The 57,114-nt window shown below is 55.3% G+C and carries 50 protein-coding genes, 1 tRNA gene and 1 other RNA gene (2 of these 52 only partly in view); 24 read left to right on the plus strand and 28 right to left on the minus strand.

From position 1 onward, the window contains the following. Both ACT3RR_RS12155 and bhsA read right to left on the minus strand, forming a co-directional pair. Positions 1–427 carry the 5' portion of a GNAT family N-acetyltransferase gene (locus ACT3RR_RS12155; protein ID WP_353503718.1) on the minus strand. The gene continues 26 nt to the left of window position 1, outside the view, so only the first 427 of its 453 coding nucleotides appear in the window; its start codon is at positions 425–427; its stop codon lies beyond the left edge, outside the window. Positions 428–624: 197 nt separating this feature from the next. Further along, positions 625–882 (minus strand): multiple stress resistance protein BhsA, encoded by a 258-nt coding sequence (bhsA, locus tag ACT3RR_RS12160; protein WP_353503717.1) that lies wholly within the window; start codon positions 880–882, stop codon positions 625–627. A 408-nt stretch (positions 883–1,290) separates the two neighbouring features. Here bhsA and ACT3RR_RS12165 point away from each other — a divergent pair, with 408 nt between their 5' ends. The 3 genes from ACT3RR_RS12165 to mazF all read left to right on the plus strand — a co-directional run bounded on the left by ACT3RR_RS12165 (position 1,291) and on the right by mazF (position 2,292). Further along, a complete protein-coding gene (locus ACT3RR_RS12165) occupies positions 1,291–1,539 on the plus strand; it encodes a GlsB/YeaQ/YmgE family stress response membrane protein (RefSeq protein WP_185688980.1) in 249 nt (82 codons plus the stop codon). Positions 1,540–1,709: 170 nt separating this feature from the next. Beyond that, entirely contained in the window at positions 1,710–1,955 is a 246-nt protein-coding gene (locus ACT3RR_RS12170; RefSeq protein ID WP_154145766.1) for an AbrB/MazE/SpoVT family DNA-binding domain-containing protein, read from the plus strand. A 1-nt stretch (position 1,956) separates the two neighbouring features. Next, the gene (mazF, locus tag ACT3RR_RS12175; RefSeq protein ID WP_353503716.1) at positions 1,957–2,292 is read left to right on the plus strand and encodes an endoribonuclease MazF; all 336 of its coding nucleotides are present in this window, start codon (positions 1,957–1,959) and stop codon (positions 2,290–2,292) included. Positions 2,293–2,341: 49 nt separating this feature from the next. Here mazF and ACT3RR_RS12180 read toward each other — a convergent pair whose 3' ends face one another. The 10 genes from ACT3RR_RS12180 to atzF all read right to left on the minus strand — a co-directional run bounded on the left by ACT3RR_RS12180 (position 2,342) and on the right by atzF (position 14,956). After that, the gene (locus tag ACT3RR_RS12180; RefSeq protein ID WP_353503715.1) at positions 2,342–2,680 is read right to left on the minus strand and encodes a type II toxin-antitoxin system RelE/ParE family toxin; all 339 of its coding nucleotides are present in this window, start codon (positions 2,678–2,680) and stop codon (positions 2,342–2,344) included. A 1-nt stretch (position 2,681) separates the two neighbouring features. Continuing rightward, positions 2,682–2,942, minus strand: coding sequence for a type II toxin-antitoxin system Phd/YefM family antitoxin (locus ACT3RR_RS12185; RefSeq protein ID WP_100936506.1), 261 nt, complete (start codon positions 2,940–2,942; stop codon positions 2,682–2,684). Between the two features lie 103 nt (positions 2,943–3,045). Next, the gene (gene urtE / locus ACT3RR_RS12190; RefSeq protein ID WP_496200399.1) at positions 3,046–3,744 is read right to left on the minus strand and encodes an urea ABC transporter ATP-binding subunit UrtE; all 699 of its coding nucleotides are present in this window, start codon (positions 3,742–3,744) and stop codon (positions 3,046–3,048) included. 15 nt (positions 3,745–3,759) lie between these two features. After that, positions 3,760–4,557, minus strand: coding sequence for an urea ABC transporter ATP-binding protein UrtD (gene urtD, locus ACT3RR_RS12195; protein ID WP_423784202.1), 798 nt, complete (start codon positions 4,555–4,557; stop codon positions 3,760–3,762). Between the two features lie 5 nt (positions 4,558–4,562). Further along, a complete protein-coding gene (gene urtC / locus ACT3RR_RS12200) occupies positions 4,563–5,639 on the minus strand; it encodes an urea ABC transporter permease subunit UrtC (protein ID WP_486031762.1) in 1,077 nt (358 codons plus the stop codon). Beyond that, on the minus strand, positions 5,639–7,216 hold the full coding sequence (gene urtB / locus ACT3RR_RS12205) for an urea ABC transporter permease subunit UrtB (RefSeq protein WP_496200400.1): 1,578 nt from the start codon (positions 7,214–7,216) through the stop codon (positions 5,639–5,641). The genes urtC and urtB overlap by 1 nt, the downstream gene beginning before the upstream one ends. A gap of 171 nt (positions 7,217–7,387) precedes the next feature. Continuing rightward, the gene (gene urtA, locus ACT3RR_RS12210) at positions 7,388–8,656 is read right to left on the minus strand and encodes an urea ABC transporter substrate-binding protein (RefSeq protein ID WP_486031759.1); all 1,269 of its coding nucleotides are present in this window, start codon (positions 8,654–8,656) and stop codon (positions 7,388–7,390) included. A gap of 41 nt (positions 8,657–8,697) precedes the next feature. Continuing rightward, complete coding sequence (locus ACT3RR_RS12215; protein ID WP_486031757.1) at positions 8,698–9,435, minus strand: GntR family transcriptional regulator; 738 nt, start codon at positions 9,433–9,435, stop codon at positions 8,698–8,700. Positions 9,436–9,458: 23 nt separating this feature from the next. Next, positions 9,459–13,097: an urea carboxylase gene (gene uca, locus ACT3RR_RS12220; protein WP_496200401.1), complete on the minus strand. Its 3,639-nt coding sequence runs from the start codon at positions 13,095–13,097 to the stop codon at positions 9,459–9,461. 11 nt (positions 13,098–13,108) lie between these two features. Further along, positions 13,109–14,956, minus strand: coding sequence for an allophanate hydrolase (atzF, locus tag ACT3RR_RS12225; protein ID WP_496200402.1), 1,848 nt, complete (start codon positions 14,954–14,956; stop codon positions 13,109–13,111). Positions 14,957–15,176: 220 nt separating this feature from the next. Here atzF and ACT3RR_RS12230 point away from each other — a divergent pair, with 220 nt between their 5' ends. From ACT3RR_RS12230 to ACT3RR_RS12270, 9 genes are all read left to right on the plus strand, one after another. After that, positions 15,177–15,377 (plus strand): type II toxin-antitoxin system RelE/ParE family toxin, encoded by a 201-nt coding sequence (locus ACT3RR_RS12230; RefSeq protein WP_496200403.1) that lies wholly within the window; start codon positions 15,177–15,179, stop codon positions 15,375–15,377. Positions 15,378–15,391: 14 nt separating this feature from the next. Next, positions 15,392–16,834 (plus strand): alpha/beta hydrolase, encoded by a 1,443-nt coding sequence (locus ACT3RR_RS12235; RefSeq protein WP_496200404.1) that lies wholly within the window; start codon positions 15,392–15,394, stop codon positions 16,832–16,834. A 15-nt stretch (positions 16,835–16,849) separates the two neighbouring features. Next, positions 16,850–17,185: a type II toxin-antitoxin system RelB/DinJ family antitoxin gene (locus ACT3RR_RS12240; RefSeq protein ID WP_485902988.1), complete on the plus strand. Its 336-nt coding sequence runs from the start codon at positions 16,850–16,852 to the stop codon at positions 17,183–17,185. A gap of 4 nt (positions 17,186–17,189) precedes the next feature. Next, complete coding sequence (locus ACT3RR_RS12245; protein ID WP_485902989.1) at positions 17,190–17,477, plus strand: type II toxin-antitoxin system RelE/ParE family toxin; 288 nt, start codon at positions 17,190–17,192, stop codon at positions 17,475–17,477. 65 nt (positions 17,478–17,542) lie between these two features. Further along, on the plus strand, positions 17,543–18,007 hold the full coding sequence (locus ACT3RR_RS12250; protein WP_353503703.1) for a MarR family winged helix-turn-helix transcriptional regulator: 465 nt from the start codon (positions 17,543–17,545) through the stop codon (positions 18,005–18,007). A gap of 155 nt (positions 18,008–18,162) precedes the next feature. Continuing rightward, positions 18,163–18,585, plus strand: coding sequence for an organic hydroperoxide resistance protein (locus ACT3RR_RS12255; RefSeq protein ID WP_034794086.1), 423 nt, complete (start codon positions 18,163–18,165; stop codon positions 18,583–18,585). 224 nt (positions 18,586–18,809) lie between these two features. After that, entirely contained in the window at positions 18,810–20,495 is a 1,686-nt protein-coding gene (eptB, locus tag ACT3RR_RS12260) for a kdo(2)-lipid A phosphoethanolamine 7''-transferase (protein WP_496200405.1), read from the plus strand. Between the two features lie 101 nt (positions 20,496–20,596). Next, positions 20,597–20,673: transfer RNA gene (locus tag ACT3RR_RS12265), tRNA-Pro, on the plus strand. Between the two features lie 35 nt (positions 20,674–20,708). Further along, a non-coding RNA gene (locus ACT3RR_RS12270) (RtT sRNA) lies at positions 20,709–20,837 on the plus strand. Positions 20,838–20,919: 82 nt separating this feature from the next. Here the strand turns inward: ACT3RR_RS12270 and ACT3RR_RS12275 are convergent. Both ACT3RR_RS12275 and ACT3RR_RS12280 read right to left on the minus strand, forming a co-directional pair. Continuing rightward, on the minus strand, positions 20,920–21,249 hold the full coding sequence (locus ACT3RR_RS12275; RefSeq protein WP_496200406.1) for a type II toxin-antitoxin system RelE/ParE family toxin: 330 nt from the start codon (positions 21,247–21,249) through the stop codon (positions 20,920–20,922). Then, entirely contained in the window at positions 21,218–21,454 is a 237-nt protein-coding gene (locus tag ACT3RR_RS12280) for a ParD-like family protein (RefSeq protein WP_034794079.1), read from the minus strand. Before ACT3RR_RS12280 ends, ACT3RR_RS12275 begins: the two co-directional genes overlap by 32 nt. Before the next feature lie 697 nt (positions 21,455–22,151). Between ACT3RR_RS12280 and dppA the strand changes: the two genes are divergently transcribed. The 5 genes from dppA to dppF all read left to right on the plus strand — a co-directional run bounded on the left by dppA (position 22,152) and on the right by dppF (position 27,953). Further along, positions 22,152–23,759, plus strand: coding sequence for a dipeptide ABC transporter periplasmic-binding protein DppA (dppA, locus tag ACT3RR_RS12285; protein ID WP_353503700.1), 1,608 nt, complete (start codon positions 22,152–22,154; stop codon positions 23,757–23,759). Between the two features lie 207 nt (positions 23,760–23,966). Beyond that, positions 23,967–24,986, plus strand: coding sequence for a dipeptide ABC transporter permease DppB (dppB, locus tag ACT3RR_RS12290; RefSeq protein WP_353503699.1), 1,020 nt, complete (start codon positions 23,967–23,969; stop codon positions 24,984–24,986). Between the two features lie 10 nt (positions 24,987–24,996). After that, the gene (dppC, locus tag ACT3RR_RS12295) at positions 24,997–25,911 is read left to right on the plus strand and encodes a dipeptide ABC transporter permease DppC (protein WP_485902993.1); all 915 of its coding nucleotides are present in this window, start codon (positions 24,997–24,999) and stop codon (positions 25,909–25,911) included. A 10-nt stretch (positions 25,912–25,921) separates the two neighbouring features. Next, a complete protein-coding gene (gene dppD / locus ACT3RR_RS12300; protein ID WP_051899565.1) occupies positions 25,922–26,947 on the plus strand; it encodes a dipeptide ABC transporter ATP-binding protein in 1,026 nt (341 codons plus the stop codon). Beyond that, positions 26,937–27,953 (plus strand): dipeptide ABC transporter ATP-binding subunit DppF, encoded by a 1,017-nt coding sequence (gene dppF / locus ACT3RR_RS12305; protein ID WP_034794069.1) that lies wholly within the window; start codon positions 26,937–26,939, stop codon positions 27,951–27,953. The genes dppD and dppF overlap by 11 nt, the downstream gene beginning before the upstream one ends. Positions 27,954–28,069: 116 nt before the next feature. Here dppF and ACT3RR_RS12310 read toward each other — a convergent pair whose 3' ends face one another. From ACT3RR_RS12310 to bcsO, 7 genes are all read right to left on the minus strand, one after another. After that, the gene (locus tag ACT3RR_RS12310; RefSeq protein ID WP_496200485.1) at positions 28,070–29,029 is read right to left on the minus strand and encodes a glycosyl hydrolase family 8; all 960 of its coding nucleotides are present in this window, start codon (positions 29,027–29,029) and stop codon (positions 28,070–28,072) included. A gap of 96 nt (positions 29,030–29,125) precedes the next feature. Beyond that, positions 29,126–29,605 (minus strand): cellulose biosynthesis protein BcsD, encoded by a 480-nt coding sequence (gene bcsD, locus ACT3RR_RS12315; protein WP_396131795.1) that lies wholly within the window; start codon positions 29,603–29,605, stop codon positions 29,126–29,128. Between the two features lie 20 nt (positions 29,606–29,625). Next, positions 29,626–33,462, minus strand: a complete 3,837-nt coding sequence (locus ACT3RR_RS12320) for a cellulose synthase subunit BcsC-related outer membrane protein (protein ID WP_496200407.1) — start codon at positions 33,460–33,462, stop codon at positions 29,626–29,628. A 48-nt stretch (positions 33,463–33,510) separates the two neighbouring features. Continuing rightward, a complete protein-coding gene (gene bcsB, locus ACT3RR_RS12325; RefSeq protein ID WP_353503694.1) occupies positions 33,511–35,955 on the minus strand; it encodes a cellulose biosynthesis cyclic di-GMP-binding regulatory protein BcsB in 2,445 nt (814 codons plus the stop codon). Then, positions 35,952–38,051, minus strand: coding sequence for a UDP-forming cellulose synthase catalytic subunit (bcsA, locus tag ACT3RR_RS12330; protein ID WP_396131798.1), 2,100 nt, complete (start codon positions 38,049–38,051; stop codon positions 35,952–35,954). Before bcsA ends, bcsB begins: the two co-directional genes overlap by 4 nt. A gap of 30 nt (positions 38,052–38,081) precedes the next feature. Further along, complete coding sequence (bcsQ, locus tag ACT3RR_RS12335) at positions 38,082–38,885, minus strand: cellulose biosynthesis protein BcsQ (RefSeq protein ID WP_496200408.1); 804 nt, start codon at positions 38,883–38,885, stop codon at positions 38,082–38,084. Continuing rightward, on the minus strand, positions 38,876–39,481 hold the full coding sequence (bcsO, locus tag ACT3RR_RS12340; protein ID WP_496200409.1) for a cellulose biosynthesis protein BcsO: 606 nt from the start codon (positions 39,479–39,481) through the stop codon (positions 38,876–38,878). The genes bcsQ and bcsO overlap by 10 nt, the downstream gene beginning before the upstream one ends. Positions 39,482–40,067: 586 nt before the next feature. On the opposite strand from bcsO, the gene hmsP reads away from it, so the two are divergent. From hmsP to ACT3RR_RS12355, 3 genes are all read left to right on the plus strand, one after another. Continuing rightward, positions 40,068–42,047, plus strand: a complete 1,980-nt coding sequence (gene hmsP, locus ACT3RR_RS12345) for a biofilm formation regulator HmsP (RefSeq protein ID WP_353503690.1) — start codon at positions 40,068–40,070, stop codon at positions 42,045–42,047. A gap of 305 nt (positions 42,048–42,352) precedes the next feature. Next, positions 42,353–43,636, plus strand: coding sequence for a dicarboxylate/amino acid:cation symporter (locus ACT3RR_RS12350; RefSeq protein ID WP_353503689.1), 1,284 nt, complete (start codon positions 42,353–42,355; stop codon positions 43,634–43,636). A gap of 335 nt (positions 43,637–43,971) precedes the next feature. Continuing rightward, positions 43,972–45,495 carry a M16 family metallopeptidase gene (locus tag ACT3RR_RS12355; RefSeq protein WP_485902998.1) on the plus strand — a complete coding sequence of 508 codons (1,524 nt, stop codon included), beginning with the start codon at positions 43,972–43,974 and terminating at the stop codon, positions 45,493–45,495. Between the two features lie 725 nt (positions 45,496–46,220). On the opposite strand, the gene ACT3RR_RS12360 is transcribed toward ACT3RR_RS12355, so the two are convergent. Then, the gene (locus tag ACT3RR_RS12360) at positions 46,221–47,147 is read right to left on the minus strand and encodes a sugar kinase (RefSeq protein ID WP_496200410.1); all 927 of its coding nucleotides are present in this window, start codon (positions 47,145–47,147) and stop codon (positions 46,221–46,223) included. A gap of 216 nt (positions 47,148–47,363) precedes the next feature. After that, complete coding sequence (locus ACT3RR_RS12365; protein ID WP_154145740.1) at positions 47,364–47,579, minus strand: 2-hydroxymuconate tautomerase family protein; 216 nt, start codon at positions 47,577–47,579, stop codon at positions 47,364–47,366. A gap of 256 nt (positions 47,580–47,835) precedes the next feature. Here ACT3RR_RS12365 and pdeH point away from each other — a divergent pair, with 256 nt between their 5' ends. The 3 genes from pdeH (at position 47,836) to ACT3RR_RS12380 (ending at position 51,340) form a co-directional block, all read left to right on the plus strand. Then, positions 47,836–48,612, plus strand: coding sequence for a cyclic-guanylate-specific phosphodiesterase (gene pdeH, locus ACT3RR_RS12370; protein ID WP_353503686.1), 777 nt, complete (start codon positions 47,836–47,838; stop codon positions 48,610–48,612). Positions 48,613–48,718: 106 nt separating this feature from the next. Then, a complete protein-coding gene (locus ACT3RR_RS12375; protein ID WP_496200411.1) occupies positions 48,719–50,782 on the plus strand; it encodes an AsmA family protein in 2,064 nt (687 codons plus the stop codon). A 147-nt stretch (positions 50,783–50,929) separates the two neighbouring features. Next, positions 50,930–51,340, plus strand: a complete 411-nt coding sequence (locus ACT3RR_RS12380) for a helix-turn-helix domain-containing protein (protein WP_485903003.1) — start codon at positions 50,930–50,932, stop codon at positions 51,338–51,340. Between the two features lie 5 nt (positions 51,341–51,345). On the opposite strand, the gene ACT3RR_RS12385 is transcribed toward ACT3RR_RS12380, so the two are convergent. The 4 genes from ACT3RR_RS12385 to ACT3RR_RS12400 all read right to left on the minus strand — a co-directional run bounded on the left by ACT3RR_RS12385 (position 51,346) and on the right by ACT3RR_RS12400 (position 55,793). After that, on the minus strand, positions 51,346–52,119 hold the full coding sequence (locus ACT3RR_RS12385) for a CDP-diacylglycerol diphosphatase (protein WP_496200412.1): 774 nt from the start codon (positions 52,117–52,119) through the stop codon (positions 51,346–51,348). Between the two features lie 51 nt (positions 52,120–52,170). Continuing rightward, positions 52,171–53,493 (minus strand): MFS transporter, encoded by a 1,323-nt coding sequence (locus tag ACT3RR_RS12390; protein ID WP_486031711.1) that lies wholly within the window; start codon positions 53,491–53,493, stop codon positions 52,171–52,173. A 270-nt stretch (positions 53,494–53,763) separates the two neighbouring features. Further along, on the minus strand, positions 53,764–54,780 hold the full coding sequence (gene yhjD, locus ACT3RR_RS12395) for an inner membrane protein YhjD (RefSeq protein WP_396131808.1): 1,017 nt from the start codon (positions 54,778–54,780) through the stop codon (positions 53,764–53,766). Positions 54,781–54,893: 113 nt separating this feature from the next. Further along, positions 54,894–55,793, minus strand: a complete 900-nt coding sequence (locus ACT3RR_RS12400; RefSeq protein ID WP_353503680.1) for a LysR family transcriptional regulator — start codon at positions 55,791–55,793, stop codon at positions 54,894–54,896. 126 nt (positions 55,794–55,919) lie between these two features. Between ACT3RR_RS12400 and ACT3RR_RS12405 the strand changes: the two genes are divergently transcribed. Further along, complete coding sequence (locus ACT3RR_RS12405; RefSeq protein WP_496200413.1) at positions 55,920–56,678, plus strand: SDR family NAD(P)-dependent oxidoreductase; 759 nt, start codon at positions 55,920–55,922, stop codon at positions 56,676–56,678. Positions 56,679–56,692: 14 nt separating this feature from the next. Here the strand turns inward: ACT3RR_RS12405 and ACT3RR_RS12410 are convergent, their stop codons facing one another. Continuing rightward, positions 56,693–57,114, minus strand: partial view of a flagellar brake protein gene (locus ACT3RR_RS12410; protein ID WP_353503678.1) — the 3' portion only. Its footprint extends 322 nt past the window's final position; the window shows 422 of its 744 coding nt (coding positions 323–744); the start codon falls outside the window, past its right edge; its stop codon occupies positions 56,693–56,695.

Raw genomic sequence — 57,114 nt, forward strand, 5'->3', positions numbered from 1 at the left:
GGAAATAGCGGGTATGCGTGGTGGATTCCCCCTGCGGCGCCCGCGCGTCTTCAATGTAATCTTCCAGCGTCATCTGCACGCTGTAACCCATACGCTCGTAGAACGGGCGCGCCTGGAAACTAAAGGTATCCACCAGTGAGTACAGGCAGCCGCGGGCTTTGGCTTCTTCTTCGGCTTCGCTGATAAGCTGCGTGCCGACATCTTTTCCGCGCAGGGACTCATCCACCCACAGCATCTGGATGTACATCCACTTCCCGACGGTTTCCGCCACAATACCGGCCTGTTTTTTGCCGTGTTCATCTTCGACAAAAATACCCAGCTCACGGAGTTTAGGCCGGTGAATAAAATTGAGATTGAAAGTGCGGAGGGCCGTTTTTATTTCGTCGACATCATCGGCCGTCGGTGCTGCGGTGAGGCGTGTTTTCATGGCGGTTCCCTTTGCTGAAAAAATGACAGTCCAGAATAGTAACCGGCCTTGAGGGATGCAATGGGAAGCGTAAAGAAAGTCTTAAAGTGAGATCAGGAGAGTGTCTGATAATCATGACAAAAGCCTGTGGAATGCGCCGCTAAGACGCTTTCCACAGGCTTCTTGATTTCTGAGGGTATTAACTGACTGACGAAAGCTTATTTGTAGATTTCAGCATCGGCGTGCAGGCGGTTATTACCGGTCACGGAGATGATGCGGTAAGAAGAGGCACCAGCATCACTTGCCTGAGCTGCCAGTTTGCTTTCCAGACCACCAATAGTGGTTGGGCCAGAGGCAGAAATCACGCCCAGTTTTTGTTGACCGTCCATCGGCTGACTCACCTGCTGAGCAGCAAAACTACCGAAAGAAATCAGAGAAAGGGTTGCAGCTACAGCAAAAATTTTGACGTTTTTCATGATGTATATTCCATTCAGGTTATTAGATAGAAAGGTGGTTGCCTTTCGATGAGTGAATAATAGACCTGTGGCATGCAGATGAAAAACGGATTGATTTGAGAATGTAATTCAAAAAATTAGTTGAAGATTTTACGCGAATTTACAGCCGGCTGCGAGAGGTTGACAATGCGGGTTCGGACGTTGACACCGGTTTAAAAACCGAGCACAAACTGACGTTTTATTACCCTTCCTGCTGATTTTGGGCGAGTTTCTGGTTTTCTGCTACGCTATAAGTGCAGTGCAAGAAAAAGCCGTCTCTGGTGGAATTTCAGCAGGCGATCATGCGAGGAGCAACCTCCTTCGCACTTGTTTAGCCGCATTGGCTCAACAATATTCACGGTACGGAAATTTATTTGGAGGAGTCAAAAAATGGGAATTTTATCCTGGATTATCTTTGGTCTGATTGCAGGTATTCTGGCGAAATGGATCATGCCGGGTAAAGATGGTGGCGGGTTCATCCTGACCGTGGTTCTTGGTGTTGTCGGTGCCGTCGTCGGTGGTTACATCAGTACACTGTTTGGCTTTGGCCGCGTGGACGGTTTCAATTTCGGCAGCTTCGTCGTCGCCGTGATCGGTGCGCTGGTCGTGCTGTTTATCTACCGCAAAGTTCGCAGTTGATAACACCGACCTAGAATATTTCTAAAAAAGCCGCGTTGAACGCGGCTTTTTTGTGTCTTGAGATCCCCCCTGAAGCTCCTCCCATCCATTACCCTGTATAAACATTGTTGACACTGAGAGGGCTTTGTCTCACAGTATCATCATTGTTGATACTTCCTTGAGGAAAATCTATGCCGCAGGTCATTGTGAAAAAATGGGGAAATAGCCCTTCTGTGCGCCTACCGGTCGCTATCATGGAAGCAGCCTCTCTCAAGGTCGATGATACTGTCGAGATTGCAGTAGAAGACGGCAAAATCATCATCGTCCCAGTCCGCGCTAAAACCTATTCACTCGATTCCCTTCTGGGGGGAGTGACGGAAAGCAATATGCATGAAGAGGTAGATTTTGGCTCCCCAACAGGCCGAGAGGTCTTGTGACATGGTGAAACCTTTTATCCCTGACGCCGGAGATATCATCTGGCTGGACTTTGACCCACAAGCCGGTCACGAACAGGCCGGGCACAGGCCCGCTGTCGTTCTGAGTCCTGCTGCATATAATGATCGAGTGGGGTTGCTGCTGTGCTGCCCGATGACCACCAAGATAAAAGGCTACCCTTTCGAGGTATTAATTGCTGGCACTAGGCAGAGCGCGGTGTTGTCAGATCAGATAAAAAGCTTGGACTGGCGTAAAAGAAATGCTGTCAAAAAAGGAACCGTGAGCCTGCTCGAGCTTGATGAAGTCAGAGCAAAGGTAAAAGCGCTGATTGACGGTTAACCCTAGCTTTGAGCAAAAAGCCGCGTTGAACGCGGCTTTTTTGTGTTACTCACTTTACCGTGGTTAATGTAAACACCACTTCTGGCTCATGTAGTGATAGCGCGGGATTATCCTCTGGTAACTGACTCTTATGCATCACTGAGATAAAAATAATACCTGACGATTTCTTCAAAAAGTAAGCCACATGACTTTTATGAGGAAACCGGAAAACATCATCACGGAACGCCACAGAGCGCCCTATCTCAGGATGTATGGCTACCAGTGAGAAAAGCTTAAAGATCTCTGCGAGGTATTTATCAGACTGTGTAATTCCCCAGTGTTCCTGTGTATAGCGCTGAATCTTAATAAGATCCTCCCGTGCCTCCTTGGCTATCTGGTATTTACCCATCTTAGATTTGTCTTCCTTGCATCAATTGAGCAAAAAACGCATCGCCATCCATGACATCCCCACGGGCAATATCTGCCTCTGCGCGAGCTATTTTTTCTTTAAGAATCCGTAGCTTGATCTCATCCATCATTTGATAATCCTCCATCGACAACATCACCGCAACGGGTTTGCCATTGCGGTTGATCTGTAATGGTTCCCGCTGGACTTGCAGCAGAACATCACCAAATTGTGTTTTAACTTCATTTGCATTAAGAGATTTCATCGTTGACTCCTTTCAGACGTTTCGTTCGATTTAATCGATATATTCTAGCATTGATTAAATATCGTCTGGTGGATTAAACATCAACTTAGGAATCAGCCTCGCATTAAATCGCCACCAACCCCCGCACGCCTTCGGCTTCCATCTCATCGCCGCGCCCGCTTTTAATAATGCTGCCGCGCGACATTACCAGATAGCTGTCAGCCAGCTCGGCAGCGAAATCGTAGAACTGCTCGACCAGCAGGATCGCCATATCGCCCTGAGCAGCAAGCTGCTTGATAACGGCGCCGATCTCCTTAATCACCGAGGGTTGAATCCCCTCGGTAGGTTCGTCGAGGATCAACAAGCTCGGTTTACAGGCCAGCGCCCGGCCAATCGCCAACTGCTGTTGTTGGCCGCCGGACAGATCGCCGCCGCGTCGATGCTTCATCTCCAGCAATACTGGGAACAGGTGATAGATGTGGTCTGGCACCTGTTTGGCTTGGCTACCGGGAAAGCGCGACAGGCCCATCAGCAGGTTTTCCTCCACCGTCAGGCGCGGAAAAATATCGCGACCCTGCGGGACATAGGCAATGCCCGCCTGCACCCGCTGGTGGGGTTTGCGGCCATTGATAGTTTCTCCCTGCCAGTTGATGGTGCCGGACTTGGCCGGGATCAGCCCCATCAGGCATTTCAGCAGCGTGGTTTTGCCGACGCCGTTGCGGCCGAGCAGGCAGGTGACTTCGCCGATTTTTGCCTCGAAGCTTAACCCGCGCAGAATGTGGCTTCCGCCGTAAAACTGATTCAGTTCATTGACTTGCAGCATAATGGTTCCTCAGTTTTAGCGTCCCAAATAGACTTCAATAACCTGCTCATTGGCCTGCACCTGTTGCAAGGAGCCTTCCGCCAGTACTTGCCCCTGATGCAGCACGGTGACGTGGTCGGCGATGCTCTCCACGAACCCCATGTCGTGCTCGACTACCATCAGCGAGTGTTTGCCCGCCAGCTGCTTGAACAGCTCGGCGGTGTATTCGGTTTCGGCGTCGGTCATCCCGGCGGCAGGCTCGTCGAGCAGCAGCAGGTGCGGCTCCTGCACCAGCAGCATGCCGATTTCCAGAAACTGCTTCTGGCCGTGAGACAGCAACCCCGCCAGCCGATGGCGCTCACCGGCAAGGCGCAGCGTCACCAGCATTTCGTCGATTCTGTCGCGCTGTTCGCTGTTCAGTTTGGCGCGCAGGCAGGCCCACACCGACTTATTGGTTTTCTGGGCGATCTCAAGGTTCTCGAACACGGTTAGTGCTTCAAACACCGTCGGTTTCTGAAATTTCCGCCCAATGCCTGATTGCGCAATCCGCACTGGATCAAGCTGGGTAAGGTCAGTGGTCTGGTCGTAAAATACCCGGCCACTCTGCGGCTTGGTTTTGCCGGTGATCACGTCCATCAGGGTGGTTTTCCCCGCGCCGTTAGGGCCAATTACGCAGCGCAGCTCGCCCACGCCGATGCGCAATGACAGGTTGGTCAGCGCCTTAAAGCCGTCGAAACTGACATTGATATTTTCCAGCAGCAAAACCGGATCGGTCTGCTGGCGAAAACGGTCAGACGGATAGGATTGCGTGAACAGCTCTTCGGTCATAGTCATTGAATTCATGAGGATTTCCTCTTACGCAGCAACCCAATCACGCCTTGCGGCAGGAACAGCGTCACTAGAATAAACATGCCGCCGAGAATAAATTGCCAATACTCGGGAATCGCGACGGTAAACCAGCTTTTCGCGCCATTGACGATGCCAGCGCCGAGAATCGGGCCGATCAGCGTGCCGCGCCCGCCGAGGGCCACCCAGATTGCCGCCTCGATTGAGTTCGTCGGCGACATCTCGCTTGGGTTGATAATGCCCACTTGCGGCACGTACAGCGCCCCGGCGATGCCACACAGCATGGCGGAAACCGTCCAGACGAACAGCTTGAAGCCCTTCGGGTCATAGCCGCAGAAGATCAATCGGTTTTCGGCGTCGCGCACGGCGGTCAGCACTCGGCCATATTTGCTGCGCGCCAGGGCGAAACCCAGTGCCAGACTGGCGGCGAGCACGATAACGGTCATCAAAAATAGGCCGATGCGCGTGCCGGTTGCCGTGACCTGAAAGCCGAGCAGGGTAGTGAAACCGGTGAAGCCGTTGTTGCCGCCAAATCCGGTTTCATTGCGAAAGAACAGCAGCATGCCCGCGTAGGTCAGCGCCTGCGTCATGATCGAGAAGTAGACGCCTTTGATTTTCGAGCGAAAAGCGAAGTAGCCGAAGACAAATGCCAGCGTGCCCGGCACCAGCACAATCAGGCACAGCGCCCAGGCGAAATGCTGGGTTCCGGCCCAAAACCACGGCAGCTCGCTCCACGAGAGGAATGACATAAAGTCCGGCAGGCCGCTGCCCGCCGCCTGACGCATCAGGTACATGCCCATGGCGTAGCCGCCGAGGGCGAAAAACAGGCCGTGGCCGAGGGAGAGCAAACCGGCATAGCCCCACACCAGATCGAGGGCGATCGCGACGATCGCGTAACAGAGGATCTTGCCGACTAATGTCAGCGTGTAGGTGGAGACCGCCAGCGGGTTAGTCGCTGGCAGTAATGCCAGAAAAGGCATGACAATCAGCGCAATAAACACCAGTGCGCCAATCGTCAGGGCGGCTTTCGGCGCTTTTTGTACGCCAGAAACAGTGAGCGGTTGATTCATCAGTCGATCACCCTGCCTTTGAAGGCGAAGAGTCCCTGTGGACGTTTTTGAATAAACAGAATAATCAGCGCGAGGATCAGGATTTTCCCCAGAACCGCACCGATCTCCGGCTCAAGAATCTTGTTCACAATGCCCAGACCAAAGGCGGCGACCACCGTGCCTGCCAGTTGGCCCACGCCACCGAGCACCACCACTAAGAATGAGTCGATGATGTAGCCTTGACCCAACTCAGGGCCGACGTTACTCAGCTGCGACAGCGCCACGCCGCCCAGCCCGGCAATGCCGGAGCCGAGGCCGAAGGCCAGCATGTCTACGCGGCCCGTGGGCACGCCGCAGCAGGCCGCCATGGCGCGGTTTTGCGTCACGGCGCGCACATTCATCCCCAGACGGGTTTTGTTCAGCAGCAGCCAGGTCAGGGCTAAAACCAGCAGCACGAAGATGATTACCGCGATGCGGTTATACGGCAGCACCAGATTCGGCAGCAGCTGGATACCGCCCGACAGCCAGCCGGGGTTGGCGACTTCGACGTTTTGCGCGCCAAAGAGTACCCGCACCGCCTGAATCAAAATCAGGCTGATGCCCCAGGTTGCCAGCAGGGTTTCCAGCGGGCGGCCGTATAAATGGCGGATCACCGTGCGCTCTAGCGCCATGCCAATTCCAGCAGTAATAAAGAAGGCCACCGGCAGCGCGACCAGTGGGTAGAGCGCCAGCAGGCCCGGCGCGTAGTGCTCAAACAGCGACTGAACCATATAAGTGGAGTAGGAGCCGAGCATCAGCATTTCGCCATGGGCCATGTTGATCACCCCCAGCAGGCCGTAGGTTATCGCCAGACCCAGCGCCGCCAGTAGCAAAATCGAGCCCAGCGACAGGCCGGTAAACGCCTGACCAATCAGGTCGCCTATCAGCAAACGGTGCTCAACGGCTTTCAGGCTGGCCTGCGCGGCTTTGCGCACATCGGCGTCGGCTTCGGTTTTCGGGTCAGTCAGCGCCTGAAGGCGGCCCTGAGTGTCTGGGTCCCCTGAAGCGCCCAGCAGCTCGACGGCTTTCAGCCGCACCTGCGGGTTAGCATCGGCGAGCTGCAAATTCGCCAGCGCGATATTCAGGGCATCATGCACCGCCGGGTCTTTTTCCAGCGCCAGACGATGGGTCAGCAGCGGCAACTGGTCCGCCTGCGCCTCGCGCTGCAAGGATTTGGCCGCCTGTAGCCGCACATTGCTGTCAGTGCTGACCAGACGATGCGCCGACAGCGCGTTGGCAATCAAAATGCGTAAGCGGTTGTTGAGCCAAACCTTTTTGGTGTCGCCCTGCGGCTTGGCATCGCCATCTAGCGGGGTCAGCGCGTCGCCCTGTTGCACAAAGGCGTGTTTGGCGTCGTCGATCATCACGTTTTCCTGCTTCAGCGCTTCCAGCAGCGGCAAACGCTCCGGCTGCGGGTCGGCGGCCCACTGCTGTAACAGAGTGGCTTGCTGGCTGCGATTCGCCGCCGCAAAGTCATTCGCCGCCCCGGCCTGAGCCAGCAGCGGCAGGCAACAAAGCAGGAAAAGCAGTGGCCTGAAGTTCATTAAGCTGGTCGTCATGGTGTTTTCCCGTTGCCCAAAGTGTATTTCTGGCTACTTCGTAAAGTGGAGCACCGATCTGCTCCCTCCCCTGGTAAGGGGAGGGCTGGGGTGGGGTATTTAGGCGACTCGGCGCCCAAAACCACCCCTCATCCCAGCCTTCTCCCCGTGAAGGGAGAAGGAGCAATCCAATCAGTTAGTGCTTTTCACCGGGGTGTCAGGCTTTTTGTCGTTACCGGCGATATACGGGCTCCACGGCTGGGCGCGGATAGGTTTGTCGGTCTGCCATACCACGTTGAACTGGCCGTTGGACTCAATCTCGCCAATCATCACCGGTTTGTGCAGGTGGTGGTTGGTGGCATCCATGGTCAGCGTGAAGCCAGACGGCGCGGCGAAGGTCTGCCCGGCCATGGCGGCGCGGACTTTATCGACATCCGTCGTTCCGGCCTTTTCCACCGCCTGCGCCCACATATGAATGCCCACGTAGGTGGCTTCCATCGGGTCATTGGTCACGGCGGTGTCAGCATTTGGCAGTTTGTGGGCCTTGGCGTAAGCCTTCCACTCGGCGACGAATTTCTTGTTCGCCGGGTTATCCACGGATTCGAAGTAGTTCCACGCGGCGAGGTCGCCGACCAGCGGCTTGGTGTCGATGCCGCGCAGCTCTTCTTCCCCCACGGAGAAAGCGACAACCGGCACGTCGGTCGCTTTAACGCCCTGATTCGCCAGCTCTTTGTAGAACGGTACGTTTGAGTCGCCGTTGATGGTGGAGATCACCGCGGTTTTGCCCCCGGCGGAGAATTTCTTAATGTCGGAGACGATAGTCTGGTAATCGCTGTAGCCGAACGGCGTATAGACTTCCTGAATATCGCTGTCTTTCACTCCTTTAGAGTGCAGGAAGGCGCGCAGGATTTTGTTGGTGGTGCGCGGGTAAACATAGTCAGTGCCCAGCAGGAAGAAGCGTTTGGCACCGCCGCCATCTTCGCTCATCAGGTATTCCACCGCCGGAATAGCCTGCTGGTTTGGCGCTGCGCCGGTGTAGAACACGTTTGGCGACATCTCTTCCCCCTCATACTGCACCGGGTAGAACAGCAGGCCGTTCAGCTCCTCGAACACCGGCAGCACTGATTTGCGCGACACCGATGTCCAGCAGCCGAACACCGCCGCCACCTTGTCCTGCGTCAGCAGTTGGCGGGCTTTTTCGGCAAACAGCGGCCAGTTGGAGGCCGGGTCGACCACCACCGGTTCGAGCTTTTTACCCAGCACGCCGCCGTGGGCGTTGATGTCGTCAATGGTCATTAGCGCCACGTCTTTCAGCGGCGTTTCAGAAATCGCCATGGTGCCGGAGAGCGAGTGCATGATCCCAACCTTGATGGTGTCGGCGGCCTGCGCGCCCCAGGCCAGACCCATGCTGACCACGGTCGCAGAGAGAGCAAAAGCTTTAATAAAATGTCGACGATGCATAGTAAAACCCCTGTTAGTTATTGGTTTAAGTCGAAAAATTTTTATAAAAGTCCTGATGGGTTGCCCTCATCATTTCGAGCCTGATGCAGCATGTGCAGCGTGATTTTGCGTACCTCGGCCTTACTGCCCGAGATGTGGTCGTGAAGTTGGCGCTGAGCCTCCTCGGTTTGCTGGTGCAAGATGGCGAGCAGGATGCTCGCGTGTTCGTGATACGTGGCATCAATGCGCGAGCCTTTGGTGAAATCGAGGCGGCGAATGATGCGGATTTTCTCCGTCAGGTCGCGGTGAATGCGTGCCATTTCGGCATTGCCAGCCGCCTCGACCAGCGTCATGTGGAAAGCCTCGTCGTAGCGCGAGACTTCCTGCCCGTCCTCAAGGCGCGGCGCGTCCACCCAGAAGGCTTTGAGCTGGCCGAGTTGCCCCGGCTGCAAGCCCGCAGGCAGGGCGCAGAGGCGTTTCACCGCCTCCAGCTCCAGCACGATGCGCAGGTCGTAAAGCTGCTCGAAATAGTCGAAGTCGAACGGCCTGACCTGCCAACCGCTGCGGAAAAACACCTCGACATAGCCTTCGCGCTCCAGCCAAAACAGCGCCTGACGCACCGGCGTGCGGCTGGTCTCCATGCGGTCTGCAACATCGTTCTCACTGAACCTGTCGCCCGGCAGCAGGCGAAAGTTGAAAATGTCGTCCTTGAGCTGCAAATAAATGCGCTCGGCCAGCCCTTCCGGGCGGATTTTGGTGCGTTTTTTATCCGCAGCGTTACGTGAATCAGTCAGTTGCATCTTGGCTCCTACTTCTTCGGGGCTTAGGCCGATTGCGCGACGTCTAGCCACAGCAGTGCGTCGCCGGGGCCTACCGGACGGCCTTGCTGGCAGCTGATTTTGCTCACCCGGCCCGCGCAAGGGGCGTAGACCGACAGCTCCATTTTCATCGCTTCCACCACGATCAGCGCCTGACCCTCTTCCACCTGCTGGCCCGGCTCGACCAGAATCTTCCACACGTTGCCATTCAGGTCGGCGCTCACCAGATGGCCGTCCTGTTCGCTTTGGTCTTCAACCACTTGCACCGCGTTGGCGGCGGCTTCCACGGCGGCACTCTCCTGCGCGGCCCAGTGGGCGACTTCGGCGGTGAAGGCGGCGGACTGGCGCGAACGGAAGTCGGCGATATCCTCCGCGTTATCCGCCAGGAACTGGGTGTATTGGGCGAAATCAAACTCGGTTTCTTCAATCCGCACCTGCGCGCGGCCTTCGCGGAACGCATCGCGCTGGGCGTCCAGTTCTTCTTCGGTCACTTCATAGAAACGCACCTGATCGAAGAAGTGCAGCAGCCACGGCTCGCCGTTTTTGAACTGGGCGTTCTTCAGATACTTGTTCCAAATCGGCAGGGTGCGGCCCACCAACTGGTAGCCTCCCGGCGAGTCCATGCCGTAGATGCACATGTACATGCCGCCAATGCCGACGGTGCCCTCGGCGGTGTAAGTGCGCGCCGGGTTATATTTCGAACTCAGCAGGCGATGGCGCGGATCGACAGGCACGGCGCACGGCGCGCCGAGGTAGACATCTCCCAGCCCGAGGATCAGGTAGCTGGCGTTGAAGATGATGTCTTTCACTTCCTGACGGCTCGCCAGCCCGTTGGTGCGCTGGATAAAGTCGACGTTGTTCGGCAACCACGGCGCTTCAGCGCGCACGGTTTGCTGGTAGCGCTCCACCGCGCCAAGGGTGGCGGAGTCTTCGAACGCCATCGGCATATGCACGATGCGGGTAGGAATTTTCAGCTGGCTGACGTCGGCCAGATCGTGTTCCAGCGTCAACAGGTGCTGTAGCAGGCGCGACTGGTGAATCACCCGGCTGTCATAGCGAATTTGCAGCGAGCGCACGCCCGGCGACAGCTCCTCAATACCCGGCTCGGCGGCTTCGCGAATGGCCTTCATCAGCAGATAAAGGCGCAGGCGCAGGGCCAAATCCAGCACGTTGTCGCCGTACTCGATCAGAATGTAGCCGTCACCGGCCTGACGATATTGCACCGACGGGCGCTCGGCGCTGGCCGGAAGTTCAGCCAGCACGGTGGCGGACGCGGTGGTATCAGGCAGCAGTGAAGGCGTCGCCAGCGCCATGGCCTCGACCGGCATTAATGAGTCAATGGTGCCCTGCTGGGCCAGCTCCAGCGCCTGCGCCTGCTCGAAGCTGATGGGGTGGAAGCGGATTTTATCCCCCGGTTTCACCTGACCGACTTTCCACAGCTCGGCTTTGGCGATGGTCACCGGGCAGACAAAACCGCCGAGGCTCGGCCCGTCGCGGGTCAAAATCACCGGGAAGTCGCCGGTAAAGTTGATGGCGCCAATGGCGTATTCGCAGTCATGCACGTTGGACGGGTGCAGCCCCGCTTCGCCGCCGTCCAGGCGCGCCCACTGCGGCTTTGGCCCAGTCAGACGCACGCCGAGGCGGTTGGAGTTGTAATGCACTTGCCACTCGGCCTCGAAAAAGGCGTCGATGGACTCTTTGGTGAAGAAGTCCGGCGCGCCGTGCGGCCCGTAAAGCACGCCAATATTCCAAATATTGCCGTAAGTCGGCACCACGTGCGGCGCGGCGGCCTGCGGCAAATCTACCGGCGCGGGGGTGGTGCAGGCCTCAAGCTCAGGCTGGGAAACGGTGAGCATATCGGCGACGCGCAACGTGCGGCCCGCGTGACCGCCAAACTGTCCGAGGGCGAAGGTCGAGCGGCTGCCAAGGTAGACCGGCACGTCGAAGCCGTTGCGCACCGCCAGATAGGTGCGGCAGCCCTGAGTGGCGCGGCCGAGGGTTAATATCTGCCCGGCTTTGACCTGCACCGGCTGCCAATAGCTCACGGCTTCGCCATCAAGGTCTGCCGGGCAGAGTGCGCCGGTCAGCGCGATGGTGGCGTCGCAGTGGAAACGCAGGGTCGGGCCTTGCAGGGTGAATTCCAGCCCGGCGGCGTCGAGGTGGTTGCCCACGATGCGGTTAGCCAGACGGAAGGCAAAATCGTCCATCGGGCCGGAAGGTGGCACGCCGATATCCCAATAGCCGAGGCGGCCGGGGTAATCCTGAATGCTGCTGTAGGTGCCGGGCGCAATCACTTCGACGGCGTGCGGCGCGTACTCGAAGCTGTCGAGCATCCGCGTCCACATCTCGCCCTGATGGAACACCGGCGTGGCGACCACCTGGCGCAGATAATCAATGTTGCTGCTGATGCCGTGCAAGCGGGTGGCGGCCAGTGCGCGGGACATCTTCTCAAGAGCCTCTTCGCGGTCTTTGCCGTGAACGATAAGCTTGGCGATCATCGGGTCATAAAATGCTGAAACTTCACTGCCGGTAGAGACCCAGCCGTCGACGCGCACGTCGTCAGGGAACACCACTTCCGTCAGCACGCCGGGGCTTGGCTGGAAGTTTTTCAGCGGGTCTTCGGCGTAAATACGCACTTCCATCGAGGCGCCCTGCGGGGCTTTTTCCATCGCGGCCCAGTCCAGCGGCTGATCGGCGGCCACGCGCAGCATGCACTCAATCAGGTCCAGCCCGGTGACCATTTCGGTGACCGGATGCTCAACTTGCAGGCGGGTGTTCACTTCGAGGAAGTAAAATTCGTTGCGCGCCGGGTCGAAGATGAACTCCACGGTGCCCGCGCTGCGATAGCTGACCGACTCCCCGAGCTGCACGGCGGCGCGGTGCAAGGCTTCGCGCGTGGCCTGTGGCAGATTGGGCGCTGGCGTCTCCTCAACTACTTTTTGGTTGCGGCGTTGCAGCGAACAGTCGCGCTCGCCGAGGGCCACCACGCGGCCCTTGCCGTCGCCAAAAATCTGCACTTCTACATGGCGCGCACGATCTACAAAACGCTCTAAAAACACCCCCGCGTCGCGGAAGAAGTGCTCGCCGAGGCGTTTCACGCTGTCCCACGCGGCGCGCAGGGCGGCTTCGTCGTCACAGCGAGTCAGGCCGATACCGCCACCGCCCGCGGTGCTTTTCAACATAATCGGGTAGCCAATTTCCGCCGCCGCGCTCACTGCTTCTTCAATGCTGTCCAGCAAACCGGTGCCCGGCGTCATTGGCACATTGGCGGCCCCCGCCAGCTCGCGCGCCCGGTGTTTAAGGCCAAACTCGCGGATTTGCGCCGCGCTCGGGCCAATAAAGGCAATGCCCGCTGCCTCGCAGGCGTCGGCGAACTCGGCGCTTTCGGACAGGAAGCCGTAGCCCGGATAAATTGCCTGCGCGCCGGTCTGTTTGGCGGCGGCCAGAATCTTGTCGATCACCAAATAGCTGTCGCTGGCCTTCTCACCACCCAGCGCAATGGCGATATCGGCGTCGGTGACGTGTGGCGCATTGCGATCGGCGTCGGAATAGACCGCCACGCTGGTCACGCCAAGGCGTTTAAGGGTGCGAATTGCGCGGCAGGCGATTTCACCGCGATTTGCCACTAGTACGGTAGTCAGCATTGTCGAGATCCTCAGGCGTGATTCAGGGAGGCGAGGTGGGAGATGTAGCTTCTCCAGCCGCCAAAATGGGTAATGTCGGTGGCGTCGGAAATCGCCCACGGCTCGCAGATAAAGCCTTTCACCGTGCGGCCATCGGCCAGTTGCAGCGAGCCAATGCCCAGCGGCGCGGGGATCTCCGCCACGAACTCGCCAAAGCGCGCCAGCGGAATGTCCCACAGCTCGACGATGATGGCGCTGCCGCCCTCGGCTCGCACCAGGCCCGGTTTTGGCGGCTGGGTGTTGGCCAGCGCAAACAGCTTGTAGTTGGCGGCGGTCGTGGTCTGCTCGACCCGCACGGCTTTGCGCTGGGTCAGTTGGAAGTTCAGCGGCATGCCGGTCAGGTGCGCCCCCACCACGGCGACGCGCACGTGGTCTTTACTGGTCGGAATGGCGTGCATCAGCGCGTTGGCGCTCAGCTCGCGGCCAGTTGCGCCGAGAGGCAGGGAGAGGCTGCGCTGCCACTGGCGACCAAAGGCAGCTAACGCGTCGTCGTGCCATGCTGGAGCAATCAGCGTGATGCCGGACGGCAGGCCGTCGGCGCGAATGCTGGCAGGCAGCGCCAGCGCTGAAAGGTCCGCCAAATTGGTGAAGTTGGTATAGGTGCCGAACTGTGAGTTGTAGCGTACTGGCTCCTGCGCCATCTCTTCCAGCGTGCGAATGGTCGGGGAAGTCGGGACGATCAGCGCGTCGAAACCTTCGAGCGCCAGATTGATTTTGCGCGCCAGCTCGGCTCGCAGGTATTCGGCCCGCCACGCATCGCAGGCGCTGTAATTCAGGCCGTTCGCCACAATGCCGCGCACCGTGGGGTCCATCACTTCTGGCGTTTCTTCAAAGATTTTGCTCACTGCCACCGTGCGCTCGGCCACCCACGCGCCGTAATAGAGCTGCTCCGCCAGTTCGCGGAACGGCGTGAAGTCGATAGGTACCAGCGTCACGCCGCTGGCCGACAGGCGCTCAAGGGCCTGGTCAAATTCAAACTCCGCCAGCGCGTCGCCGAAGAATTCCAGACTATTCGGCACGGCGAAGCGCGGATGGGCCGACATGGCGGCTGGCGCGGTGTGCGGGTTGGCGCGCGAATAGGCGTCGGCGGCGTCATACCCGCCGGCGGCGTGCGCCACGGCTTGGGCATCTTCCACGGTGAGGGCGAAAACGGAGACGGCATCGTTCAAACGGCAGGCCGGAACCACGCCTTTATTCGACAGCCAGCCTTTGGTCGGTTTCAGGCCCACAATATTGTTAAAACCGGCCGGTACGCGGCCAGAGCCGGCGGTGTCCGTGCCTAAAGAGAACGCGACCAGCCCGCGTGCCAGCACCGAGGCCGAGCCGGAGCTTGAGCCGCCGCTGACGTAATCCGGGTTGAACGTGTTGCGCACCGCCCCGCGCGGAGAGCGAGTGCCCACCAGGCCGGTGGCGAATTGGTCGAGGTTAGTTTTGCCGACCACGATCGCCCCTTTGGCGCGCAGATTGGCGACCACGGTGGCGTCGTCTTGGGCGACGTAGGTGAATTCAGGGCAGGCGGCGCTGGTGGGCCAACCGCCGACGTCGATGTTGTCTTTGACCGCGAAAGGCACGCCAAACAGCGGCAGGGAAGCCAGCGAGCCATTAGCGTCGCGGCGCAGCTGCTCCAGATGAGCAAACTGTGCCTCAAGCTGGGCGGGCGTCGCCAGATAGAGCCAGGCGGTGTCTTGCGGGTTCAGGCTGGCTACAACCATTGACAGCGAAGTGCGCAAACTGTCCGGTGCAGAAAGGTAGTGCCGTTGCCAGTCAGATAACGTGAAGGCATGAAAAGGGGGAGTTACCGAGCTTTTGCTGTCGTTCATTGGTTGAATTCCATCTGGTACACAAGATTGAATTCAACAAAGCAAAGGCTGTGCCATATTTTTACTTTTTGATTTTAAAGGACTTTGTAAGAGGTTAGATCCCTACTGCGCAAATGTTGCACCAACGTTGCAATGCAAATGACCGAAAATGGCGCGGGAATTTTGCGAGTTGCCACGCACAAAATAGAAAAAAGCGACTTTAAATTGGCTGCAATGTAATGTGCAGGCTGCGATAGCGCTTGATGATGAGTTTGACCTCTTTTCTGAGCGGGTCTGTATCGACCCGCTAATTTATAGAGAGAGTAGAGTCGCGGGTTTACGTGAGGCAGTGATTCGGCCAAATTACATTATGATTTATCAGATACGGGACGTTGAACTTCATATCGTTAGAATCATTCACACTGCCCAGCGCTGGCCCTAGGGAATACTGACTTCATGCACTTTCGAAAATTGTCGCGGCGTTTGAAAAGAGCGCTATTTGCCCTGTTGCTGGTGGCGCTAACTCTGTTTGGCGTCCGTGCTTATGACTCCCTTCAAGGAGCACCGCTGGAGCCGTGGCATCGTTTGGTTCCGGATGAACTGACCGAGGTGCAGCTTGATAAAAGCACCTGGGCGGATTATCTCAAGGCAGAACAGCGCGCATTTGAAGAGGTAAAACAGCAGGTTACGGATAAGCTGGAACCTGAAGATCGCATTCCTTTGAATCGCTATTACAACCGTAGCCCGATTTATCCCGAGCATTTTGCCACTGACTGGAATCGGTCTTACGAGCTGATGCCCGAGGGGAAGCCCCGAGGCGCAGTGGTGCTGCTGCATGGCCTGACCGACTCGCCTTATAGCCTGCGGCACATCGCTCAGGATTATCAGCGGCGCGGTTTCGTGGCGGTGGGCATTCGTCTGCCGGGGCATGGCACCGTGCCGGGCGGGCTGACCAATGTTGATTGGCCGCAGTGGCTAGCGGCGACAAGGCTCGCCGTGCGCGAAGCCCGCCGCGCAGCGGGTCCTGACGTCCCGCTGCAAATGGTCGGTTTCTCTAACGGCGGGGCGCTGGCGGTGAAGTACACGCTGGACGCGCTGGATGATGCATCGCTTGAGCGGCCTGCGCGTTTAGTGCTTATCTCGCCGATGATCGGCGTCACTAGCTTTGCGCGATTTGCCGGTATCGCGGGTTGGCCGGCGATTTTCCCCGCCTTTGCCAAAACGGCGTGGTTAAATATTTTGCCGGAGTTTAATCCGTTCAAATACAACTCATTTCCGGTGAACGGCGCGCGACAGTCCTATCTGTTGACCCGTGCTTTGCAAAAGCAGGTCAGTGCAGATGCCAAGTCGGGCAAACTGGCGCAACTGCCGCCGATTCTGGCTTTCCAGTCCGTGCTGGATTCCACCGTCAGCACTCGCGCGGTGGTCACGCACCTGTTTAATCTGTTACCCGCCAATGGCAGCCAGCTGGTGCTCATTGATATCAACCGCAATGCCTATGTCGGGCCGTTGTTGCGTACATCCAGTGAAACGGCCATTGAGCGGCTGTTGCCCGCCGGGCCGCGACACTATCAAACCACGGTTATCACCAATGCATCGCCAGAACAGGCAGCGACGGTGGCACAAATCACCGAGGCGGGGCAGACTCAGACAATCACTACGCCGCTCGGCATCGATTATCCTGCGGAGTTTTATTCCCTATCCCACGTGGCGCTGCCTTTCCCGCTGGACGACTCGCTGTACGGGCGAAATCCGCAGGGCGCACCACAATATGGTATTCACCTTGGGCGCTTAGCCGCGCGAGGTGAAAGCGGGGCGCTGGTGGTCAGCATGGATCAGTTAATGCGCGTGTCATCGAACCCCTTCTATCCCTACATGCTGCAAAGAATTGCGCAATGAGAGGTGGATGTTGTCATGCAAATGAATGACAATAAGGGCTTAATGCCCAATGAGGAAAACATGATGCCAAATGCTCTGGTTCAGGCGCGTATCGATTCAGAAATTAAGGACAAAGCAAGCGCAGTGCTTGAAAGTCTTGGTTTGACCCTCTCTGATGTTGTGAGGATTTTATTGACGCGAGTCGCCAATGAAGGAGGGCTGCCAGCCGGGTTTGTCTCGGATTCAAAAGCTTACGATACATGGTTTAAGGCTAAAGTTCGGGAGTCCCTGGAAGACGACTCGCCGGGCATACCTCATAAAGAGGTGGAGGCGTATTTCGCCAAGCGCAGGGAAGAATTGCTAAAAAGGTAGAGGGATGATGCTCGAATGGTCAAAGCAGGCGCTAAAAGACAGGGAAAACATATTCGACTATATCTCAAAGGAAAATGTGCCAGCAGCAATACGCACTGATATTCGGATCAGAGATCATATCTCTCAGTTGCTGATTTTCCCTGAATCGGGAAGAAAAGGTCGTTTGGCGGAAACCCGCGAACTGATTGTTCCGGAAACACACTTCATTGTGGTCTATGCTGTTCTTCCATCAACTCCTAACAAGATCAAGATATTGCGTGTTTTACACAGCGCACGACAATGGCCCGAATAGCTTTCGAGCAAAATGACGTCAAAAAATGCTTGCGATAAAATCGCGCACTATATATATTGAGGCCCATGAAGACGAAAACTGAATCACCAATATCGACCAATGCTCTGCTCCATCTGGATCAACAGATGTGTTTTGCACTGTATTCCGCGAATCTGGCACTGCATAAAGTCTACCGTAAGCTGCTGGGTGAGCTTGATCTGACCTATCCGCAATATCTGGTGATGCTGGTGCTGTGGCAGCGTGATGACGTGATCGTATCGGAAATTGGCGAAAAGCTATTCCTTGATTCCGCGACCCTGACGCCGCTGTTAAAGCGTTTGGAAACTGCCGGTCTGCTGGTTCGTAATCGGGCTAAAACCGATGAGCGCCAGGTGATTATTACCCTGACCGATGCCGGCAAAGCGCTGAAAGAAAAAGCAAAAGGTATCCCGGAGGCGATTATGTGCGCCACTGAATGTGATATCGATGAAATGTCAGCCTTGAAGGGCCAGCTTGAGTCCCTGCGTGAAAGGCTGAAAGATAAGTCCTGATTGCTGAATATCAGGCAGCGAGAAATTCTTTGTAGTCAGCAGACAAGTCCGGAGTAGAGCTTCGAGTTTGTCTGCGAATGATTAACAAGTCGTGCGCTATTAAATAGCGATATTAATTCTTACCCTAAACCCAACCTGTCTTAAAGGAATGAAATATGTCTATCGAAAAAGTAATGTACCGCGCTCATGTCTCTTCCACCGGTGGTCGTGATGGCCGTGCGGTTTCTGACGACGGCCTGCTGGATGTCAAACTGGGCCTGCCGAAAGAGATGGGGGGATTGGGTGGTGCAACGAACCCTGAGCAGCTGTTTGGCGCGGGTTATTCAGCCTGTTTCCTCGGTGCTCTGAAAGCCGTTGGCGCGAAAGAAAAAGTGAAAATCCCTGCCGACGCTAAAATCGAAGCGACCGTGGGTATTGGTGAAATCCCTGGTGGCTATGGCTTAGAAGTGCAGCTGGATATCACTCTGCCAGGTATCGAACGCAGCGAAGCCGAAGCTCTGGTGGAGAAAGCGCACCATGTCTGCCCTTACTCTAATGCCACTCGCGGCAACATTGATGTCACTCTGAACGTAAAATAAAATAATGGCATCAGTGGAAACCCATTAGTCACGCGTTTGCCACACCAGGTTTACCCACAAAGGAGGCTTCGGCCTCCTTTTCTCGTTTTGGGCTTCGCCTAATGCAGATCATTCTGGAAATCCTAGCCAAATCTCGTTTCTGACCAATATGGGTGAACCACCGGCCAACAAACATGTCACAATGATTCAGAATCTTTCTAAAACTGTCTGGAAAACCACATTACATGAATAGAGTGAAGACTCTATCGCAGCAAAATCTCTCCTTCTTGTTAGCGATTTACATCGGCATTTTCCTCAATGTCTCCGTGTTTTACCGCCGCTTTGCACCGATGGCCCATAACCTCAATCTGACTGAAGTGGTTCAAGCCTTCACAGAAGTGGTTGCCATCGTGCTGTTCACCTTCTTCTTGCTGCGCCTGTTATCACTGGGCGGGCGCCTGTTTTTCCGCATCATTGCCAGCTTTTTGCTGCTGATATCGGTGGCCGCCAGCTACTACATGGTGATGTTCAACGTCGTCATTGGCTACGGCATTATTGCCTCGGTCATGACCACCGACATTGACCTGAGTAAAGAAGTGATTGGCTGGTATTTCTTTTTGTGGATGGCCGTTGTCAGCATCATTCCTTTGATACTTATTTGGAAAAATGACCTGCGGCTAACGCTGATTGAACAGATAAAAACGCCGGGTCAGCGCCTGCTCCCGCTGGCTATTTTGCTCGCCGTGGTGGCGCTGGTATGGCTGCCGCTGCGCATGCTGGATCGCCAGCAGAGTTTGAATGAAAAACTGACCAACATTGACTTGCCGAGCTACGGCGGCGTGGTCGCGCACTCTTATTTACCCTCTAACTGGCTGGCTGCGCTGGGGCTTTTTGCCTATACGCAGGTGGATGAAAGCAATGACGCCAGTAACTTGTTAGACCCGGCGAAAAAGTTTACCTACATTCCGCCGGCGGGCATTGATGACACTTATGTCGTGTTTATCATCGGCGAGACCACCCGCTGGGACCACATGGGCATCCTCGGCTACGAGCGCGATACCACCCCGCGTTTGTCGCAAGAAGAGAATCTGGTGGCGTTTCGCGGCACCTCGTGCGACACCGCCACTAAGCTCTCGCTGCGCTGTATGTTCGTGCGGGAAGGCGGGGCAGAAGATAATCCACAGCGCACGTTGAAAGAAAAGAATGTGTTTTCAGTGCTTAAGTCACTGGGCTTTAGCTCTGAACTGTTTGCGATGCAAAGTGAGGTGTGGTTCTACAACAACACCAATACTGACAATTACTCTTTCCGCGAAATTATCGCCTCGGAAAAGCGCAATGACGGCAAGCCGGTAGATGACATGCTGCTGGTGAACGAATTGCAAGAGTCGGTGAAAAACCATCCGCAGGGCAAACACTTAGTCATTCTGCACACCAAAGGTTCGCACTATCAGTATTCGCAGCGCTATCCGCGCAGCTTTGCGCGCTACACGCCCGAGTGCATGGGCGTAGATCGCTCCTGTTCAAAGGCGCAGCTAATTAACGCCTTTGATAATAGCGTCCTGTATACCGACACCTTCATCGGCAACGTAATTGACTCGCTGCGCGATAAAAAGGCCGTGGTGTTCTATGCCGCCGACCACGGCGAGTCGATTGATGAGAATTCCCACCTGCACGGCACGCCGCGCCAGATGGCTCCTGACGAGCAATTCCGCGTACCTATGATTGCCTGGGCGTCCGACAGCTTCCTCGCCCAGCCGGACCATCAGGAAGCTTTCGACAGGTTAAAAGCCCAGCAGCGCGTGGGGGGTAAAAAACGCCACGAGGAGTTATTCGACTCAATTCTGGGTTGTCTGGGATATACCTCGCCCGACGGTGGTATCAATCCCGCCAATAATTGGTGTGCTAAACCTCAGTCTGCTGACAGTATTTAAGGCTGAAAATGCCGGTTCCGCTGAATTTCTAAGCAGTCAGCAGAGTTGTCATAAAAAGGCGTTGACGCTCTGAATCAGCAGCAGTAACATGCGGCCCAATTCGGCGAGTAGCGCAGCTTGGTAGCGCAACTGGTTTGGGACCAGTGGGTCGGAGGTTCGAATCCTCTCTCGCCGACCACATTTGAAAAACCTGCTTTTTAAAGCAGGTTTTTTTTCGTCTGGAGTTTATGAGGATGAGAACCTCCGAAGGAGGTTTGAGCCGAGCGCAGCGAGACCACGTTGCTTTAGCAACGGCCCGCAGGGCAAGCATCGCAGATGCGCGTAATCCTCTCTCGCCGACCACATTTGAAAAACCTGCTTTTTAAAGCAGGTTTTTTTTCGTCTGGAGTTTATGAGGATGAGAACCTCCGAAGGAGGTTGGGAGCTATTTCATTAGCTTTAAATCAGCCTTCCGATGATTCTTCTGCTCCTTATAGAAGTTTTCATGAGAATCCAGACTCAGCAAATACAGTGCAATTTTATCTTCTACCCAGCTGTAGCCTATTAGCGCGAGCTGGTTGTTGAGTTGGAATTTGTGCACCCGCAGGTAATTCAAATCCCCTTTCTTTAACTCGCCGATAGTCGGGTTGTCCTGTATGCGCTCAATCTCATCCTCCACCACGGCTTGCTGCTGTTGCGGTAAGCGATTTAATGCCTTTGAGAAACGATGAGACTCAAACGTATCAATCCTTTGACCGCTCTGTCCTTCTGACATAACGCGTTACCTTGTGGTTATCAATTTCACTTTTGGCTAAGAGGGTTTCCATAATAAATCGATAGGTAAGGTCAGGGTTATCTTCGGCAATCCGGCCTATTTTCGCCCAATGCTCGATCTGCTTTGGGATACTGCGATGGGTGGCTTCTGCGTGGATTTTTACTTCACTGACAAAATCATCATCAAGCCTGATGCTGGTTGCCATAATTTCACCTTTTTCATGTGTGCATGCTGGGACTCAGGTTGCGGCATAATGTCGCTATATGCAACAAAATGTCGCAAATAAAATTCTTTCACTCGGAAACAATCACTATTTCCTCCTCTGCACCAAAATAGAGCGAAGGCCCTATTTTGGCGTCCATCTGCACCCTTTTCTGGCGCGTTCGCGGCGAATTATCTCATCCGTCCTCAGCATTTTCCGCTGGCTTATGGCCCGATCACACCAATAACCGTTCATATAATCATCATTTGGCAAGAAATTTTTTTTGAATGAAAACGGGGTAAAGCGCTGAGATGATTCTGTCAGATAGGTGAATGTGTTGACTTTATGGCTTACGGCTGAACTTTCATCCTGCATATGTTAAAGAAAGGTTTTTTTATGTTTGTTTGCTGTTACTCACAGTCTTTGTAAATGCCTATTGGTTATATTGACGTCATCCATCAGAGTTGCCAAATTGATAGCCCGAAGTAAGACCAGAAGATTTTTCCGGTAATTTTTTGTAACGCTAAGTTTACGAGTTTTGCCTGAGAAAACGCCTCCTCGGCGTTCCTCCCTTTTTCTGGAAAGACTTTCCGCAGCGAATTGGGCAACACAGCCTCCCGTCTATAAAAAATAAAGGGGGGCGTGAGCTGCAAATACAACACACACATCCACATCACCATTAATAGATGGAGCACAAGCGATGAAAATCTCCTTGGGTAAAGCAGGGCTACTGAAATTCAGTATGGGCCTGATAGCGCTGACCGTGGCCGCCAGCGTCCAAGCCAAAACTTTAGTTTATTGTTCTGAAGGCTCGCCTGAAGGCTTTAACCCACAGCTGTTCACCTCTGGTACGACTTACGATGCCAGCTCCGTGCCTATCTACAACCGTTTGGTAGAGTTCAAAATTGGTACCACTGAATTGCAGCCGGGTCTGGCTGAGAAGTGGGACATCTCCCCAGATGGCAAAACCTACACCTTCCACCTGCGCAAAGGCGTGAAGTGGCAAGACAGCAAAGATTTCAAACCTACTCGCGATTTCAACGCGGATGACGTGGTTTACTCCTTTGAGCGTCAGTTAGACAAAAACAACCCATACCACGGCGTTTCTGGCGGCAGCTATGAATACTTCGAAGGCATGGGCATGCCTGACCTGATCAGCAAAATCGTCAAAGTTGACGATTACACCGTGCAGTTCGTGCTGAACCGCCCTGAAGCGCCATTCCTGGCTGACCTGGGTATGGACTTCGCGTCAATCCTGTCTGGCGAATATGCGGCTAACATGCTGAAAGCCGGCACGCCGGAGAAAGTCGACCTGAACCCAATCGGTACTGGTCCATTCCAGTTGCTGCAATACCAGAAAGACTCCCGCATCCTGTACAAAGCCTTCCCAGGCTACTGGGGCACCAAGCCGCAGATCGACCGTTTAGTCTTCTCCATCACGCCTGACGCTTCTGTGCGTTATGCCAAATTGCAGAAAAACGAATGTCAGGTTATGCCGTTCCCTAACCCAGCTGACATCGCGGCAATGAAGAAAGACAAAACCATCAACCTGATGCAACAACCGGGTCTGAACGTGGGTTATGTCTCCTTCAACGTTGAGAAAAAACCGCTGGATGACGTGAAAGTGCGCCAAGCACTGACCATGGCTGTGAACAAACAAGCCATCATCGACGCGGTTTATCAGGGTGCTGGCTCTGCGGCTAAGAACCTGATCCCACCAACTATGTGGGGCTACAACAAAGACATCGTTGATTACCCATACGATCCAGTTAAAGCCAAAGAGCTGCTGAAAGAGTCTGGCCACGCTGACGGCTTCACCATCGACCTGTGGGCAATGCCTGTTCAGCGTCCATACAACCCGAACGCTCGCCGCATGGCTGAGATGATTCAGGCTGACTGGGCGAAAGTGGGCGTGAAAGCCAACATCGTGACTTACGAGTGGGGCGAGTATCTGAAACGCGCCAAAGCGGGTGAGCATCAGGCAGTGATGATGGGCTGGACCGGCGACAATGGGGATCCAGACAACTTCTTCGCCACTCTGTTCAGCTGTGCAGCGGCGAAAGACGGCTCTAACTACTCTCGCTGGTGCTACAAGCCGTTTGAAGACCTGATTCAGCCAGCTCGTGCTGAATCCGATCACGCCAAACGTGCTGCGCTATACCAACAGGCTCAGGTTGTGATGCATGACCAGGCGCCTGCGCTGATCGTGGCTCACTCCACCGTTTATGAGCCAGTGCGCAAAGAAGTCAAAGGCTATGTGGTAGATCCACTGGGCAAGCACCACTTCGAAAACGTTTCTGTGGAGTAAAGCTTACTGAATGACCCGGGAACCGCGTTGTGCGGTGCTCGCAATCTTCGCCTACCTAATGGTATGTCTTGATTGCTGCGCTCCTCCGCCTTGTTCGCGGGCCATTCACTACAGCCTTGAATCCATTAGTAAAGAAATAAATGTGAGCTAACAATAAGCCCGGCGAGCTACGGTTCTCCGGGCATTTTATACAAGAGAGTACGGGATATGTTTCAGTTCATACTCCGACGTCTGGGGTTAGTTATCCCAACGTTTATCGGCATCACTTTGCTGACTTTTGCCTTCGTGCACATGATTCCAGGCGACCCGGTGACCATCATGGCCGGAGAACGCGGTATTTCTGCTGAGCGCCACGCACAGCTGATGGCCGAAATGGGCCTCGACAAGCCGCTGTATCAACAATACTTCCACTATGTGACAGGGGTGCTGCACGGCGACCTTGGCGTCTCGTTAAAAAGCCGCGTCCCTGTTTGGCAGGAGTTTGTGCCACGTTTCAAAGCCACGCTGGAATTAGGCATTTGCGCCATGATTTTCGCGGTGATCGTCGGTATACCCGTGGGGGTATTGGCAGCGGTGAAGCGCGGTTCCATCTTTGACCACACCGCCGTAGGTATCTCATTGACGGGATACTCGATGCCGATCTTCTGGTGGGGGATCATGCTGGTGATGCTGGTCTCGGTGCATCTTAACCTCACGCCCGTGTCGGGGCGAATAAGCGACACCGTGTTCCTTGATGACAGCCAGCCGTTAACCGGCTTCATGCTGATCGACTCCTTAATCTGGGGCGAGCCGGGTGACTTCAAAGACGCCGTGATGCACATGATCCTGCCTGCCATCGTACTCGGGACTATCCCGCTGGCGGTTATCGTACGTATGACCCGCTCTTCCATGCTGGAAGTGCTGGGCGAAGACTACATCCGCACCGCGCGTGCCAAAGGCGTGAGCCGTATGCGCGTCATCGTGGTCCACGCACTGCGCAATGCGCTGTTGCCCGTCGTGACCATCATTGGTTTGCAGGTCGGTACGCTGCTTGGCGGCGCCATCCTGACGGAAACCATCTTCTCTTGGCCAGGACTCGGCCGCTGGTTGATTGATGCATTACAACGCCGCGACTATCCGGTCGTGCAGGGCGGTGTCTTGCTGGTCGCCATTCTGATTATCGTGGTTAACCTGCTGGTAGACGTGCTCTACGGCGTGGTCAACCCGCGTATTCGCCACAGAAAATAAGGGGCTCACTATGTCTCAAGTTACAGAGCCCGTTGCTAACGAAATAGTGACGGCAGCGCCGACGCCGATGCCGCCAATGCGCGAATTCTGGCACTACTTTAAGCGCAACAAAGGGGCCGTGACTGGCCTGGTTTACATCATCATCATGCTGGTTATCGCCATTGGCGCTAACGTGATTGCACCCCACGGCCCGGCGGAACAGTTCCGTGACGCGCTGCTGCGCCCACCGGTTTGGCAGGAAGGCGGAAGCTGGAAGTTCCTGTTAGGCACCGACGACGTGGGCCGCGATATCCTGTCTCGCCTGATGTACGGCGCGCGCCTGTCGCTGCTGGTCGGCTGTCTGGTGGTAGTGCTGTCGCTGATCCTTGGCGTTATTTTTGGCCTGTTCGCCGGTTACTACGGCGGCGTGGTTGACGCCACTATCATGCGTATCGTTGACATCATGCTGGCGCTGCCAAGCCTGCTGTTAGCACTGGTACTGGTGGCGATTTTCGGCCCGTCGATAGTCAACGCCTCGCTGGCTCTGACCTTCGTCGCCCTGCCGCACTATGTGCGTTTGACCCGCGCTGCGGTGTTGGTCGAAGTGAACCGTGATTACGTGACGGCTTCTCGCGTGGCGGGTGCCGGTGCCACGCGCCAGATGTTTGTGAACATTTTACCTAACTGCTTAGCGCCGCTGATTGTTCAGGCCTCGCTCGGCTTCTCCAACGCCATTCTGGATATGGCGGCTCTCGGCTTCCTCGGCATGGGCGCACAGCCGCCAACGCCTGAGTGGGGCACTATGCTGTCCGACGTATTGCAGTTTGCTCAGAGCGCGTGGTGGGTGGTGACCTTCCCGGGCGTGATCATTCTGTTGACGGTACTGGCATTTAACCTGATGGGTGACGGTCTGCGCGACGCCCTTGACCCTAAACTCAAGCAGTAAGGGACGAGAGATGGAAACCACATTGATTAAAGATGTACCGGTTGGCAAAACCCTGCTGACCGTAGATAAGCTTTCCGTTCACTTTGGTGACGAAGGCACGCCGTTCCGCGCGGTTGACCGTATCAGCTACAGCGTTAAACAGGGCGAAGTGGTCGGCATTGTTGGCGAGTCCGGCTCGGGTAAATCCGTCAGTTCACTGGCGCTGATGGGGTTGATCGACTTCCCCGGCAAAGTGATGGCTGAGACGCTGGAGTTTGGTGGTCGCGACCTGCAAAAAATGAGCGAAAAAGAGCGCCGCCAGATTGTCGGTGCCGAAGTCGCGATGATTTTCCAGGACCCGATGACCAGCCTCAACCCGTGCTACACCGTAGGGTTCCAGATCATGGAAGCCATCAAGGTGCATCAGGGCGGCAACCGCAAAACGCGTCGTCAGCGCACTATTGACCTGCTGACGCTGGTGGGCATTCCTGATCCCGCTTCGCGCCTTGATGTTTATCCGCACCAGCTTTCGGGCGGCATGAGCCAGCGCGTGATGATTGCCATGGCGATTGCTTGCCGTCCAAAACTGTTGATTGCCGATGAGCCGACCACCGCGCTCGACGTGACCATTCAGGCGCAGATCATTGAGCTGCTGCTGGAGCTGCAACAGAAAGAGAACATGGCGCTGATGCTGATCACGCACGACCTGGCACTGGTTGCCGAGGCCGCGCAGCACATCATCGTGATGTACGCCGGGCAGGTGGTGGAATCAGCCCGCGCCTCGGAAATTTTCCGCGCGCCGCGCCACCCGTACACCCAAGCCCTGTTGCGTTCCCTGCCGGAATTTGCGGCGGACAAGGCCCGTTTGCAGTCATTACCGGGTGTCGTGCCGGGTAAATATGACCGCCCGAACGGCTGCCTGCTCAACCCGCGCTGCCCGTATGCTAACGATCGCTGCCGTAAAGAAGAACCTGCACTGCGCGACTTGGGCAATGGACGCCAGTCGAAGTGCCACTACCCGCTCGATGATGCCGGGAGACCAACCTATGAGTCATGATAATTCTGTGAAGTCAGAGCCGCTATTGCAGGCGATTGACCTGAAGAAACACTATCCGGTGAAGAAGGGGCTGTTTGCTCCTGAGCGCACGGTGAAAGCCCTCGACGGCGTCTCTTTTGACCTCGAACGCGGCAAAACGCTGGCAGTGGTGGGCGAGTCTGGCTGTGGTAAGTCCACGCTGGGCCGCCTGCTGACCATGATTGAAATCCCCACCGGCGGTGAGCTTTACTATCGCGGTCAGGATTTGCTCAAGCCTGACGCCACGGCCGAAAAGCTGCGCCGCCAGAAGATCCAAATCGTGTTCCAGAATCCTTACGGATCGCTGAACCCGCGTAAGAAAGTCGGGCAGATCCTCGAAGAGCCGCTGCTGATCAACACCAAGCTGTCAGCCAAAGAGCGCCGCGAAAAAGCCCTCGAAATGATGGCCAAAGTGGGTCTGAAAACTGAGCATTACGACCGCTATCCGCACATGTTCTCCGGCGGCCAGCGTCAGCGTATCGCCATTGCCCGCGGTCTGATGTTAGACCCGGACGTGGTGATTGCCGATGAGCCGGTGTCCGCGCTGGACGTCTCGGTGCGCGCGCAGGTGCTGAACTTGATGATGGACTTGCAGAAAGACCTCGGTCTGTCTTACGTCTTCATTTCGCATGACCTGTCTGTGGTAGAGCATATCGCCGACGAAGTGATGGTGATGTACCTCGGCCGTTGCGTGGAGAAAGGCTCGAAAGACGCCATCTTCAACAATCCGCGCCATCCGTACACCCAAGCGCTGCTCTCCGCCACGCCGCGCCTGAATCCGGATGAACGCCGCGAGCGCATCAAGCTGACCGGCGAACTGCCAAGCCCGCTGAACCCACCGGCCGGTTGCGCGTTCAACGCCCGCTGCCGCCGCGCCTTCAGCACCTGCAAGCAGTTCCAGCCGCAGCTCAAACAGTACGGCGACCAGCTGGTGGCCTGCTTCGCCGTCGACCAAGACGAAAACGGCCAGACGCAAACCGTGGCCTAACAACCGGCTTCGACTCCTTTGCTGAAAATCAAAAAGCCCGCGATTGCGGGCTTTTTTTCGTCCAAATCATATTAAATATGCAATGGATACTCAGCCAATCCATTGCATTTATACAATTATTTCCCCTGACTCGCCCACCAAGCCAGCAGTTGCAGGGTCGAGGAGTAGTAGTCATCTTTTGGTGCGAGGTCGGGGCTGATGGCGCTGCGATTTGCCATGGTGAAATCGCGGATTGCCAGCAGGCCGGGGGACATATTGTACTCCGCCTTGGTGCCGGTCATGACGTCAACCCAGGCAGGCGTGGCGTCGCGTGGTGATTTCTGCCACCACTGGATATAAGGCGCGAGCCCAGGGCTGCCAGCGTGCGCCCAACCGAGGTAGAGCGGGATGCGCACCGCGTCGTAGCTAAAGCGCGGCGGCCATTTGCTGGAGGGTAGCAGGGTGCCGTCGGCTTGCAGCGTCACCCAGTCAGTCGGCAAACGCAGTTCGCCAAAGGTCATCTTGCCGAGCAGCGCGACGCCGCTTTCATCGAGATCTTTCCACACTTTCAAATGGCTATGCTGGTAAAACGCCTGCCACGCGGGGAACAGGAAATAGGACGGGTTGAGGGTTATCGAGCTGGTCTGGTTAAAGCCCGAAACGCCCGGCAGCATCACTTTATATCCGGCGTAGTCGATCACCGTTTTCTTGATGAGCGCCGACTGGAGCTTGTCCGAAGCCTGCGTGTAGCGCGGGTCATGCCAGCGATCGCCCGCCAGCAGTAGCGCCCAGGCCATTAAGGTATCGCCATCAGAGGCGTTATTCTTGTCCGCTACTTTGGGAGTGGCATTCGGGTCATAGCGCCACGAATAGAGGCCAATATCCTTGCGATACAGGTTCTTATTGGCCCATTGCCACAGCTGGTCGAAAGTCGCCTGATCATTGTTGTACACCGCCAGCAGCATACTGAAACCCTGCCCCTCGGTATGACTCACGCCTTTGTTGGCGGTGTCGGTGATACGCCCGTCGGCCAGCAGAAATCGGCTTTTATACTCTAACCAGCCATTGCTCTGCGACCAGCCATTGTCCTGCGCCATTACAGCCGCAGAGAACAGTGTTGCTGAAACCAGTGAACAGAAAACGCCAAGCCACAACAGCAGGCGACGTGCCCGAACTGACAACATAAAAATTCCTTACAATCCATTTTGATAACGGAAAAGCAGCACGCCTTCGCGGCCGCTTTCCTGCCAGCGGAGTGATACCGAAGCCTGCCCGCCCTGGGCCAGTAGCCATTCGCCATATGCCCCTTCCAGTACCGCAACCAGCGCGATTTGCCACAGGGCCTCATCACTGCCCTGCGGGGCCGCAGGCCAGGCGATATGGGCCAGCGTCAGCTGCTGGTTGGTCGCCTCAATCTTCACCACGCCCCAGTCGAACTGGCCGAGCAGCTGATTGAGCTGGTCTTCCAGCTCACCCAATGTGGCCGCCGTCGGAAGAGGATATTGTCTGGCTAAATTGCTGCCCATCAGTGCCAGAAAGCGTCGCCCGTCTTCATCATCCGCTGAGGAAAGGATCCCTGAGAACAGCACCTGCACCAGATTTTGCCAGCCAGACGTCTGTTTACGCTGGCGATAATACTGCTGCTCGACCCGTGTATAGTCTTGTTGTTGCATGGTTTTTTCCATCACTGAGATCAATTCTGGCCCATAAGATAGCGGAAGTAGAGCTGAGCTTTGCTTTCATTGTAGTCGCCGAAAGTGTCATAGCCCACTTGCCCGCCAATCTGCATATTTTTGTTCAGATGGTAGTTGCCGCCGACACCCGCGTTCCAGCCGATGCCGTTTTTCGAGCCGCCGGAGTAGAAGGCTTCCTGCGCTTTGCCATCGGCAACCAGCTGTTCCAACTGGCTTTGCAGGTTTGCGTCTTCCGGGAAGTACGGGCTTTCGTCCTGAGTGTAAGACTGATAGCCGACCGAGCCGCTGAGTTTCAGATCCCAATCGTTATATTTCTGGGTGTATTCCACCGGGAATGACACGCTGACGTAGTTTTGCGGGCTGAAGTAGCCACCCTGACCATAGCTGAAGTAGCTGAGGTTTTTGTCGAAATTCATATAGCCGACGTTTACCCCGGTTTTCAGCTCGCGGTCGTCATAACGATAAGGTCGGATATATAAACCGACGTTGGCGTTAACCGCCTTGTTCGAGGTGACGTGGTCGCCCAGATAGCTGTAGTAGCCGCCACCTGCATAGAAACCGGCGTCGCCGTCGTCATAGGATAAATTGACGCTGCCGCCGTTTTTGGTGACTTGCCCCCACTTGTCGCCGGTGTAGGCATCTCGGGCGCCGACGTAAGAGAGCAGGCTGTCGTTAACGGCGCGGCGCTCGGCGGTCACGGTCAGGGTGGTGAAGTCGCCCAGTTTCGGCGCCCACTGTGCGCCGCCGACCAGCGAGGTTAAATCCTGACCCAGCGGCGTGGAGCCGACGTCCACTTTGTAGTTATCGCCACTCAGCGCGGCGTTAAGCTCGACGCCGGATTCGCTCTGCGAACCTGAAGACTCTTTGGCAATGTACTGCGACGGCGAGGCCGGAGTGTTGGAAGCATTTTGCTGCGCCTGAGCCAGCGGGCTGAGTTCGCCGTGCAGCGCGCCAGTACCAAAGCGATTATTAGCGCTGTCGCTGCTTGAACCGGCGTCCAGCGTGACCGGCGTGACCCCCAGCGTGACGCGCGACGAGTCGAACGGCACGAAGGAGAAGCTCATCGGCGCTTTGGCCTCGGTCAACTGGCTCAGACCACTTTCCCCATCGCGCCCGCGCACCGACAGTTCGCCCTGCACCCAGTTGGCGGTTCTATCTTGCAGCTGGTCGAGCATATCGTCGATCTGCTTTTCAGTGGCATCACGCTGAACCACGGCGGTCGGCGTCGCACCCGGCAGAGGCGCCGTGCTGGTGGAAGCCGTTTGGTCCGACTGCTGCCACGGCATCACCGTGCCATACACCGACTGCGTGGTGGTGCGCGAGGTGCGGGTAGAACGGTTGATGAACGGATTGTCGCTCAGTTGCAATCCGGCAATCTGCGACGAGCCGCCATCCGCGCCTTCCAGCCCGATCATCTTGCCTTTCGCCGAACGCAGCAGCGCCAGCGCCTGCTGATGGTCGCCTTCGGCTTCGGCCACTCGCGCCGCCAGCAGCAGTCGCTCTGGGGTGCGCGGGCCGGTCAAACCGTTCATCAATTGCTGCGCCCGCGAGGTATCGCCTTCTGCCAGCGCGATGTTAATCGCACCCACCCTGGCGTCCTGCGTCGGCGTGTCGTTGCTCATCAGGTAGTTATAAACCTGACCGGCCTGTTTATTCATTTTGCCGGACTGGTACAGACGGGCCATCGCCAGCATCAGGTCGCGGTTTTGCGGATCGGCCTGCAGGGCGACAACCAGCTTGTCGTAAGCCGCCGCGTACTGGCCCTGCTCGCGCAGGTCGTCGGCCTGATTAATCACAAAGCCGTTGCGCATACCGGCCATTTCCGTTGGTGTCGAGCTGGCCTGAATCTGAGGGTTTTGCAGGAATGCCTGCGCCTCGCCGCTCAGCCCCGCCTGATTCAGTACGGTGATTTGGTCGGCATAGTCTCCGGCATTGCCCTGCACGCCCTGACGCATATTCTGGCGCACAACCTGCACCGCCAGCGGAATTTGCCCGGTGGCGGCTAAGTTCTTCGCCAGCGCGCCCGCATCGGCAGGGGCCGACGGCGGGTTCTGCGCTAAGGCGCGCAGGGTGTTGGCGGCAGCGGCGCTATCCCCTTGGCGTAAGTAGGTTTCTGCCGAAGCCATCTGCTGATTGAAATTCGCGCGTTGGCCCAGTTCACGCATGGCGGTGGTCTGGCTGGCTCGCGGAATGCGCGCCAACAGGGCGCTGGCGCTGGACCAGTTTTGGGTTTCTGAAGCGAACAGGGCGGCGGCATAAAGCTCGGTGGCCCCCGCGCCCGGCTGATTCGCGCCCGCCATCAGTGACTGCGCCTGCGCGGTTTGCCCCTGTTTTTGCAGAATGCGCGCTATGTCCAGCTTCACCCAGACGTTGTTCGGCTGCCTCTCGCGCGCCTGTTGCAGAATCATCAGGGCGCGCTGCGGGTCGTTGTTGGCGACGGCCTGCGCGGCCTGACGGCGCATTGGCTCGATGACGTCAGCCACCGCCGGAGGTTGCAGCTTATTGCGCAGCGCGGTCGGCAGGGTTTGCAGTACCTGATTGGCCTCGGCAGTTTTATTCTGCTGGCGTAAAACGTAGTACAGCCCGGCGCGGGCATCGGGATTGTCACCCAGCTGGCTGTACTGCTGCTCGGCGGCGGCCAGATCCCCTTTGCGGCGCAAAATGTCGGCGCGCAGCAGGCTGGCGGACAGCCCTTTGTCGCCACCGGCCTGGGTCAGCGGCGTGAGGCTGGCCAGCGCGGCGTCGAAATTGCCCGCTCCAGCGTCATTTTTGGCTTTGCTCAGTTGGGCATAAAACTGCGAGTCCTGCGCCTGCGTCGCCAATTGGGCGCTGTTGCTGCCGCCCTGTTGCGCCGCGCGGGAGAGGTAATCCGCCGCCGCCGCAAAATCGCCATTGCGCTGCGCGATATAACCCAGCCCGGCGAGGGCATCGGCGTCGTTTGGATTGCCGTTTAACACAGTTTTGAATTGCGATTTAGCATCGTTGACGTTGCCGCTATTCAGCTCGTCGAACCCCTGACTTTTCGCCGCGCCGCCAATATTCTTCTGGAAGTAGGCCATCACGCTGGTGTCATTGGGGTGACGCGCCTGATAACCCTGATACAGCTCGCGGTCGCTTTCGCGCGGCACCATCCACAATAACGCCTGACGCAACGAGCGATCGGCCTCCGGGCTATTGGCCGCCATGCTGCCGAGCAGATTAATGCCGTCGCGGCGGGTAGATTCTTGATAAGTCAGCACTTTGCCGAGCGCGAGGCGCGCCGTGGCATCTTCAGGATGCTGGGCCACGCGCTGTTGCAAACCCTGAATCGCCTGAGGTTGCAGTGACTTGTCGCCCGCCATGGTCAGGTAATATTCGTTCGCCAGACTGTCCAGCGGCTGATCGCCATTGAACAGCGTGCGGTACGCCGTCAGCGCGCCGCTGATATTGCCCTGCGTCGCCATCTGCCGCGCGGCGGCCAGCTGGGCGGGGGGAATAGATTGCACAGCTTTCGCATTGCTCAGCGAGGCAAGACGCGGATCCTGCGGCGACACGGCGCTCAGCTTGTCCCGCCACTGGTTGGCGGCAGCCTTGTCGCCACTTTGCAGGGAATAGAGCGACATCAAATAGAGCGCCTGCGCGTTATTTGGGTCAACCAGCAGCACTTTGTTCAGCGCGTCTTTGGCTAAATCATCGTGGGCGCGATCGTGCCAATAGGCCGCCTGATCGAACAAGGCTTTCAGCGCCGGATTTGAGGTGTCCGCCGCATGGGCTGCCAGCGCAGCACTTCCCAGTCCGGCGATCCCTACCAGATAAATCGCCCTGAACACCGCCAGAGATAGCTTATTGTTTTTCATGGTTAACTCCGGTGATCGCCGAGTCAGATATCATCGTTATTGTTATGTTCATTGCGTCGGCTTCTTACCCAGACGCTTCGCCGCGTGCCTTGCCAGCAGGACATACAGGCTGAGGCCAAGCAGCAGGGAGATACCCACGGTGATAAGCGACAAGATCACGATATGCGAGCTGGCGTACCAGATGACCATCATGTACCACGGCATCTGCCCGGCCGGGAACTGCTTGCCGACGGTGAAGCTGCGAATGCCGTTTTCATCCGTAACAATGGCTAAATCGCCGCGCACCCCGGCGTTAATCTTCGAGGATTTAAGGTCACTGTGGATTTTCAGCAGCTGCTGGTCATCGGTGCCGGTGGCAACCACCACCACGTGGGACGGCGACCAGGGCGAGCGATAACTGGCAAAGCCGCGCCACGCGCCCGTTGAAGAGAGATAACGGTCAGCATCCAGAGGCTGGCGATACCAGTCGCCGGTCAGGGCATCGAGCACGCTTTGCCACTGGCTCGGCGTTTTCACACTTAGCGAACTGTTGTTGATGACAAACGGCGAGTCGTGCAGCAATTGCTGATTAAACGGCGAATCTCCCAGCGTACTAATAGCCAAAATATTTCTATCAAACAGTGGGTTATCCTGCTCATTGCCTTTCAAACCAAAAGCCACTTCCACGTGATTGACCGGCACGCCCGTGGCATTGCCCGCGCGCGCCGCCATGTTCAGCAGGGTATGAACCTCCCCGGCCGACGGCGTTTCTGGCAGCAGCATCAGCGTGTCGGCGAAGTCAGCCTGTTTGGAGAAAGGGAAGGACGCGCCGACGAAGTAAGAGAGGTTCGGCAGCTGGGCAAAGTGGTAGCTGTTGCTCAGATCGATGTAAGAGTTGGGGTCGATGCGGCTCTTAATGTTGTCGCTGCTCGTGATGCTGCACGGCGCGTCTTTTTTCGGCTGAATGTCGAAGTAGAACGCCAGCTGGTTATCACCGTAAATCAGGTACGGCTGAAGCTGTAGGTTGTAGCTCTCCTGACGGCTGTCGAAGCCAATGCGCCGCCAGACGTTCTCCAGCAGGCCGACTTTATTCACCGTCAGATTGCGCAGGAAGGTGCCGTTAATCGACACATTGAGCTGCGAGTTATCTTCATCAATCCAGTTTTCCGTTGGGAAACGGTAATCGATTTTCACCGGAATGGTGTGCCCATCCCACATAAACAGGTCCGGCGCGGCGCGGAACGGCACGTGGATTTCATTATGGTAAATGCCGGTGGCGGTCAGCGGATTTTGGTCACGGGCAACCAGTTCGCCCAGCGTGACCGGGCGCGTGGTGTCAATCCAGTGCGGCGCATCGTAAGGCTGGCGCGCCGGAATGGTCTGCTGGGTGACGTCGAGATATTCGGTATTGGCCGGAAGCGGGGCGCTAATCAGACGATAGGCGGCCTGGCGCAGTTGGTTTTCGTCATTGCCGGTGATTAGCAGCAGTTTGTAGACCGGATTGTTTGGGTTATCAATTAGTTGAATGCGCGGCCCCTGACTGACAGGCAGCGTTAGCGAGCCGATTTTATCCCCCGGCTTGCCAAAGATAATGCCACTTTGCTGGGGTAAATCATTCAGCACCACCGGAAAATCCACGCCGCGATAGTCTGACAACACGCCCAAATAGGAGGCGACCATCGCCGCCGCGCTGACATCCTGCGGCTGTAGCGACGAGGTGAAAGCCATCGGCACGATGGATTCTTGCATCTGCAGGGCGTCGAAGAACGGGCGCGGGAACTTGCCGAGGTCGCGGCCGATATTCAGCTGCTGGCCTTCCAGATTGAGATGCGAGGTAGGCAGCACTTGGACCCAATACTTGTCCGACTGGTCCTTCTCACAGGCCATGGTGTTGTTGTCATGCACGCGGAAGCTGAGGTTGTTGCGCGACACCACCATGGCTGACGGAATATCCAGCTCGAACAGGTCGCCGGCGCTGCTCTCTTCACTCAGCGGCAGGCTGCCCAGCGGCTGGCCGTTGAGCATCAGCTCTAGCGTGGTATTGCGGGCAATCAGCGCCGGGGAGATTTTCAAAGCCAGTGAAAGCTTGGCGTTGGTTATCACCTGATCGGTCGGCAGGGTGAAAATAATCCCCGACTGTAGCTGACCGCCGCTCAGGGTTAAGCCGTTTTTCTGGCCCATATCGGCCACGCTGATGCTGTTGGCGAAGGGCTGAACCATGGCCGCAGGCGCTGTTTCTACCTGAGCTGGCGTGACTTCGACGGGCGCAGGAGCGGTTTCAACAGGTGCAGGGACGTCCGGCAGCGGCGTCGCGGTTTCCACGGCGGATGCCGCCGGTGCGGGTGGCATCCACGAGGGGGCAGCAGGCAGGGCGCTGGCGTCAGCGTTGGCGGCCGGCGGGGCCTCTTCCGCGTTGGTTTGGGCCAGCGGCAGCATGCCTAAGGCCAGCAGCACGCCTTGAGATACTCGGCGATAGAACCCAGAAGCTGTTGATTTATGAGGTAATGACTTCATGCTGCCTCACTCTTAGTGGCTGATTTTTGCAGCTTGTTTTTGGCGCGGCGCTCGCGCCAGGTGCCGAAGAACAGGTCAAAGACGCAACGCACAATGCCAAATAGCGAGTGCAGTGGGCGGTCTTGCGGGTATTCATCGCCAATCCACGCATCGGCGCGCGACAGCACCACGCGCACCAGCTCACGGCGTTTGTCCAGCGGCAGATTTTCAAATTGCAGGCGGATACGGTCTTTATTGGCGCTGATTTGGCTGACCGGGAAGCTCTCTGCGCCCGAGGCCAGCTGGATTTCCACCTCTTCAATCTCTTCATTGATATAACGCTCGTCCGGCGTCACCAACTGCACGCCGCCCATCGACATATCAATGGTTTGGGTGCGCAGGGAGATGCCATTGGCGTAGTGAATAATGGCCGGAATGGCGGCTTCGACGCGAATGGTTTTGCGCACCTGACGCGTCTCTTTCGCCACGGCGATGGCCGCCAGCAGGATCAGCACGCTAAAGCTGCCCCACGCCACGTTAAGCGCGATGACGCTCGGATCGACATCAAAATAGTTGTGGAACACCACGCGAATAAGCCCCCAGCCGATGCCCATCAGCATCAGAGTCAGCGCGATGATGTGCGGCTTAACGATGTGGAAATCGAAGAAGCCGTTGTCGAGCAGGCCGCCTTTGTCCGTCACGTTGAATTTGCCTCTTTTCGGCGAAACCAGCGTCAGCAGGGTAGGGATAATCAGGTGGAAGGCCATGACGGTGTCATATACCTCGCCCCAGAAGGAGTAGCGGAATTTGCCGTTAAGCCGCGAGTTCATATAAATCGACATCACCAAATGCGGCAGGGCGTAGGCAAAAATCAGGCTCGAAGAAGAGGCAATGATATTCAGGTTGAACAGCAGGAAGGCGATCGGCGCGGTCAGGAACACCACGCGCGGCAAACCGGACTGGAAGCTTATCATCGCGTTCAGGTAGCACAGGCGCTGTGGGAAGGTCAGCCCGCGACCAAACAATGGATTATCCATGCGCAGGATTTGCGTCATGCCGCGCGCCCAGCGGGTACGCTGGATGACGTGCAGGCCCAGTCGCTCGGTGGCTAAGCCAGCGGCCAGCGGAATAGCCAAGAAGGCCGACTTCCAGCCCAGACGCTGCATTTTCAGCGCGGTATGGGCATCTTCGGTGACGGTTTCTACGGCAAAGCCGCCAATTTCATCCAGCGCGCTGCGGCGAATAACCGCGCAGGAGCCGCAGAAGAAGGTGGCGTTCCAGTTGTCATTTCCTTTCTGAATTGGGCCGTAAAACAGCGAGCCTTCTTTGGGAATATTGCGGCCAATTGACAGGTTGCGCTCGAAAGGGTCGGGGGAGTAGAAATAGTGCGGAGTCTGCACCAGCGCCAATTTTTCGTCTTTCAGGAAACCGCCCACGGTGGCCTGTAAAAAGACCCGGGTCGCCACGTGGTCGCAGTCGAAAATACAAATAAGCTCGCCACGGGTTAATTTCATCGCATTATTTAAATTGCCGGCTTTGGCATGGGCATTATTATTACGGGTGATATAACCCACGCCGACGTCGGCGGCGAACACCGCAAATTCATCGCGCTTGCCGTCATCCAAAAGATAAATTTTCAGCTTATCCTGTGGATAATCAATGCATTGTGCCGCCAGCACGGTATCGCGCACCACGTCCAAACTTTCGTTATAACTCGGGATATAAATATCTACCGTCGGCCATAACGACATGTCGGCAGGCAGAGGTTCGATGGTGCGATTCAATGGCCACATGGTCTGTAAATAGGCCAGCATTAAGACCACCCAGACATAAATATCCGCCAAGAATAGGCCCAGGCCCAAAATGGTTTCAATAGTGGAGTTGAAATGCAGGGTTTCAGTGGCCCGATAGTAGATATATCGGGTGGACATCAGTACCGACAGAATGACCAGCACAATAGAAATGCGGCGGTGTTTGATTCGACCCAGAATAAATAACAGGCCGATACTGATTAAGCCAAAAATATACTGTTTCTGGCTATCCATAGGGGTAATGATAATAACTGCCGCAACGGGCAGTAAAAGAAGTACGAGCAGGGAGAATAGGAATTTATTCATCGCTTTTAGGATCGCTTTCTGCTGGAGCTATTAATAATTATCTGGTTTTGGAGAGGCATGTAATTCCCCATCACCGACTTTGATCCCTAAAATAGCGGCGACTTTTTTGCTGATCAGTTCAATATCAAAGGCCGAAGCCGATACCGGGCTGAAATCAATAATCGATCGCTGCGAGGCATTGGCCTCTGGCACGCATTCATCCCTGTGGATGGTGCCTAACAAGCGTTCATTCAAACGCTGCTCGAAGAATTGGGTGACGTCGCGGCTTAGTGTCCGGCGATTGTCACTTTGATTCACAACGTAATACTCACCTTTTTTATTATTCAAAGGTGTGCCAATCAGCCGATTTTTTTCCATCAAAGGTAATAACGACAGCGACGCCGTGTCCGCCAGCATCACCACCACGTGGAGATCGGCCAGCGCCTGCACGGCTTTCAACGCCGGGCTTGGGCCGGGAGGGAAATCAGCAATAATCACCAAGCCTGGATAGTTCAGCACGGTATTCAGACCGCGCTGCAGGAAGTGGGGATCGAGGGTTAACTGCTGCTCGAACGCCATCCGCTGCTCTTCGGTGACTTCGCCGTAAGGCAGCACGAAAGTGTTTGAACCGGCTTTGAGGATGAACTGGCTCCAGTCGGATTCATTCCCTGAGCCAGCGACAAAGCCGCGTGTGTCAGAGATGGGCACGCCAAAGTGCAGGCGCAGGGCGTTCTGTACGTCGAAATCGATAACCAGCACTTTGCTGCCGCTGCGGGCAAGTGAATACGCCAGATTCGACGCGACCGTGGTTTTACCGACCCCGCCTTTTGGGGAACACACACAAACTAACGGCATGAGGCAATCATCTCTAACAAGGGTTGAAGCGGCGTGTCGCGAGGCAGAGTGTTCTCCTCGCGCTGTGGCGCTTTTTGTTTAAACATTTGGCGAAATTGGCTGCCTGCCTCTTTATGCTGTGTGGCAGCCGCAGGGGCCTGGCTGGCAGCGAAAGGTGAGGCGGCCTGGGGTGCAGGCGGTTGCGCGACCGGCGGCGCGGCATCAGGCTCCGGCAGGGCGGCGCGCAGCGTGTCCAGAATATTCATTTCTGCGGGGACAATCGACGAGCTAACGATGTCGGGCGAGACATTTTTAGGCTCGGTTTTAGCATTGGTAATGCTCGCGGAGATCGGAGACGGGATCTCGGTTTTATGCGCGGCGGGTGCAAGGTTTTTGAACTCTTCCCGGTTCACCGGCTGTGGCGTGGGCTGGGTGGTTCGGCCATTTTCTAGCGCCCCCTGAGGCTCATCGCCAGAGGAAATCTGCTTAATCAATGTCCATTTATTCATCGAGCTGGTAATGCCATTGCCCATCGACTTTGCATTTATTTCTTTATAATCAATGTCTTCTGTTTTTGATTTTTCCATGAAACGCTTAATGTCGTCATAATTATTCATATATTTTGCCTGATAGGAATTTTGTTATAAGAGGTATTAGGCGTAAGACTTCCCTGCTTAAAGCCACTATTTTCAGAATGTCTTAGTTAAAATCTAGATTATTTATGACGTAGGAATAATCTTAATGTAACAGTTATCGTACAGTTTGAACCAGTATTTACGAAAAATATGCATCTGCCTCAAATATGCCGATTTCAAAGTAACTCAATGTTAAACAGTGACTTAGGCGTGTTCTGCTATTGTTTGCTGCTGAACCATTCATTCATCTCGTTTTTCACTGCCTATATAGCACACTAACCCCTTTGGTATCCCCCGCGTTAGACTAATAGCCGATTTTGCTCACGTTATTAGCCGCCGCATGGCTAAGGCGATTAATATTAACTATTTATAATAGGGATACCACGAACCCTTCAGGGATTAAGTCACTATTATTCTTTGATATAAAAAGAGAATTTTAATGCATAAAACCCTCGCTTAAGGCATGAGAAAGGGGGCTTATCAGGTATACTGCGCCAAGCTATTGTTCCCCCGTTTGCACTGTTAGGATAGGCGGGTTGATCAGGTTGGCAAGTCATGGAGAATTAGGTTGCGGGTCAGGCGTTCATTAACCATTAAACAGATGGCGGCGGTATCCACCGTTGCGGTGATCACTATCTGTATTTTTATCCTCATCCAACTGTTTCACTTTGTGCAGCAGCGGAGGGAGGATTACGCCCAACAGCTTGAAAATATTGCGCATTCAGTGAGAAAGCCGCTTTCTCAGGCGGTGCTTGATGTCAACCTGAATGAAACACAAGACATTCTCAATACCCTGCGTCCGGTAGGTATTCTCAGCCGCGCTGACGTGGTGATGCCCAATGAAATTGCCGCGCTGCATACTAATTTCCCCGCGGGCCGCCCCGTGCCTGAATGGATCACTCGCGGTTTTAACCTGCCGGTGAAGATTTCCGTGCCGCTCTATTCGGCGGCGGCCAGCCCGAAAGATCCCAAACCTTTAGCGTATTTAGTGCTGCAAGCCGACTCCTATCGGATGTACCAGTTCATCATCAGCGCGCTCTCCACCATGCTGACGACTTATCTCTTGCTGGCGCTGATTTTGACTATTTCTGTGAGCTGGTGCGTGAATCGTCTGGTGGTAAAACCCTTGCGGGCCATTGCGCGAGAGTTGGAATCCCTGCCTGAAAACGAAATTTGCAGCCATCAGCTGGCTCTGCCCCCACGCCACGAGGATGATGAGTTTGGTATGCTGATCCGCAGTTATAACCGCAATCAGCAGCATCTGCTTAAAATGCAGCAGAAGATGCAGGACATCACCTCGACGACCGACAGCTCGTTAAACAATGAAGCGCAGTTTATGGCGCAATTGCAGATGCGGCTGAACGCCACGACGAAGGAGAAAGATTTCCATCTGCTGCTGATTGGTATTGAAAGCCTGCGCGACGATGGCCATCTGAGCTGCCCGCTGATTAACGCTATTATTGACGTGCTGCCTGCCAACTGCGTGCTGGCAAGGCTGAGTTACAACGAGCTGGCCTTGCTGGCGAGTGACATTCCCCGCCCTTTTATGGCGATGCGGCTGGCGCGCCATATTATGGAGCGCATCAATGCCCCGCAGCAGAGCGATGTCACGCCGCTGGCGCTGCACCCGACGGGCAGTATCGGCATTGTGCATTATGATGGTGAAGCGCCAGTGACCGCCACGCAGTTGATGGCGAATGCCCGCGCGGCGCGCGTTTCCGCCTACCAACAAGGCAAAAATCAGATTCTGTTCTTCGAGCCAGAGCTGACCGACCGAATTCAAAAACGGCTATTACAGGAAAACGAAATCCTGCACGCCGTCGGCCAAAACGACTTCATCCTGTTTATTCAGCCCCAGTTCAATATGCAGACCGGCAAAGTGATGGGGGCCGAAGCCCTGCTGCGGCGCAGAATGGTGGACGGCAGTTATGGGCTGGAGAGTGATTTCATCGTGCTGGCGGAAGAAATAGGCGTGATGGGGCTGTTGGGTTATAAAGTGCTGGAATTAGGCTGCGGCATTTTGGCGGATTGGCAGCAGAGGGGAATTACTCTGCCGCTGTCGGTTAACCTGTCTGGAATTCAAATCCAGCAGCGAAATTTCTTACCTGAACTGCGCAGTTTGCTCAGCCGTTATAAAATCAATCCGGGCCAACTGGTGTTAGAAATCACCGAAACGGCGCGCATTGAGGATTTGGATCGCGCTTTAATCCTGTTAAGTGAATTGCGCGCCGCCGGCGTCTCTATTGAGCTGGATGATTTTGGCCTGGGCTATTCCGGGCTGGAGTATCTTAATCGCCTGCGCAGCTTGCCAATTGATGTCATCAAAATCGACCGCAGCTTTATCAACGTGCTGCCAGAGGATGATGTGATGGTGAACATTGTGGCTTCCATCGGTAAAGCCATGGATATTCAACTGATTGCCGAAGGCGTCGAAACCAACGAGCAGCGCCAATGGCTGCTGGAAAACAATATTATCTTTGGTCAGGGTTATTATTTCTCTCCCCCATTGCCGCAAGCTGAATTCGAAAGTAAGTTTTGCGGGAAATAACTTTAGTTTTAAAACTAAAGTTAGCGCGAGTTATTTATCTCCAATAAATGCCTCCCTTCTTTTAATAGCAAAAATAGCGTTAAGGTTTTAGTGACTTCCCCCGTGGGGCAACAGTTCTTATGTATTTTCTCGCCTATTACTTTTTAACTGAATCGTTTCAGCTCTTATTTTAAAACAAAGATAATTACAAAGCGGAACAAATTATTTCCATCTTGTTATGGCGGTGTTATTTTCCCGCCTATCAATTTTGAGCGGTAGCCTTGGTATTTATCACGGCTGTTGTATCTATACAGGGTGGGCAATAAATGAAAAAAAGTCTCTTTAAAAGCCTCTATTTCCAGGTATTAACGGCAATTACGCTGGGCGTGTTGCTTGGGCATTTCTATCCGGATCTAGGCGCACAGATGAAGCCGTTAGGTGACGGCTTTGTTAAATTAATCAAGATGATCATCGCTCCGGTGATTTTCTGTACCGTGGTGACCGGCATTGCCGGAATGGAAAGCATGAAAGCCGTGGGCCGCACTGGCGCCATTGCTCTGCTCTATTTCGAAATCGTCAGCACCATCGCGCTGATTATTGGTCTGGTGATCGTCAACATCGTCCAGCCGGGCGCGGGCATGAACGTTGATCCCGCCGCGCTGGACGCCAAAGCCGTCGCGGTGTACGCGGAACAAGCGCAGAGTCAGGGGATCATTCCTTTCCTGTTAGACATTATTCCGGGTAGCGTGATTGGTGCCTTTGCCAGCGGTAACATCCTGCAAGTGCTGATGTTTGCTGTACTGTTCGGCTTCGCGCTGCACCGTCTGGGTGACAAAGGCCAACTGGTCTTCAACTTCATCGACAGCTTCTCAAAAGTCATTTTCGGCATCATCAACATGATCATGCGCCTTGCTCCACTGGGTGCATTCGGCGCGATGGCCTTTACCATTGGTAAATATGGCGTTGGCTCTCTGGTGCAGCTGGGCCAGCTTATTCTCTGCTTCTACCTGACCTGCGTGCTGTTTGTGGTAGTGGTGCTGGGGCTGATTGCGCGCTTCACCGGCTTTAGCATCTTCAAATTTATCAGCTATATAAAAGAAGAGTTGCTGATTGTTCTCGGCACCTCCTCGTCTGAATCCGTTCTGCCACGCATGTTGAATAAAATGGAGCGCCTTGGCTGTAAGAAGTCAGTGGTGGGTCTGGTTATCCCAACCGGCTACTCCTTCAACCTTGATGGCACCTCGATTTACCTGACCATGGCGGCGGTGTTTATTGCTCAGGCAACCAATACCCACATGGATATCTGGCACCAAATCACCCTGTTGGTTGTGCTGCTGCTCTCCTCTAAAGGTGCGGCGGGCGTGACCGGCAGTGGCTTCATTGTTCTGGCAGCAACCCTGTCAGCAGTCGGCCACCTGCCGGTTGCCGGCCTGGCGCTGATTCTGGGTATCGACCGTTTCATGTCCGAAGCGCGCGCCTTGACCAATCTGGTGGGTAACGGTGTTGCCACTATCGTGGTCGCCAAATGGTGTGACCAACTGGATGAAGGTCAATTGAACGCCGAGCTGTCCGGTAAAAATAACGAGCTTGCGGCGGGGAAAACGGTCTAATCGGATCCGTTCTTCTGAAAAGTTGATTAGAAGTTGTAAAAAGGCAGGTTGGATCACTCCAAACCTGCCTTTTTCATGCTTAATTTCCCTATAAATCCAACGGTTGCTTGATGTAACCCTAAGATTATCTTCATAATGTGCATCCCCGATGTCCCTGCGGCAGTTTTTTCTTAAAAATTTTCATGTGAACGGTGACATCGGCGAAAACGTGCGGTCTAACACAGTGCTAAACTTTGCCGTCTTCGTTTCAACACATCGATATCCTGTGGGCCAGTCGTCAGACACCGGCAGGACAGACAAATTGAAAATTGGATTGTCATTACGTAGGGGTTCACATGCAGGGCACCAAAATTCGTTTACTCGTTGGTGGATTGCTGCTGGCAGTTGCCGCAGGCAATGTTCAGGCTGAGGCGCTACAACCCGACCCAGCCTGGCAACAGGGTAAATTAGACAATGGTTTTACCTGGCAGATGCTGGCAACGCCGCAACGCCCAAGCGATCGCATTGAATTACGTCTTATTGTCCGTACCGGCTCTTTAGCCGAATCAAGCCAGCAAACTGGCTTCGCGCATTTCCTTCCTCGTATCGCCTTAACGCATTCCGAAGGGTTTACCAGCGCACAATTACAGTCTTTCTGGCAACAGGCTATCAGCACCGTAAGACCTCTTCCGCCAGCCGTCTCTTCTTATGATTTCACCATGTACAACATCAGCTTGCCAAACGGCCGTGCTGATCTGCTGAAAGAAGCCCTGTCATGGTTGGCGTCAACCGCCGGTCAGTTGCCTATCACTCCAGATACTGTTAGCGACGGCGCGCGCATTTCCCCTGATCCCGTGGGCTCGATCCCGATGGATACTCAGGATGCCTGGTGGCGTTATCGCCTGAAAGGTTCAACATTATTAGGTCATGACCCAAGCCAGCCTCCGGCACATCCGGTCGATGCCAAGGCGCTGAGCCAGTTCTATCATCAGTGGTACACCCCGGACGCCATGACGCTGTACGTGGTGGGGAATGTTGATAGCAGCCGCAACCTCAGCGAGCAGATCAATAAAACCTTCTCCAAGCTGAAGGGCACTCGCGAGACGCCGCAGACACTACCAACGCTCGCCAGCCTGCCGCCAAAAGCCATGACGCTGATGGATGACTCCATCACGCAGGATAAGCTGTCGCTATTGTGGGATACGCCGTGGCAGCCGATCCAAGACTCACAGGCATTGAGCACTTACTGGCGCAGCGATTTAGCGCGGGAAGCCTTGTTCTGGCATTTACAGCAGGCGTTGAAAACCTCGCCTGACGGTAAAGAGTCAAAAGCCAGCGCCGATATGCCGGTGCCTAACTTAAGTTTCGACTGCCGCGTGCAATACCAGCGCGCCCAGTGTGCAATCCGCATGGACGCCGCCCAAGACAAGATGCTTGATTCGCTGAAGCACCTGTCACAAGAGCTGCTCAAAGTGCGCGATACCGGACTGTCTCAGGCCGAGTTTGATGCCTTGATTGCGCAGAAGAACGATCAGCTTAGCAAGCTGTTTGCGACTTATGCCCGCACCGACACTGACGTGCTCATGAGCCAACGCCTGCGTTCCCAGCAGAATGGCGTGGTGGATATCGCTCCAGAGCAATATCAGAAACTGCGTCAGGAGTTCCTCTCTTCCCTGACCCTGCCGGTATTGAATCAGGAGCTGAAACAGCAGCTTTCTCGCGACCCGGCCTTGTTGCTGGTTCAGCCGAAAGGCGAGCCAGAGATGAGCGTCAAGCTGTTGCAGGAAACCTACGATCAAATCATGGTTCCTGCTGTAGCCCCTGAGGCGGCACCTGCCGATGCGGCGAGTAATGCCGCGGGGGCGGTGCAGGGGCAATAAAGTTTTAGAGGGGCTTTGGCCCCTGTTCCCCAAAACCGTGGGCTCGCCGCCCACACTGGCCTTAAGGTCAAAACCGTGCGCTGCCGCCACACCGGCCTCAAGGGGCGCCTATCGCCGCGCCCCTTGAGAATCCCCGGCTCTTTACTGCACGCTCCGCTCGCTGGGCGGACATGTTTCAGGTACTTCCGTTATCCACCGCAAAATGTCGCCGCTTAGGCGGTGCCTTCGCTTCAGGCTTCGAGCCCTAGGTCTCGAACCGTTCGCTCAGCGCCATTTTTGACTGCGGTTTTGAGGTATTTCAACCGTGCCGTTTCATTGAAGTGCTGCTCTGTTCCTCCCCCTAATTAGGGGAGGGAGCAAGTCAAAACCCAATGAAACGGCACGGCGTAAATGCCAGTAAGCCACGTTCAGAAGTGACGCCGAGGGAGTGGTTCGAGACCTATGGCTCGAAGCCCGAACTGAGGGAACCGCCTAAGCGGCGGCATTTCGTGGCGATCACTGGGGCGGCTGAAACAGGTCCATTCCAACCCTGCGCAGCCTCGGTAACACAGCAACAAAAGCGCGGGAGTCCAGAGGGCGCGCGCTTACGCGCCTTCTGGGCCAGTTTGCGTGGCAACGCAAGGTTTTGGCGGTGTGGCGGCAGCGCACGGTTTTGACCTTAAAGGCCAGTTTGCGTGGCAACGCAAGGTTTTAACCTTCCCCTAAAACTTTTTACCCAGCTTTTTTCAAAAAGCCACATCCCCCGGAATAATAGCCCCGCGATATTGGATAACCGTGCTGGCTGTTTTGTGGCCGCGAATGGCGGCTTCTTCTGGGCTGCCGCCGTTCAGGCGGACGGCGAGATAGCCGGCGCTGAAGGAGTCTCCGGCGGCGGTGGTGTCGATGACTTTCTCTTTTGGCAGCTTCACCGCCGGCACGTCATACAGCTTGCCGTCGGAGGCGGAGACGATGCAGCTCTCTGCGCCGCGCTTGATCACCACTTCGCTGACGCCGAGCGCGTGAGTGCGGGCGATAACTTCGTCATACGGCTTCGCGCCCCACAGCATGTCTTCGTCATCCAGCGTCAGGAAGGCGATGTCGGTGCAAGAGAGCATCGCGTTATAAGCTGACTGGGTTTGCTCTTTGCTGGCCCACAGGCGTGGGCGGTAATTGTTATCGAAAATGACTTTGCCGCCGCGTGAGCGGCAAGCTTGCAATAAAGTCATCAGTCGCTCGCGGCTTTTATCGTTAAGAATAGCGAGGCTGATGCCGCTGAGGTAAATGTAATCAAATTCAGCCAGTTGCTGACAGACCTCGGCGGACTTCGGGCTGTCGAGCCAGTAACGCGCGGCGGCGTCATTACGCCAGTAATAGAAGGTACGCTCGCCCGTTTCATCAGTTTCAATCACATATAAACCCGGTAGTTTGTTATCGAGACGCTGGGTCAAATCAGTTTTCACCCCTTCCTGCTGCCATGCTGACAGCATCTCATCGCTGAAACTGTCCGTGCCCAATGCCGTGACGTACTGCACTTCCAGCGCGTCTGCGGGAACCTGGCGGGCGATATAAACCGAGGTGTTGAGCGTGTCGCCGCCAAAGCCGCGATGCAGGGAGGAGCCTTTCTGAGACAGTTCAATCATGCACTCGCCGATAACGGCAATTTTTCTGGTCATTGAAACGGGCCTTGTCTTAAGAGATGGAAGCGACTGTTTGGCGCAATCAAGCTGGCGAAATCATGCACGTAGTCTCTTCGCTGACGAGGGGGCAGTCAATACTATTAAAACGCAGTTTTACTTTTTTTCGAGGCGTCTCGAAGAAGTGAAAAATAGCCATTAAAAAAGCGAAAGCCGGAGAGCTTTCGCCGTTATCTTGGTGACGAGAAGTGAAGCTTATTTGGCTGCGTTGCGACGCTCGGTCACGCTCTGCCCGCCAATGCCCCAGTTGTCAGTGTCGATCTCGTCGATGATGACCGTGGTGGTGGCTGGGTTTTTATCAAGGGTATCCACCAATAATTGGGTAACGCCTTCAATTAGCGCCTTTTTTTGCTCAGCGGTGGCACCGTCGCGGGTAATTTTAATATTCACGTAAGGCATGGCTTTCTCCATATTTATAAGCGTTGTTAAGTCATCAATGTAGAGCCTGAGAGGGGAGACGTCTAGCCTGATAGCGGGCTATTTTGTGCTGCTGCGCGCGGTACCGGGCAAGGTGATTAAAGTTTCCTCCGGCGACGCCGATAGTTATCACTACGAAGTGGAAACAGGGGGGCGGGCTGTCCGTAGAGCCACGCAAAGCATGTTGCCGCATGTGACCTGATTGGATGATTTTTATTTCTGGCAACAGAAAGTATGGCGGCATAAAAATATGATAACGAAGATGATGTTAGGTCTGATGATGCCAACATTTTCTGTCATCGAACGCGTCAGGGCACAGTCCTACTGGCGCCAATGTCAGAGGGTGTATCGCTTTCAGCCCATTTACCGCACGTCTGGAAAGTTACTGGGTATTGAATTACTTACCGGGATTTTCCATCCGTCGGCACCACAGAAATTTGTCTCGCCAGAAGAGTACTTTGTCGCCGTTGCGATAGGCAAACGTGTACAAATCGTTCAAGAACAACTCGATTTATTGCAGCAATGGCAGCAACTGTTTATCGAGCACGGCCTGCTTGCTTCCATTAACGTTGATGGGCAAGTGCTGGAGGCTTTGCAGTCCGATAGCGCCCTGAAGCGGCAGATCAATACCATGCCCTACGTGCGCTTCGAGTTAGTCGAAAGCGCTGAACACGCGCTGAGCATCCCACTTTCCAAAATTGAGCAGTCTGACCGGCTATGGCTCGATGATTTCGGTCAGGGCATCGCCAACTTCTCTTCCTTTACCACCTGGCATTACGAATACATCAAAATCGCGCGCGACCTGTTTATTCTGCTGCGCCAGAGTGAAGAGGGGTCGAGGCTATTTTTCACCCTTGTCACGCTGATGAATCGCTACAGTAAAGGGGTGATTATCGAAGGTGTCGAGACGGCGCAAGAGTGGGCGATGGTGCGGGAATCTGATGCGCTGGCGGCTCAGGGATACTACTTATCGCGGCCGAAAACCTTCGATCAACTCGATAAACTGCCTATACATTTCCCAGAATAATCACGTTCTGTCACGTTTTTCCCTCCCGTGCCGATTATGCAAGCTGCGGCAAACTCAACTATGGTTAGGTCTATGAATCAGTTAACTCTCTGATAGGAATAGACTAATGACGCGCACAGGTAAAGTGGTTAGCTGGGTGGTGGGGATCATCGTTATTTTGTTGATTGCCATCGTGATTTTCATCTCACTGTTTGACTGGAATCGCCTGAAACCCACCATCAATCAGAAGGTCTCTGCCGAATTAAACCGCAGCTTTGCGATACGCGGAAACCTCGGCGTCGACTGGTCGCGTCAGAAAGATGAAGCTGGTTGGCGGGCCTGGGTGCCCTGGCCGCACGTGCATGCCGAAGATATTGTCTTAGGAAATCCCGAAGACGTGCCGGGCGCCACCAAAGATGCACAAATGGTCACGCTGGCCCGCGTAGACGCCAGTCTGGCGCCGCTGGCCCTGCTGCATAAAGAAGTGCTTATCCCGCGTATTTGGCTCAAGCAGCCGAATGCTTCGCTGATCCGCCTCGCCAACGGTAAAAATAACTGGACGTTTAATCTGGCGAACAGCGACACCAAAGATAAAGACCAGCCCGCCTCGCCGTGGTCCTTCACCCTTAATGACATCGTGTTTGACCGTGGGCAGATTGATTACAAAGACGCGCCGCTCAAGGCGGATTTCCGCGCGGTGATTGATCCCTTAGGCAAACCGCTGCCTTTCACCGAAGTGGTCGGCGAGAAGGGCGACAAGAAGACGGCGGATAAAGGCAAAACGCCAGATTACGTTTTCGGCTGGAAAGTGGACGGTAAGTACAACGGCGAGCCACTGTCGGGTAGCGGCAAAATCGGCGGCATGCTGGCGCTGAAAGACCCAGACTCCCGCTTCCCGCTGCAGGCTGATGTGCGTTCGGGCAACACCCGCGTCGCCGTCGCCGGGACACTGACCGATCCAATGAACCTCGGCGCTCTGGATTTGCGCCTTAAATTCTCCGGCCAGACGCTATCAGACCTCTACGGCCTGACGGGCGTGCTCTTGCCGCAGACTCCTTCCTATTCCACCGACGGCCATTTAACCGCGACGCTGCACGACAAAGATGGCGCGGTTTATCGCTATCAGAACTTCAATGGCCAGATTGGTGACAGTGATATTCATGGCTCGCTGACCTATCGCGCCAGTAAACCTCGCCCTAGCCTGAGCGGCAGTGTGGAATCCAAGCAGCTGCGCTTTGCTGACCTCGCGCCGCTGATTGGTGCTGATTCCAACAAAGACAAGGCCAAGCGTGGCGAAACCACCCGCCAGCCTTCAGACAAAGTGCTGCCGGTTGAGAAGTTTGATACCAAGAGTTGGGACGTGATGGATGCTGACGTGAAGTTCAGCGCCAAACGCATTGAACACGGTAAGTCGCTGCCGCTGAGCGACCTGAGCACCCATCTTAAACTCAACAACGGCGTTATCCTGATGGATCCGCTGCGCTTTGGCGTGGCGGGCGGCAATCTCAACTCCACCGTGCGACTGGAGGGGGACAAGTCGCCAATGCGCGGCCGAGTGGATATGCATGCGCGCGGCTTGAAGCTGAAACAGCTGCTGCCGAACGTCCAGTCGATGGAGCGCAGTCTGGGTGATTTGAATGGCGATGCTACTTTGTCGGGCACCGGCAACTCGGTGGCGGCTCTGCTGGGTAGCAGTAATGGCGACATGAAACTGCTGATCAATGACGGGGTCATAAGCCGCAGCCTGATGGAGATCGTCGGCCTGAACGTCGGTAACTACGTGGTGGGTAAAATCTTCGGCGATGACGAAGTGGCTATCAACTGCGCGGCGGCCAATGTGAATATCAAGAACGGTTTGGTTTCGCCACGGCTGTTCGTCTTCGACACGGAAAATGCGGTGATCAACATTACCGGCACCACCAACATGGCAACCGAGCGTCTCGATTTAACCATCGATCCTGAGAGTAAGGGAGTTCGCGTGCTGACCCTGCGCTCGCCGCTCTATGTGCGGGGCACCTATAAAAATCCAGACGCCGGAGTGAAGCCTGGTCCTCTGATTGCTCGCGGTGCCGCCGCCGTGGCTCTCGGCGCGGTCGTCGCCCCAGCCGCTGCCCTGCTGGCACTGATTTCCCCAAGTGATAATGAGCAAAACCAGTGCGCCCCAATCTTACAGAAGATGAAAGAGAAGTAGCAGCAACACTGGCATGCCCTTCTAAACCCTCTCTTATAGGAGAGGGTTTAATCAGTGCAAAAATCATGCAAATTGTTTATTTTATGGCTCGTTGTGATCTACAAATGCCACGGATTGCTTTAACCATTTACATCGAGGTAAAAAGAAATGATTAGCGACGCCATCAAAGCGACTGAAGAATTGGTTAACGCGGTACCTTTGCTCGGGCAGCACGCCAGCGAAAAGGACTATCGAGAAGCGTTGGAGCTGGTGGAGTATTTATTGATAAATAACCCACACAGCCCGCTGTTGGATATTGTCAGCAATAAAATCCGCGAATATGAAAATAGTCTGCCAGAGGTGGTTGCCTTCCGGGCTGAGATTGAAGCGCTGCCGAGCGGGGTTGCCGTGTTGGCGACGTTAATGGAGCAATATGGTCTGAAACAGACCGATTTTCAGGACGAGATTGGAGGCAAATCCCTCGTCTCTCGTATCCTGAGTGGTCAACGTCAGCTCACCGTTGACCACATTGATAAACTGGCAAAACGGTTTGAAATCTCACCCGCTCTGTTTATCTGACGTGATCAAGACTTCGGCACCGGATTCAGGACTGCGCAATCGTGGTCCTGAATCTCTTCGGTCGAGGCGTTGTTCATTTTGAGCAGGTTACGCTGGTTCGCCAGCAGCAGGAAATCCCCGCCAGACAGGCTCACCATCGCCATACCGAAATGCCCCATCTTCTCGCGGGCTTCCGGAACACCCTCGGCCAGCAGGCGGAAAGCTCCTTTTTGATTCAACTCGGCAGGCGCGACTTTGCGCACTAAGTAGGTGTGGCCAATCAGCTGATCCGGCAGCTCTTGCCAGCGATAACCTATCTGCCCAGCGTCTTTCACCAGCGTGTTTTTCACCTCTGGCAGCAGGCAGGAGATATGGATATGCAGCTGGTTTTGGGTGCGTCCGTACTGCGAGTTAATCGCCAGTGAGACATTGCTGTCATCAATAGGTTTGCCGTATTTATCCGCCATAAAGTGCCGCGCTTCCCACGCTTGGCTGAAGTAGTTCGGCGTGGCGTCTTCGAGCAGCGCCGGGCTTTCCATGCCGGTGACTTTAGCCGTCGGCATCAGCAGGAATTGCAGCGGGCCGTTTCTGTCCTTCATCACCACAAAGCCTTGCTTTTCATCTACCTGAGAGCAGGGAGCGGGCTGCCCGTTGGCGCGCTGGTTGGGCACACACTTCTGGCTAATGATGTTCCACAGGGCATTTGGGTTGGATTTATTGGGCAGGAATAACCATAAACCGGCGGCGATAATGACGGCCAAAATCACCAGCGTAATGAGGGAACGGCGAGTCAAACGCATGAGGGATAAGTCCTTAGAAAATCCCCGCACCGAGTGATGCGGGGGAATCAATCAGAGTGACTGGTCGCGAGTCTCTTTCGACAGCAGCAGCGCGATCAGGGTGATCAGCGCCATGGAAGCCAAATAGACGCCGACATAGAACAGGCCGTAGCGGGTTGCCAGCCAGGTCGCGATGTAAGGCGCAACCGATGCACCAAGAATCGATGCCACATTATAAGAGAATGACGCGCCGGTATAGCGAACTTCGGTCGGGAAGAGTTCTGGCAGCAGGGCGCCCATCGGGCCGAAGGTCAGCCCCATCACCACAAAGCCGCACAGCAGGAAAATCATTACCAGCGTCTGTGAACCCGAACCCAGCAGGGAAGGGAACAGCAGGGCAAAGACAATCATCAGCAGAGTAATGCAAATCATGGTTCTGCGACGGCCAAAGGAGTCCGCCAGCTGGCCGGCAATCGGCACCATCACGCCAAAACCAACCACGCCAATCATCAGCATCAGCAGGAAGTCATTACGGGTAATGCCCAAGCCCAGCGGCTTCGGCTGCGTGCCGTAACTCAATGAATAGACAGTCATAATGTAAAACAGGGTGTAAGTCGCCACCATGATGAACATGCCCAGTACGGTGGCTTTCAGGTGCTTGCTAAACAGGGTGCCGATAGGGATGCGAACCTGTTTTCCGGCCTTAGCAATTTTAGCGAACACCGGCGTTTCATGCAGAGAAACGCGGACATACAGGCCAATCAGTACCAGCACGGCGGAGAGCAGGAAAGGCACGCGCCAGCCCCAGTCGATAAATTGTTCATCAGTCAGCAACCACGACAGCAGCAGGAACATGCCGTTAGCGAAGAAGAAGCCAATCGGCGCACCAAGCTGCGGGAAGGAGCCGTAAAGCGCGCGCTTCTTGGCGGGCGCATTCTCCGTCGCCAGCAGCGCCGCGCCGCCCCACTCACCCCCCAAGCCCAGGCCCTGACCAAAACGCGCCAGTGCCAGCAGCAGAGGGGCGAAAACGCCAATGCTGGCGTAGGTTGGCAGCAGGCCAATCACCACGGTTGAAATCCCCATGGTGAGAAGCGAGGCAACCAGCGTGGCTTTACGGCCAACGCGGTCGCCGAAGTGGCCGAACAGCGCCGAGCCAATTGGGCGGGCGATAAAGGCAATGGCGAAGGTCGCCAGAGACTGTAGCGTTGCCGCCGTTGGGTCACCCTGCGGGAAGAAGATATGCGGGAAAACGATCACCGCCGCCGTGGCGTAGATATAGAAGTCGAAAAATTCGATGGCCGTGCCGATCAGCGACGCAACGATGACTTTGCCGCGGGAGTTTTGGCTGACCAGGTGGGCGTCAGCTGCTAATTCTGGTGTGACTGAGGCTTGCATAAGCGATGATTCTTATTGTGATTGAAAGGATGGATGTTATGTAAAGAAATGTTTGCTAAAGGCATATTAAGCAGGGAATGTGACGTTTTCAACGCCAGAGGGCGGAGGGAGAACGGCGCAATTGCACCAAATGGGGGAATGTTTTCCATCTGAAGTGATATCAGGTTTATCTGTTCAATAAATGGATAAAGGTTAGAACAACTCACTGGTAAATGGCCAAATAAAATGCCAGACAACGAATATTGTCTGGCACGATATAAATCAGGGCACTTATTGAGCGGCGTTATGAGTCTCAGGCTGCTCGATTTCCTTATCCCCTTTGTATTGCGCGGTGGCGATCCAGGCGGCGACAAACAGCGTTAGCCGGGCGAAGAAGTAGAAGAAGGCCATCAGGCCGATAACCGAGCCGAAAGCCGCGCCGGAGGGCGAGCTTGCCAGCCGTGGCAAGGTCATGGTCATGACGAACTTGATCACTTCAAAGCCGATAGCTGCCAGCAAAGTGCCGCGCAGCAGGGCTTTTTTGCGTGGCTTATGGCGCGGCAGCATCCAAAATATCCACAGGAACAATAAATAGTTAGCCGCAATGGAAATCACCAGCGTGACCGAGGTCATCACCGGGCGCAGCCACTCAATGCCGCCAAGGCCTAAAGCATCAACAATCGATTTCTGCGCCGAACCGGCAATCGAGGTCAGCGACAGCGTGATGATCAGCGCCAGCACCAGACCCGTCAGCGAGATGAAATCGCGAATATAGCGCTTGTAAATCACCTCTTTATCCTGCGGATTGCGCTCCCACACGTCGCGGGACTGGGCGCGGATCGCTTCGCGCAGATTCCCCATCCAGCTAATCCCGGAATAAAGCGCAATCAGCAAACCGGATAGCCCCACCGCCGTACGCTGCTGAATTGCCGTGTTGACGGTGTTTTTCAGCGTGCTGGCAAGGTTGGGATCGCTGATGCTGTTGACGATTTTGCCAATCAGTCGCGCCAGCAGGTCGGGGTTGGAGGCCAGAATGAAACCCACTGCGGCAAAGGACACCATCAAAATCGGGATCAGCGACAAAAAGGAGAAATAGGTAATGGCCGCGCCGAACTGGCTGCCGAGGCGATCGTTGAATCGCTCCGTGGCCCGCAGCAAATGGGCGACCCAGCCCCATGACTGGATGCGCGTCACCAGCTTCGAAGCCCGGGTAATATTTTTATCCACAGTGTGATTGCCGGTTTTGATATTAATCAGCGGCTTAGCGTCTTCCTGTTCGAGCGTTTCTGGTTTATTGGTGGTTGGCATTAATCCACGGAGTCCTTATTTTTCAGATTTTCCATCAGTTTAGTATAGCTGCTCAATCGCGCCCGCTGCCGGGCCAATGGCTGATTGCTCAGCCACTGCTCAAGAGGCCGGCCCTATTTGAGATGGGCATGGGTGATTTCGGTCAGCCAATCCATGAACACTTTGGCTCGCCTGGAAAGATTCAGCCGATGGGGATAAACCAGTGAGATAGGCATTGGCGGCGCGTTGTACTGCGGCAAGATTTTGACTAATTGGCCCGTCTCGAGGTACTCGCGCATCCCCATCAGCGGCACCTGAATAATGCCTAAACCCGCCAGACAGGCGCTGGAGTAAGTCTGGGTGCTGTTGACCGTCACCGCGCCGCCGGTCTTCACAGAACGCAGCGTTTTGCCTTCTAAATATTCAAAGCTGGAGGTCCGCGCGCCCAGCGTCTGCTCGTAATGCACCATGGCGTGCTGGGATAAATCGTCCGGATGCAGCGGCGTGCCGTGGCGTTGGAGATAAGCCGGGCTGGCGCAATTTATCATGTTGAGTTGCCCGAGCGGGCGAGCGATCAGCCCCGAATCCTTTAGCGTGCCGACGCGGATCACGCAGTCGAAACCTTCGCGGATGACATCAACCCGGTGGTCGGTGCTGCTGAGTTCAATCTCGATGGCGGGATAGCGGTTGAGGAATTCGCCCAGCTTTGGCAGCACAAAATCGCGCGCCATGGCGACCGACATATCCACCCGTAGGCGGCCGCTGATGGTGGCCGGGTTAGCCTGAAACAGTGTTTCCATCTCCTCGACGCTGGCCAGCAGCTCTTTGCAGCGGTCGTAATAGACCTGACCGTCCTGCGTCAGTTGCACCCGGCGGGTGGAGCGATGCAGCAGGCGCACGGCAAGTTGGCTTTCCAATTGCTGAATTAGCCGCGAGACGCTGGCCTTGGGAAGACTCAAACTTTCGGCGGCGCGAGTAAAACTGTTCAGCTCTGCGACGCGAACAAATACCTGCATCGATTGAATTTTATCCACATTTCCGCCCATTGTTGTTTTATATGGAACAGTGAAACTCATTTGCTCCTATTTATCGTTATTCATTCTGCCAATAGACTCTATTTCATACAACAAGTACCCACAATATTCACTGCGGAGTCTGATATGAGCAATAAAATCGCGATAGTGACCGGCGCAAGCCGTGGTTTAGGCAAAAATGCCGTTGAAAAACTGGCAGATCAGGGCGTGGATGTGATTTTGACTTATCACAGCCAGCGTGAAGAAGCCGACAGCATTGTCCGCGCCGTGCAGGCCAAAGGTGGCAAAGCCGCGGCGTTGCAGCTGGATGTCGGCGACAGCAAATCCTTTACCGCGTTTGCCGCGCAGGTGAAGACCCTGCTGGCGGATACCTGGCAGCGCGAAAGCTTTGATTTTCTGGTGAATAACGCAGGCGTTGGCAACCATTCTCTGTTCAGTGAAACAACCGAAGAACAGTTTGATTTAATGATGAATATTCATCTTAAAGGGCCGTTTTTCCTGACGCAAAAACTGCTGCCTTTGATGGCTGATGGTGGCCGTATATTGAATATTTCCAGTGGGCTAGCGCGTTTTGCTCTGCCGGGTTCTTCAGCCTACGCCATGATGAAAGGCGGTATTGAGGTCTTGACGCGTTATCAGGCTAAAGAGCTGGGCGCACGTGGGATAACGGCCAACGTTTTGGCTCCGGGAGCGATTGCCACTGACTTCAGCGGCGGTATAGTACGAGATAATCCTGACGTGAATAAATTTGTGGCATCCAACACCGCGCTGGGGCGCGTCGGCCTGCCGGATGATATCGGCCACATGGTGGCGCTGATGCTCAGTGACGCGGGTGGCTGGATGAACGCCCAACGCGTGGAAGCATCGGGCGGCATGTTCTTATAAGACTGATTGAGTCATCAATCGCGGAAGCGTTTCGCTTTCTGATGCTGCTGCTTTTCCAGCTCAAATATCGCCCGTTGCAGGTCGCGCTCCTGCGCGGGGGATAAATAAGGAAAACGGAAACTGAGCCGCTGGCTGGTGACCGTTTCTCCTTTACTGCTTACCGTTTGCCGGTCCATCGCGCTGATAAACTCCAAATCCAGTTTGAAAGAGCCAAACTCGGCTAATTCCACCAGAGAGTCTTTAATCACCGTGCCAGCTTCAATCGCCAGGGGCATCACTTTGTCGACGTGCAGGCCGATGCCTCCCAGCGAGATATCTTTCAGGCGAAAGCTGAAATCACTGGTGTCGGGGAATTTGCCGCGACAGACATAAGTCGGTTGCAGCGGAATATTGACGCGGAAATACTCGCGGCGCTGAATGAAATAGAGCTCCGGCG

It is taken from the genome of Ewingella sp. AOP8-B2-18 (assembly GCF_052376015.1).
GTDB lineage: Bacteria > Pseudomonadota > Gammaproteobacteria > Enterobacterales > Enterobacteriaceae > Ewingella > Ewingella allii.

Excerpts from the sequence above, each read along its gene's own strand:
- bhsA (WP_353503717.1), bottom strand. The coding sequence starts at position 882 with ATGAAAAACGTCAAAATTTTTGCTGTAGCTGCAACCCTTTCTCTGATT.
- ACT3RR_RS12165 (WP_185688980.1), top strand. The coding sequence starts at position 1,291 with ATGGGAATTTTATCCTGGATTATCTTTGGTCTGATTGCAGGTATTCTG.
- ACT3RR_RS12170 (WP_154145766.1), top strand. The coding sequence starts at position 1,710 with ATGCCGCAGGTCATTGTGAAAAAATGGGGAAATAGCCCTTCTGTGCGC.
- mazF (WP_353503716.1), top strand. The coding sequence starts at position 1,957 with ATGGTGAAACCTTTTATCCCTGACGCCGGAGATATCATCTGGCTGGAC.
- ACT3RR_RS12180 (WP_353503715.1), bottom strand. The coding sequence starts at position 2,680 with ATGGGTAAATACCAGATAGCCAAGGAGGCACGGGAGGATCTTATTAAG.
- ACT3RR_RS12185 (WP_100936506.1), bottom strand. The coding sequence starts at position 2,942 with ATGAAATCTCTTAATGCAAATGAAGTTAAAACACAATTTGGTGATGTT.
- urtE (WP_496200399.1), bottom strand. The coding sequence starts at position 3,744 with ATGCTGCAAGTCAATGAACTGAATCAGTTTTACGGCGGAAGCCACATT.
- urtD (WP_423784202.1), bottom strand. The coding sequence starts at position 4,557 with ATGACTATGACCGAAGAGCTGTTCACGCAATCCTATCCGTCTGACCGT.
- urtC (WP_486031762.1), bottom strand. The coding sequence starts at position 5,639 with ATGAATCAACCGCTCACTGTTTCTGGCGTACAAAAAGCGCCGAAAGCC.
- urtB (WP_496200400.1), bottom strand. The coding sequence starts at position 7,216 with ATGACGACCAGCTTAATGAACTTCAGGCCACTGCTTTTCCTGCTTTGT.
- urtA (WP_486031759.1), bottom strand. The coding sequence starts at position 8,656 with ATGCATCGTCGACATTTTATTAAAGCTTTTGCTCTCTCTGCGACCGTG.
- ACT3RR_RS12215 (WP_486031757.1), bottom strand. The coding sequence starts at position 9,435 with ATGCAACTGACTGATTCACGTAACGCTGCGGATAAAAAACGCACCAAA.
- uca (WP_496200401.1), bottom strand. The coding sequence starts at position 13,097 with ATGCTGACTACCGTACTAGTGGCAAATCGCGGTGAAATCGCCTGCCGC.
- atzF (WP_496200402.1), bottom strand. The coding sequence starts at position 14,956 with ATGAACGACAGCAAAAGCTCGGTAACTCCCCCTTTTCATGCCTTCACG.
- ACT3RR_RS12235 (WP_496200404.1), top strand. The coding sequence starts at position 15,392 with ATGCACTTTCGAAAATTGTCGCGGCGTTTGAAAAGAGCGCTATTTGCC.
- ACT3RR_RS12240 (WP_485902988.1), top strand. The coding sequence starts at position 16,850 with ATGCAAATGAATGACAATAAGGGCTTAATGCCCAATGAGGAAAACATG.
- ACT3RR_RS12245 (WP_485902989.1), top strand. The coding sequence starts at position 17,190 with ATGATGCTCGAATGGTCAAAGCAGGCGCTAAAAGACAGGGAAAACATA.
- ACT3RR_RS12250 (WP_353503703.1), top strand. The coding sequence starts at position 17,543 with ATGAAGACGAAAACTGAATCACCAATATCGACCAATGCTCTGCTCCAT.
- ACT3RR_RS12255 (WP_034794086.1), top strand. The coding sequence starts at position 18,163 with ATGTCTATCGAAAAAGTAATGTACCGCGCTCATGTCTCTTCCACCGGT.
- eptB (WP_496200405.1), top strand. The coding sequence starts at position 18,810 with ATGAATAGAGTGAAGACTCTATCGCAGCAAAATCTCTCCTTCTTGTTA.
- ACT3RR_RS12275 (WP_496200406.1), bottom strand. The coding sequence starts at position 21,249 with ATGTCAGAAGGACAGAGCGGTCAAAGGATTGATACGTTTGAGTCTCAT.
- ACT3RR_RS12280 (WP_034794079.1), bottom strand. The coding sequence starts at position 21,454 with ATGGCAACCAGCATCAGGCTTGATGATGATTTTGTCAGTGAAGTAAAA.
- dppA (WP_353503700.1), top strand. The coding sequence starts at position 22,152 with ATGAAAATCTCCTTGGGTAAAGCAGGGCTACTGAAATTCAGTATGGGC.
- dppB (WP_353503699.1), top strand. The coding sequence starts at position 23,967 with ATGTTTCAGTTCATACTCCGACGTCTGGGGTTAGTTATCCCAACGTTT.
- dppC (WP_485902993.1), top strand. The coding sequence starts at position 24,997 with ATGTCTCAAGTTACAGAGCCCGTTGCTAACGAAATAGTGACGGCAGCG.
- dppD (WP_051899565.1), top strand. The coding sequence starts at position 25,922 with ATGGAAACCACATTGATTAAAGATGTACCGGTTGGCAAAACCCTGCTG.
- dppF (WP_034794069.1), top strand. The coding sequence starts at position 26,937 with ATGAGTCATGATAATTCTGTGAAGTCAGAGCCGCTATTGCAGGCGATT.
- ACT3RR_RS12310 (WP_496200485.1), bottom strand. The coding sequence starts at position 29,029 with ATGGCGCAGGACAATGGCTGGTCGCAGAGCAATGGCTGGTTAGAGTAT.
- bcsD (WP_396131795.1), bottom strand. The coding sequence starts at position 29,605 with ATGCAACAACAAGACTATACACGGGTCGAGCAGCAGTATTATCGCCAG.
- ACT3RR_RS12320 (WP_496200407.1), bottom strand. The coding sequence starts at position 33,462 with ATGAAAAACAATAAGCTATCTCTGGCGGTGTTCAGGGCGATTTATCTG.
- bcsB (WP_353503694.1), bottom strand. The coding sequence starts at position 35,955 with ATGAAGTCATTACCTCATAAATCAACAGCTTCTGGGTTCTATCGCCGA.
- bcsA (WP_396131798.1), bottom strand. The coding sequence starts at position 38,051 with ATGAATAAATTCCTATTCTCCCTGCTCGTACTTCTTTTACTGCCCGTT.
- bcsQ (WP_496200408.1), bottom strand. The coding sequence starts at position 38,885 with ATGCCGTTAGTTTGTGTGTGTTCCCCAAAAGGCGGGGTCGGTAAAACC.
- bcsO (WP_496200409.1), bottom strand. The coding sequence starts at position 39,481 with ATGAATAATTATGACGACATTAAGCGTTTCATGGAAAAATCAAAAACA.
- ACT3RR_RS12350 (WP_353503689.1), top strand. The coding sequence starts at position 42,353 with ATGAAAAAAAGTCTCTTTAAAAGCCTCTATTTCCAGGTATTAACGGCA.
- ACT3RR_RS12355 (WP_485902998.1), top strand. The coding sequence starts at position 43,972 with ATGCAGGGCACCAAAATTCGTTTACTCGTTGGTGGATTGCTGCTGGCA.
- ACT3RR_RS12360 (WP_496200410.1), bottom strand. The coding sequence starts at position 47,147 with ATGACCAGAAAAATTGCCGTTATCGGCGAGTGCATGATTGAACTGTCT.
- ACT3RR_RS12365 (WP_154145740.1), bottom strand. The coding sequence starts at position 47,579 with ATGGAGAAAGCCATGCCTTACGTGAATATTAAAATTACCCGCGACGGT.
- pdeH (WP_353503686.1), top strand. The coding sequence starts at position 47,836 with ATGATAACGAAGATGATGTTAGGTCTGATGATGCCAACATTTTCTGTC.
- ACT3RR_RS12375 (WP_496200411.1), top strand. The coding sequence starts at position 48,719 with ATGACGCGCACAGGTAAAGTGGTTAGCTGGGTGGTGGGGATCATCGTT.
- ACT3RR_RS12380 (WP_485903003.1), top strand. The coding sequence starts at position 50,930 with ATGATTAGCGACGCCATCAAAGCGACTGAAGAATTGGTTAACGCGGTA.
- ACT3RR_RS12385 (WP_496200412.1), bottom strand. The coding sequence starts at position 52,119 with ATGCGTTTGACTCGCCGTTCCCTCATTACGCTGGTGATTTTGGCCGTC.
- ACT3RR_RS12390 (WP_486031711.1), bottom strand. The coding sequence starts at position 53,493 with ATGCAAGCCTCAGTCACACCAGAATTAGCAGCTGACGCCCACCTGGTC.
- yhjD (WP_396131808.1), bottom strand. The coding sequence starts at position 54,780 with ATGCCAACCACCAATAAACCAGAAACGCTCGAACAGGAAGACGCTAAG.
- ACT3RR_RS12405 (WP_496200413.1), top strand. The coding sequence starts at position 55,920 with ATGAGCAATAAAATCGCGATAGTGACCGGCGCAAGCCGTGGTTTAGGC.